General features: G+C 45.2%; 42 protein-coding genes and 1 pseudogene (1 of these 43 running past the window's edge). 13 read left to right on the top strand and 30 right to left on the bottom strand.

Annotated features, from left to right (window positions below):
• Nucleotides 1-1,088 carry the 5' portion of an isochorismate synthase gene (locus tag QUA20_RS04345; RefSeq protein ID WP_333185732.1) on the bottom strand. It extends 346 nt beyond the left edge of the window, so 1,088 of the gene's 1,434 nt are visible here — the first part of the coding sequence; it begins with the start codon at nucleotides 1,086-1,088; its stop codon lies beyond the left edge, outside the window.
• 384 nt (nucleotides 1,089-1,472) lie between these two features.
• On the opposite strand from QUA20_RS04345, the gene menA reads away from it, so the two are divergent.
• From menA to QUA20_RS04325, 4 genes are all read left to right on the top strand, one after another.
• Nucleotides 1,473-2,369 carry a 2-carboxy-1,4-naphthoquinone phytyltransferase gene (gene menA / locus QUA20_RS04340; protein WP_333185729.1) on the top strand — a complete coding sequence of 299 codons (897 nt, stop codon included), beginning with the start codon at nucleotides 1,473-1,475 and terminating at the stop codon, nucleotides 2,367-2,369.
• Between the two features lie 133 nt (nucleotides 2,370-2,502).
• On the top strand, nucleotides 2,503-3,303 hold the full coding sequence (menH, locus tag QUA20_RS04335; RefSeq protein ID WP_333185726.1) for a 2-succinyl-6-hydroxy-2,4-cyclohexadiene-1-carboxylate synthase: 801 nt from the start codon (nucleotides 2,503-2,505) through the stop codon (nucleotides 3,301-3,303).
• An 11-nt stretch (nucleotides 3,304-3,314) separates the two neighbouring features.
• A complete protein-coding gene (locus tag QUA20_RS04330; RefSeq protein WP_333185723.1) occupies nucleotides 3,315-4,352 on the top strand; it encodes an o-succinylbenzoate synthase in 1,038 nt (345 codons plus the stop codon).
• A 76-nt stretch (nucleotides 4,353-4,428) separates the two neighbouring features.
• Nucleotides 4,429-5,847: a 2-succinylbenzoate--CoA ligase gene (locus tag QUA20_RS04325; RefSeq protein WP_333185721.1), complete on the top strand. Its 1,419-nt coding sequence runs from the start codon at nucleotides 4,429-4,431 to the stop codon at nucleotides 5,845-5,847.
• A 101-nt stretch (nucleotides 5,848-5,948) separates the two neighbouring features.
• On the opposite strand, the gene QUA20_RS04320 is transcribed toward QUA20_RS04325, so the two are convergent.
• The 4 genes from QUA20_RS04320 to QUA20_RS04305 form a co-directional block, all read right to left on the bottom strand.
• Nucleotides 5,949-6,920 (bottom strand): putative 2-dehydropantoate 2-reductase, encoded by a 972-nt coding sequence (locus tag QUA20_RS04320; RefSeq protein WP_333185719.1) that lies wholly within the window; start codon nucleotides 6,918-6,920, stop codon nucleotides 5,949-5,951.
• A gap of 238 nt (nucleotides 6,921-7,158) precedes the next feature.
• Complete coding sequence (locus QUA20_RS04315) at nucleotides 7,159-7,572, bottom strand: thioesterase family protein (RefSeq protein ID WP_333185716.1); 414 nt, start codon at nucleotides 7,570-7,572, stop codon at nucleotides 7,159-7,161.
• Between the two features lie 153 nt (nucleotides 7,573-7,725).
• A complete protein-coding gene (locus QUA20_RS04310) occupies nucleotides 7,726-8,172 on the bottom strand; it encodes a tellurite resistance TerB family protein (protein WP_172188498.1) in 447 nt (148 codons plus the stop codon).
• Nucleotides 8,173-8,410: 238 nt separating this feature from the next.
• Nucleotides 8,411-9,715: an ATP-binding protein gene (locus tag QUA20_RS04305; RefSeq protein ID WP_333185713.1), complete on the bottom strand. Its 1,305-nt coding sequence runs from the start codon at nucleotides 9,713-9,715 to the stop codon at nucleotides 8,411-8,413.
• A 126-nt stretch (nucleotides 9,716-9,841) separates the two neighbouring features.
• Between QUA20_RS04305 and QUA20_RS04300 the strand changes: the two genes are divergently transcribed.
• Nucleotides 9,842-10,159 (top strand): TMEM14 family protein, encoded by a 318-nt coding sequence (locus QUA20_RS04300; protein ID WP_333185710.1) that lies wholly within the window; start codon nucleotides 9,842-9,844, stop codon nucleotides 10,157-10,159.
• 346 nt (nucleotides 10,160-10,505) lie between these two features.
• Here QUA20_RS04300 and QUA20_RS04295 read toward each other — a convergent pair whose 3' ends face one another.
• On the bottom strand, nucleotides 10,506-11,534 hold the full coding sequence (locus QUA20_RS04295; protein ID WP_333185707.1) for a hypothetical protein: 1,029 nt from the start codon (nucleotides 11,532-11,534) through the stop codon (nucleotides 10,506-10,508).
• A 77-nt stretch (nucleotides 11,535-11,611) separates the two neighbouring features.
• Here QUA20_RS04295 and QUA20_RS04290 point away from each other — a divergent pair, with 77 nt between their 5' ends.
• The gene (locus tag QUA20_RS04290) at nucleotides 11,612-13,024 is read left to right on the top strand and encodes a hypothetical protein (RefSeq protein ID WP_333185705.1); all 1,413 of its coding nucleotides are present in this window, start codon (nucleotides 11,612-11,614) and stop codon (nucleotides 13,022-13,024) included.
• Nucleotides 13,025-13,148: 124 nt separating this feature from the next.
• Here the strand turns inward: QUA20_RS04290 and QUA20_RS04285 are convergent, their stop codons facing one another.
• Nucleotides 13,149-15,671, bottom strand: coding sequence for a protein kinase domain-containing protein (locus tag QUA20_RS04285; RefSeq protein ID WP_333185702.1), 2,523 nt, complete (start codon nucleotides 15,669-15,671; stop codon nucleotides 13,149-13,151).
• Nucleotides 15,672-16,310: 639 nt separating this feature from the next.
• Here QUA20_RS04285 and QUA20_RS04280 point away from each other — a divergent pair.
• The gene (locus QUA20_RS04280; protein WP_333185699.1) at nucleotides 16,311-17,552 is read left to right on the top strand and encodes a glycosyltransferase family 2 protein; all 1,242 of its coding nucleotides are present in this window, start codon (nucleotides 16,311-16,313) and stop codon (nucleotides 17,550-17,552) included.
• Between the two features lie 175 nt (nucleotides 17,553-17,727).
• Here QUA20_RS04280 and QUA20_RS04275 read toward each other — a convergent pair whose 3' ends face one another.
• From QUA20_RS04275 to QUA20_RS04220, 12 genes are all read right to left on the bottom strand, one after another.
• The gene (locus QUA20_RS04275; protein ID WP_333185696.1) at nucleotides 17,728-19,995 is read right to left on the bottom strand and encodes an FdhF/YdeP family oxidoreductase; all 2,268 of its coding nucleotides are present in this window, start codon (nucleotides 19,993-19,995) and stop codon (nucleotides 17,728-17,730) included.
• Nucleotides 19,996-20,210: 215 nt separating this feature from the next.
• The gene (locus QUA20_RS04270; protein WP_333185693.1) at nucleotides 20,211-25,394 is read right to left on the bottom strand and encodes an nSTAND1 domain-containing NTPase; all 5,184 of its coding nucleotides are present in this window, start codon (nucleotides 25,392-25,394) and stop codon (nucleotides 20,211-20,213) included.
• Between the two features lie 651 nt (nucleotides 25,395-26,045).
• Complete coding sequence (locus QUA20_RS04265; RefSeq protein WP_172188516.1) at nucleotides 26,046-26,405, bottom strand: hypothetical protein; 360 nt, start codon at nucleotides 26,403-26,405, stop codon at nucleotides 26,046-26,048.
• A 218-nt stretch (nucleotides 26,406-26,623) separates the two neighbouring features.
• Nucleotides 26,624-26,785, bottom strand: a complete 162-nt coding sequence (locus QUA20_RS04260; RefSeq protein WP_333185688.1) for a hypothetical protein — start codon at nucleotides 26,783-26,785, stop codon at nucleotides 26,624-26,626.
• Between the two features lie 293 nt (nucleotides 26,786-27,078).
• Nucleotides 27,079-27,771, bottom strand: a complete 693-nt coding sequence (locus QUA20_RS04255; RefSeq protein ID WP_172190442.1) for a response regulator transcription factor — start codon at nucleotides 27,769-27,771, stop codon at nucleotides 27,079-27,081.
• Nucleotides 27,772-27,976: 205 nt separating this feature from the next.
• Complete coding sequence (gene map, locus QUA20_RS04250; RefSeq protein ID WP_333185685.1) at nucleotides 27,977-28,804, bottom strand: type I methionyl aminopeptidase; 828 nt, start codon at nucleotides 28,802-28,804, stop codon at nucleotides 27,977-27,979.
• Nucleotides 28,805-28,943: 139 nt separating this feature from the next.
• Nucleotides 28,944-31,013: a response regulator gene (locus QUA20_RS04245; RefSeq protein WP_333185682.1), complete on the bottom strand. Its 2,070-nt coding sequence runs from the start codon at nucleotides 31,011-31,013 to the stop codon at nucleotides 28,944-28,946.
• Between the two features lie 7 nt (nucleotides 31,014-31,020).
• A complete protein-coding gene (locus QUA20_RS04240; RefSeq protein ID WP_333185680.1) occupies nucleotides 31,021-31,728 on the bottom strand; it encodes a chemotaxis protein CheB in 708 nt (235 codons plus the stop codon).
• Nucleotides 31,700-32,527, bottom strand: coding sequence for a protein-glutamate O-methyltransferase CheR (locus QUA20_RS04235; RefSeq protein ID WP_333185678.1), 828 nt, complete (start codon nucleotides 32,525-32,527; stop codon nucleotides 31,700-31,702). Before QUA20_RS04235 ends, QUA20_RS04240 begins: the two co-directional genes overlap by 29 nt.
• A 2-nt stretch (nucleotides 32,528-32,529) precedes the next feature.
• Complete coding sequence (locus tag QUA20_RS04230; protein ID WP_333185676.1) at nucleotides 32,530-32,703, bottom strand: hypothetical protein; 174 nt, start codon at nucleotides 32,701-32,703, stop codon at nucleotides 32,530-32,532.
• A complete protein-coding gene (locus QUA20_RS04225) occupies nucleotides 32,688-38,504 on the bottom strand; it encodes a HAMP domain-containing protein (RefSeq protein ID WP_333185674.1) in 5,817 nt (1,938 codons plus the stop codon). The genes QUA20_RS04230 and QUA20_RS04225 overlap by 16 nt, the downstream gene beginning before the upstream one ends.
• A gap of 526 nt (nucleotides 38,505-39,030) precedes the next feature.
• The gene (locus tag QUA20_RS04220) at nucleotides 39,031-41,103 is read right to left on the bottom strand and encodes an FAD-dependent oxidoreductase (RefSeq protein WP_333185673.1); all 2,073 of its coding nucleotides are present in this window, start codon (nucleotides 41,101-41,103) and stop codon (nucleotides 39,031-39,033) included.
• A 161-nt stretch (nucleotides 41,104-41,264) separates the two neighbouring features.
• Between QUA20_RS04220 and QUA20_RS04215 the strand changes: the two genes are divergently transcribed.
• From QUA20_RS04215 to QUA20_RS04205, 3 genes are all read left to right on the top strand, one after another.
• Nucleotides 41,265-41,777 (top strand): hypothetical protein, encoded by a 513-nt coding sequence (locus QUA20_RS04215; RefSeq protein WP_172190450.1) that lies wholly within the window; start codon nucleotides 41,265-41,267, stop codon nucleotides 41,775-41,777.
• A gap of 90 nt (nucleotides 41,778-41,867) precedes the next feature.
• Nucleotides 41,868-42,629, top strand: coding sequence for an aldolase/citrate lyase family protein (locus tag QUA20_RS04210; protein WP_333185670.1), 762 nt, complete (start codon nucleotides 41,868-41,870; stop codon nucleotides 42,627-42,629).
• Between the two features lie 283 nt (nucleotides 42,630-42,912).
• Nucleotides 42,913-43,581, top strand: a complete 669-nt coding sequence (locus QUA20_RS04205) for a 2OG-Fe dioxygenase family protein (protein WP_333185668.1) — start codon at nucleotides 42,913-42,915, stop codon at nucleotides 43,579-43,581.
• A 123-nt stretch (nucleotides 43,582-43,704) separates the two neighbouring features.
• Here the strand turns inward: QUA20_RS04205 and QUA20_RS04200 are convergent, their stop codons facing one another.
• Nucleotides 43,705-44,193: a hypothetical protein gene (locus tag QUA20_RS04200; protein WP_333185666.1), complete on the bottom strand. Its 489-nt coding sequence runs from the start codon at nucleotides 44,191-44,193 to the stop codon at nucleotides 43,705-43,707.
• 362 nt (nucleotides 44,194-44,555) lie between these two features.
• Entirely contained in the window at nucleotides 44,556-44,969 is a 414-nt protein-coding gene (locus tag QUA20_RS04195; protein WP_333027583.1) for a nuclear transport factor 2 family protein, read from the bottom strand.
• Between the two features lie 538 nt (nucleotides 44,970-45,507).
• Here QUA20_RS04195 and QUA20_RS04190 point away from each other — a divergent pair.
• Nucleotides 45,508-46,779, top strand: coding sequence for a Na/Pi symporter (locus QUA20_RS04190; RefSeq protein ID WP_333185664.1), 1,272 nt, complete (start codon nucleotides 45,508-45,510; stop codon nucleotides 46,777-46,779).
• A 75-nt stretch (nucleotides 46,780-46,854) separates the two neighbouring features.
• Here the strand turns inward: QUA20_RS04190 and QUA20_RS04185 are convergent, their stop codons facing one another.
• The 9 genes and pseudogenes from QUA20_RS04185 to patD all read right to left on the bottom strand — a co-directional run bounded on the left by QUA20_RS04185 (nucleotide 46,855) and on the right by patD (nucleotide 54,824).
• The gene (locus QUA20_RS04185; RefSeq protein ID WP_333185662.1) at nucleotides 46,855-47,106 is read right to left on the bottom strand and encodes a hypothetical protein; all 252 of its coding nucleotides are present in this window, start codon (nucleotides 47,104-47,106) and stop codon (nucleotides 46,855-46,857) included.
• 96 nt (nucleotides 47,107-47,202) lie between these two features.
• A pseudogene (locus QUA20_RS04180) lies at nucleotides 47,203-48,024 on the bottom strand (Uma2 family endonuclease).
• A gap of 74 nt (nucleotides 48,025-48,098) precedes the next feature.
• Nucleotides 48,099-49,094 (bottom strand): AEC family transporter, encoded by a 996-nt coding sequence (locus tag QUA20_RS04175; protein ID WP_333185660.1) that lies wholly within the window; start codon nucleotides 49,092-49,094, stop codon nucleotides 48,099-48,101.
• A 374-nt stretch (nucleotides 49,095-49,468) separates the two neighbouring features.
• Nucleotides 49,469-49,675 carry a glycogen debranching protein gene (locus QUA20_RS04170; protein WP_333185658.1) on the bottom strand — a complete coding sequence of 69 codons (207 nt, stop codon included), beginning with the start codon at nucleotides 49,673-49,675 and terminating at the stop codon, nucleotides 49,469-49,471.
• A gap of 241 nt (nucleotides 49,676-49,916) precedes the next feature.
• Complete coding sequence (locus QUA20_RS04165; RefSeq protein WP_333185656.1) at nucleotides 49,917-50,408, bottom strand: GNAT family N-acetyltransferase; 492 nt, start codon at nucleotides 50,406-50,408, stop codon at nucleotides 49,917-49,919.
• A gap of 175 nt (nucleotides 50,409-50,583) precedes the next feature.
• Nucleotides 50,584-51,657 (bottom strand): RNA polymerase sigma factor, RpoD/SigA family, encoded by a 1,074-nt coding sequence (locus tag QUA20_RS04160; RefSeq protein ID WP_333185654.1) that lies wholly within the window; start codon nucleotides 51,655-51,657, stop codon nucleotides 50,584-50,586.
• 161 nt (nucleotides 51,658-51,818) lie between these two features.
• Nucleotides 51,819-53,492 carry a dipeptide ABC transporter ATP-binding protein gene (locus tag QUA20_RS04155; protein ID WP_172192381.1) on the bottom strand — a complete coding sequence of 558 codons (1,674 nt, stop codon included), beginning with the start codon at nucleotides 53,490-53,492 and terminating at the stop codon, nucleotides 51,819-51,821.
• Nucleotides 53,493-53,795: 303 nt separating this feature from the next.
• Nucleotides 53,796-54,380 carry a zf-TFIIB domain-containing protein gene (locus tag QUA20_RS04150; protein WP_172192383.1) on the bottom strand — a complete coding sequence of 195 codons (585 nt, stop codon included), beginning with the start codon at nucleotides 54,378-54,380 and terminating at the stop codon, nucleotides 53,796-53,798.
• A 45-nt stretch (nucleotides 54,381-54,425) separates the two neighbouring features.
• Nucleotides 54,426-54,824 (bottom strand): heterocyst frequency control protein PatD, encoded by a 399-nt coding sequence (gene patD / locus QUA20_RS04145; protein ID WP_172192385.1) that lies wholly within the window; start codon nucleotides 54,822-54,824, stop codon nucleotides 54,426-54,428.
• 171 nt (nucleotides 54,825-54,995) lie between these two features.
• Between patD and QUA20_RS04140 the strand changes: the two genes are divergently transcribed.
• Nucleotides 54,996-55,127, top strand: coding sequence for a hypothetical protein (locus QUA20_RS04140; protein ID WP_333027615.1), 132 nt, complete (start codon nucleotides 54,996-54,998; stop codon nucleotides 55,125-55,127).
• Between the two features lie 151 nt (nucleotides 55,128-55,278).
• The gene (locus QUA20_RS04135) at nucleotides 55,279-57,552 is read left to right on the top strand and encodes a bifunctional (p)ppGpp synthetase/guanosine-3',5'-bis(diphosphate) 3'-pyrophosphohydrolase (RefSeq protein WP_333185649.1); all 2,274 of its coding nucleotides are present in this window, start codon (nucleotides 55,279-55,281) and stop codon (nucleotides 57,550-57,552) included.
• The last annotated feature ends 119 nt before the right edge of the window (nucleotides 57,553-57,671 follow it).

The following is a 57,671-nucleotide window of genomic DNA, read 5'->3' as shown; positions in this document are numbered from 1 at the left end:
TGAATGTTTGATAGTTGCAGCAGTCTGGGCACTGGGGAAAAATTGGGAGTTATGCCGAGTTTAGACAGGCGATCGACAATAAAGTCGATCACAACTTGATGTTCTCGAATATCTTTCTCGCTTTCTAGCAATCCGTGGGCTAATTTTGCATCTCCCGCCTCAGTTTTTCCTCTCGGTGCTGAACCTGCTAAAGCATCTGTTAATAACTGATTGTTGTGAATGCTAATTAAACGTTCTGGACTGGCACCGATAAAATTTTGTCCTTTGCCGTTACTGGTTGAAAACACATAGCAATCTGGATAGCTGAGGCGCAAGTTGTTTAATGAATCTATTAAACTGAAAGGGGTTTGAGAAAATACATTGATTGCTTGGGATAAAACAATTTTACTAAAATATTTAGAGGCTATCAATTCTAAAGCCGACTTGACTGATGTTTTAAATTGACTGGCATCATTAACTGGGATTTGTTTCAAAGATATCGAACTGTCGATCGCAGTAGTTAGTTTATGGTATTTGTGAGATTCAATTCTATCGAAGGTTTGCCAAATATTTTCAGCGATGTTTTTAATGTTTATATCTTTTTCTATTATGGCATTGGCGACGAGAATGCAGCTATCTTTCTGTCTGGTAATTTGCCATTTGGGTAAAAATATGGTGGCGGGCGGAAAGTAAGAATTAGGGGCAAAGTTATCATCAAAAAAAGCAAAACTACAAAAAAAGTGAGGCCCGCTAAATGGCAAGCGTTCCGCACCAATGGTAATTGTATTGGCAAGTGTTGAACGAATAAAGTTTTGAGCTAAGGCAAACCGATCGGTTCCTGCTACTGTGAGATGGATTGCCGAATCAAGGGCTGCGATCGCAAAACTTTTGCCGACAATTGGGTTTCTTTTTTCAAAGTAAAAGTGCCGCTGACAAGGTTCGGAAATCTCTTGCAGTACAGCTAGCGGATCGAGGGGGTAAATTTCCTGAGAAATACTAACTATTTTTGTGCGATCTTTTTCGGTTAAAGACTGCTGGCAATTTAACAGAAACTGATGCAGTTGATTGCGGTCTTGCAAGAGATTAGCGCGGTGCGGTATTACTGTCATGAAAGCGAGAATAGCAGATTTGTCAGATAGAGTGCGGGTTTGTCCGGCTAAAACCCCTATTTCGATCTAAGCACGGCAGGGCGATCGCAAAACATGACCTTTTAAGTTTCCCTCACTGTTTGGGCTCTGTTGGGGAAAAAAACCGACCGTCGGGCGATCTATCGAAACATTTAGACACAAAACTTTAAGATTGAGCGACTAAATCTCGACTCTCATGCGATCGACCCCGCAGAGGTTTGCAGACGGGCATTACCGGGCGTGCGATCGCCCGCAAAGCCTCTCAACGGATACCCCCCGCGCACTCAACCCGATGCAGAGTAGACTTTCTTGACCAATAAAATTGTAAAATTACTACGCTGCTATCAATTGAATCAAGTTTGTGTAATGACAACAAAGTTAATTGAACGTCCAAATAGTAAATTGTGGCTGGCGGCAATCAAGCCGCCCATGTACAGCGTTGCGGTGATTCCTATTTCAGTTGGAACTGCAATTGCTTTTGCCGAAAATCAAACGATTAATTCGTCAATTTTTTCGACCTTTTTAATTTCAGCCATTTTGATTATAGCATGGCTGAATCTCAGCAATGATGTATTTGATTCGGAAACAGGAATCGATAAAAACAAAGCACATTCCCTAGTTAATTTAACCGGAAATAAAGCTTTAATTTTCGGGCTGGCTAATCTGTTTTTAGCAGTCGGAGTGTCTGGAATCTGCGCCATAAGCTGGTGGCAAAAAGACCCAACAGTAATTTTGCTTGTAGTTTTGTGCTGTGCTCTCGGCTACACTTATCAAGGGCCTCCGTTTCGTCTTGGCTATCAGGGTTTAGGGGAAATCATCTGCTTTTTCACCTTTGGGCCGCTAGCCTTCGCTGCTGCTTATTACAGTCAAACTCAAACTTGGTCTGCAACTAATTTTGCGGCTTCGGCAATCGTGGGAATTACTACGAGTATCATCTTATTTTGTTCCCATTTTCACCAAGTTGAGGACGATTTGGCGGCAGGCAAAAAATCGCCAATTGTTCGACTCGGTACGAAAAAAGGTGCTCAGTTGTTGCAGTGGTTGTGCGGCAGCGTTTATGCTTTGACTGTGCTATTTGTGGCTTTGGGAATGTTCCCAATTTGGACGCTGTTGATTTTTGGGAGTGTGTCATTTGCGATCGACCTTTGCCGCCATGTCACAGACTATCACGACCAACCGGGAAAGGTCAGCAACTCTAAGTTTATCGCAGTTACGCTGCATTTTTCGAGCGGATTGCTGCTGGCGTTGGGGTTTGTTTTGTAGATCGGGCGATCGAGAATTTCGGTAAAATGGAAGTATGGTTTGCTAAGTTGAGGGAGTTGGCAGAGTTGGGTGACTTCTCAAAATCTTCTTTAATTCAGCAATCCGTACCTCATATTGAATCGTATATTTGTATATGGACAAATTTAATAATTATAACTTTCACTATTTCTTAACTGGCAACAATAATCACCAGACAATTCTATTTTTGCATGGATTCACTGGCAACATTCAAGATTTTGGCAGCGTCATTTCCTTAGTTTCTAAAAGTTATTGCTGTCTAGCAGTTGACCTTCCCGGTCACGGAGAAAGCAGAGTGATCGGCGACGAAAGTGGCTACAATATGCCAAATACAGCCCAAGCATTGATACAGTTATTAGATGATTTACAAATAGACAAATGTTTGTTATTGGGCTATTCAATGGGCGGGCGATTGGCACTGTACATGACATTACATTTTCCAGAAAGATTCGAGAAAGTAGTGTTAGAGTCAGCTTCTCCGGGATTGAAGACAGAAAAAGAGCGATCGCACCGCCTGCAAGCCGATTTACACCTAGCACAAAAGCTGGAAAATAGCAACATTAAAGATTTTTTATTAAACTGGTACGATCGCCCTTTATTCAAATCTTTAAAAAACTCTCCCCAATTCGACAAACTCATAGAAACCCGCTTAGCAAACAATCCCTTAGAATTAGCCAAATCCCTCCGCAACATGGGAACCGGCAACCAGCCCTCTCTCTGGGAAAAACTCGCACAAAATCAAATTCCCATCCTCTTGCTAGCGGGAGAATATGATGATAAATTTACAACTATAAATACCGAAATGGCCAGCTTGTGTCCGGTCGCTACTCTGGAAATTGTACCAAAAGCTGGTCACAATATCCATTTTGAAAATATTGATAAGTTTGTCGCACTTGTGAGACAATTTTATGATTAACTAAAAAATTAATGCTTTATCGATTCGAGTTTCGCACTTATCAGCGAAAATTTAAGCGCCCCTTGCAAACAAGTCACGGCATCTGGGATATTCGATCGGGAATTATCCTGCGACTTGTGGGCGAAAACAATCAAATTGGTTGGGGAGAAATTGCCCCTTTGAGTTGGTTTGGTTCCGAAAGTTTTGAGCAAGCTTTAGATTTTTGTCACCAGTTGCCAGGTAATATTTCATCAGAGATGATTTTTGCTATTTCCGCTGAATTCCCGGCTTGTCAATTTGGCTTTGAGTCAGCACTAAACAAGCAAAATTTACCCCCCCCAGCCCCCCCTTGCCAAGGGGGGGAGAAAAGCGAAAATTTAACTTACCTTTCCCAAAAGGGAGAGAAGATGCAAAAAAATAGGTTCAGCGGTTTATTGCCAGCAGGAGAAACAGCTTTGCAGGCTTTGCAAGTGCTTTGGTTAGAGGGATATCGGACGTTTAAATGGAAAATTGGTGTTGCTGCAATTGAACAAGAATTAAAGATTTTTCAGCAGCTAATCCAAGCAATGCACAATTTGTGCGATGGAGAATCGGCATTTTTGCGGCTAGATGCCAACGGGGGACTCAGTTACTCGCAGGCTAAAACATGGCTGGAAGCTTGCGACAAGGTAAAAGCAACTCCCGATTTTTCCGCAGACATTGAATTTTTGGAACAGCCGCTGCCCGTAACACAGTTTCAGGAAATGGTAGAATTGAATACTATTTATGCAACTGCGATCGCCCTAGATGAATCTGCTGCCAACCTCGATCGCATCCAAGAGTGCTACAGCCAAGGCTGGCGGGGAATTTTCGTCATTAAACCTGCGATTGCTGGTTCCCCATCCCAACTGCGAAAATTTTGTCAAACTCACAATATAGACGCTGTTTTCTCATCAGTATTTGAAACCGAAATCGGCCGACAAGCAGCCTTAAATTTAGCAACACAATTGTCTTTAAATAAAAGAGCACTGGGCTTCGGCACGGATTGCTGGTTCGATGACAATCATTCGATTTTAGATTTTAGATTTTAGATTTTAGATTACTCCCACGACTAAACCAAGCGGGTTAGGTAATTGTTTTGAATCGATAAACTTGGTGAAAGCATCTATGGCAACAAATTTAACAGTAAATATTCTGGATCTCGCGGCTAGCTTGCCCGATAATTGGTTCATAGGTTGTGACAGTCGCGAATTTACCCGAATTGTCGATCGAGTATTTCAAGAAATCACCCAAAATCAAGCACGAGAAACACCCCCAAAAATTTGCCTCGCAGAATCAGAACCAGTGCAATTTCTTGCCAGTTTCATCGCCGCCCGTGCCGCCAAATGCCCGATTTTTCTCTGCAATCCCAACTGGGTCAAACCAGAATGGCAACAAGTATTTGATTTAGTCCAACCAGACTTAATTTTAGGACAATACCCGCTTCCCAACAATCCCCATATCCCAGTCCGCGAAGGCGGACTTCGTTTGTATAGCAGCGAATTCGATTCGCCGAGTAAAAGCGGTTTTGATACAATCATGATTCCCACCGGCGGTTCGTCGGGAAAAATTCGTTTTGCCATCCACACTTGGGAAACGCTAACAGCATCAGTGCAAGGTTTTCAACAATATTTTCAACTTAACAAAATCAACTCTTTCTGCGTTTTGCCCTTATACCACGTCAGCGGTTTAATGCAATTCATGCGTTCCTTTACTAGCGGAGGAAAACTCGCTATTCAGTCATTTAAAGAATTAGAAAATGGTAAAATATGCGATATCGAACCAGAAGAATTTTTCATTTCTTTAGTTCCAACTCAACTGCAACGGCTGCTGCAAAACCCAGATACAGCTAATTGGCTGGGACGGTTTCGTACCGTAATTTTGGGTGGTGCTCCCGCTTGGCCGGAACTTTTAGAAACAGGTAGAAACTATCAAATCAAATTAGCGCCAAGTTACGGCATGACCGAAACCGCCTCGCAAATTGCTACACTAAAACCCCAAGATTTTCTCGCGGGCAATAACAGTTCCGGTCAAACTTTACCGCACGCTCAAATAACTATTCGCAGTGCCAATGGCGAGATTTTGTGCGATAATCAAATCGGAAATATTGCGGTAAAGGCTAAATCTTTAGCGTTGGGTTATTATCCTGAAAATTTTTGCGATCGCGAATATTTCCAATTAGACGATGTGGGATTTTTTGATAAAAATAACTGCTTAAATATCGTCGGACGCAGCAGCCACAAAATTATTACAGGCGGAGAAAATGTATTTCCGGCGGAAGTTGAAGCCGTTGTGCGATCGACTAATTTAGTTGGCGATATTGCTGTAATTGGCTTGCCAGACAAAGATTGGGGTCAAATCGTTACGGCTATCTACGTTCCCGCTAATGCCAAAGTTACTGTCCAAAATCTGCAAGCGGCAATAGAAGATAAGTTAAGCAAGTTTAAGCGGCCGAAATATTGGGTAATTGTCGAACAATTGCCGCGCAATTCTCAAGGCAAAGTTAATCGAGAACAATTGCAAGAAATTGCGATCAAATATCAATAATTATTAGGCGATCGCAATCAATGCAGAAGGCAGAATTTCTCATGCTTATTTCCGACTCCTGACAACAGTCAACAGTCAACAGTTAACAGTCAACTCACTAATTACGACAAACCTAACAGCCTTCTCGTCCTCTCTGCTTCTTGTCTTTGAACGTCCACAAACTTCAACATTCGGTAAAGTACCTCTATTTGCCCCAACTTAATACCTGCTTGTTCAGCCACCCGTATCGGATTACCAAAAATCGCCTCAACTTCCAGGGGTCGCGATTCATCATAATCGATTTTCATGCTCGTGCGGTAAGGCTTCATTTTCTCAGTGTATTCGAGCATCTGTGGGATAAAGTCATCGGGAATAATGCGATCGCAACTTTTGGCTCCGGCTATCACTTCCCCCATAATTTCCTCGACTAAAATCCGAGTATCGGGATTAGCCATCAGTTGGTCAGTTCTTGCATCTAACACTACAGACAGCCCGTTATAAGGAATATTCCAAACCAGCTTTTTCCACCTTGATAATAGCAAATCTTCGCTCATTTTAATAGGAATGTCAGCGCATTTAAAATCTCTAGCAATTTGGTGCAATCTATCAGTAATACCAATTGCTTTGTAGTCTTGGGCATATTCACCCAGCGTGATCGTACCGTAATCTAGGTGGCAGATGTGACCTGGCCCAACTTTATAAGAACAGAGAAAACACAGCCCGCCAACCACTCGTTCTGCACCGACAATTTTAGCTACTTCCGGTTCCGTATTCAATCCGTTTTGCAATACTAAAACCGCGCCGTTATCCTTTAATAAAGGAGGCAAAATTTTGGGCAACAAGTGATTTTGAGTAGTTTTCAGCGCTAGAATTACTACGTCGCACTGAGGCATTTTGTGCGCGTCGTGGTAGGCGCGGACGTGGGGGAGGGTGAAGTCGCCTTCGGGAGACTCGACAATCAAACCGTGTTTTTTGACGCGATCGTAATCGCTGCGCAGCAAAAAATTGACTTCTAAACCTGCTTGTTGCAGTCTACCACCGTAGAATCCCCCTAAAGCTCCCGTGCCGACAATGGCATAATTGCGATTTGACATACTATCAAAAACTCCGAAAAAATTCTCAACCTAAAAGAAATTAGACCCGCTCAAAAACGGATACCGTGCCACGTACTTAAGTCGCGATCAGTCCAAAATTTTAGACCAAAGTTGAAACTCCCAGATTCAATGCTGCAAGTAAATCTAAAATCTAAAATCTAAAATCTAAAATCTAAAATCTAAAATCGACTGACTGTCATTCCCTGCTATTATTTAACGATAAAACTAATCTGAAATCTCAACTTTCAAATTTACTCATCCACTGCATCAAGTCTTCAGATAGCTGTTTTCTAGTTCGGCTAACTGCATCGATGCAGACGTGCTTAGTAAGAGCTTTAGCAGCGCTTCTTCCTGCCACTTCCTCAGAAAATACTTGATAGGCAATTTCAAATTCATCGCCAGTAACTTGTTTCGGCGTCAATTGAATCATCAGCCGATCGCCCGCAAACATGGGGCGATAAAAATCTACACTAGCATGAATTATGGGAAAGGCAACCTCGGGATTGGTGAAAAATGCTTTGAGATTGATTCCCGATGCTGCTAGAGATGCCTCGTAAGCTTCGTGGCACATCGCTAAAACGTTAGCAAAGTAAACGACTCCAGCAGCATCGGTATCTTGAAAGCGAACAGTGCGGGTGTAAGTGAAAGACATTTGAGGTAGTAGCGGGCGATCGCAAATTGGATCTGAATTTTACCAACCATCATATCCCTAAACCCGCACTTTTGGAGAAGTTATCAGCTAAGTAAGTAGGCGCTAATTTTTTCTATTGTAAAACTCGCCCTCCTCACTCCTTCCCCTTCTTTCTTAACCTTTGTTCTTAATCAACATCACATCTATAATCTTGAGCGCAATATCTTCGGAAAGCCCCAATGCACTGTAAAGATCGTTCAAAAGTTGTTCTTCTTCTTCTGAAACCTCGCCATCTGCTAAAGCGATATCAGTTGTCACAGCAAAAACTGTTTCTTTAAGTTCGTCGGGAAGCGTTGCCAAAGCAGCATTAAACAGTACCTCAACTCCTTGCCGTTGCAGAATCATCAGCAGGCGATCGAGCATTTTTCTCATCACGTCATCCGGATAGCTGCGGAAGAGTTGCATCCGAGATAGCGTCATGCTAATCGCTTTACTTTCGCTGTCATTGATGTAACCGTCGGCTGCTACGGCAATTAGCGCGATCGCCGCAAATGCTTCGGCAGGCCCTAACCTTACGTCCGTTTCTTGGCGAGTCTGCGATACTTTATCAAATAAACCCATGATACTTTCCTCATTATTTAGTGGTCGATTTATGGAGTCAGGATGGGTTCTGGCTCTGGAGGTTTCTTTGGGGATTTTGATAATTATATCAAATTTTGTTAGTTATTTATTATCAATAAAATTATGAAAAAATTAAGAATTTTTCTTTCGCCCTTTGGCGCTGCAATGGCCGGTTTATTTAGAGCCTGAATTGCCTTGCCATATCTCAGGTAAAACCCGCCCTGCCAGCGCCGACAATCTACTTGTCAAAAAGGGCTAAATCTGCTTTCAGGAAATCAACAAACTGCCGCGCAGTCCTGCCCGATCGCCCGTTGCGGCGAGTTGCCCATTCTTTAGCGCGGTGTTCCAAATCCTCAGCAGCGAGTTTGATTCCAGCAAGTTCTGCCAGATGCCGGACAATTGTTAAATAAGTGTTTTGATCTGCCGGTTCAAAAGTTAAAGTCAAGCCAAACCGATCGCTAAATGAAAGTTTTTCCTGCACAGTATCCCAAGCGTGAACTTCATCCCCGTCGCGGGGGCGAGGCCTGTCGTCAAAAAACTCTCGAATTAAATGCCTGCGGTTAGATGTGGCGTAAACTACCACATTTTGAGAGCGAGCAGTTACATTCCCCTCTAAGACAACTTTCAGAGCTTTAAAAGCATCGTCATCTTCCTCAAAAGAAAGGTCGTCCACAAAAATAATAAACTTTTGAGGAACTCCCCGCAACTGCTCGACAATTAGCGGCAAATCTTGCAAGTCGGATTTAGATACTTCAATCAAGCGCAGATTGCGAGAGCCAAATTCATTTAACAGCGACTTCACCAAAGAAGACTTGCCCGAACCGCGGCTTCCGTACAGCAAAACGTGCAAAGCCGGATAACCTGCCAGCAAAAACTCCGTATTTTTCACCAGAGCATCCCGCTGCCAATCGCAGCAAACCAACTCTTTTAAATTTATGCGATCGGGATGCGAAATACTCGCCAACTGCCCTCCCCGCCACGCAAAAGCGCGATGTTCTGCAAACAAACCCGTGCCAAACTGTCGGTAATAAGCTGCCAAAGATTCCGTAGCGCTAGACCATTTTTCCAGTTTTCCGTGCAGCGGCAAATCGCCCTTTTCTTTGACACTTTCTGAATGCCAAATTGGAGGCACAGCGTCAAGTTGACCCGCTACCCGCACCCACTTGCTCAACTGATCGCTGCTGCAGTCGTAAATATTTTGCAGCACTTGTAAATCATGTCGCGCTGCTTCCACTAAGGCGGGGGGCAAACTCGCAAAATCTGTTTCCTGAGCTCGGCGAGAAAAGGGGTTTTCGTTTTTGAGAATTTCGGAAATCAGAGAATCTTTCCAGTTCAGATTTTTAGCAGCCTGAACTTTGAACCAGTTGCCGTAAGCTGTAAGACTGTCTAAACCGCTGACTTCGCTGTGGTGGAGGGCTTGCAGCAAGTCGAGAAAGGCTTGACCAGCAGGGCTTTTGAAAACCGATTGATACAGCAGCAGGGATGCTGCTTGGCGCTGGACGTAACGAATTTGGGCGATCGCACCAGAAGTTAGGGCTGACATAATGGCAATTGTATAACAGTTAGATATCCTGACTGGGTTTAATAAATTTTCTAACAATTCGTGACACTAATTGCAGGCTGCGCTGTATAAATTTAGATGCAAAGAGTGAAATCTGGAGGATTAAAAATGAATTTGGGTACAGCAGCAGCGATCGGCTACGGCATTTTAACACTGGTTGGCGGCATCATGGGTTATATCAAGGCCAAAAGCCAAGCCTCGCTCATTTCGGGCCTGATTAGCGGTTCGCTGCTAATTTTTGCCGGCACCGCACAACTCATGGGACAAAGTTGGGGTTTAACATTAGCAGCAGCCATCTCCGCTGTTTTAGTAATAGTCTTTATTGTACGCCTTGTTAAAACTCAAAAATTCATGCCGGCAGGAATGCTAATTTTAGCTAGCTTAGCGTCTTTTGGCGCGATCGTTTACGAAATCAGCGGTCAATAAATTTGAGATTTGAGATGGGAGAGTTTAGATTTTAGATTTTAGATTGACTTCACAGCTTTTACTGGGAGCTTCAACTAAAGTCTAAGCTTTTTTATCTCCACCACTTATACCAATTCTAAAAAGTAGGGAGACATATAGATTGTACGCGAGCATCTGTAAGGATACGGCCTTGCCGTGTCCGGGGCGGGTTTCTGCGATTTTTAATAATTGGTAAAATAGATATAAGAGTCGGGGGTTGAAACCGCCACTACACAAACGAAGTTCGGATGGTGCGCGAACTTAAGAATAAAGGGAGCATTAAAGCCTGATTTGGTATCAGCCTGTATTACCAATTACCAACTACCAATTACCAATTACTGATGACGGCTTCAATATACTGCTGAACTTCCCTGAGTTGCTCCCGCTGGTATTCGATCCAATCTTTTTCCGCCGATCGCTGTTGGGCTGTTTCTTGCTGGTACCGCGCCTGCTTCTCTAAAAAATCATTGTAGAACCTCATCGCTTTTTCAACTGTTTGAATGGCCAGTTTCATGCGCTCCTCAAAAATTTCTAAAATCAAATTATCCATAATTGACCCAATCACTTTACAGGACTCTTCAAAATCGACCAAACTGATTCCCATCTTGCTTTTATGAACCAGAATTTCTACAGGTTCTTTTAGCGTTTCTTTAAAAGTCTTCATATAAGAATCCGGCAAATATTTCAGTGGCTCCGTAAACTTCGACACAATCTCGCTACCTATTGATTGCAGTCGCTCTCTAAATCGCGCTTGACTTTTGATGTCGAAGCATTCAAGACAAAATTCAAATTTTTCAATATCAATAGATTGTAATTCTTTAAATATCAAATTAAGTTCATTCTCCATAATTAAAATCACTCGCTCTGCCTGGTAATCAACTTCATGCCGTAACTCTTTGTGCAAATTATCTTTTTCAAAAAAACCGATAATATCTCTTTGAAAGACTTGATAGTTTTTATCCCACAAAAACCACTGATTTTTTAACTTTGTAGCCTTGTCGCTCCACGATTTGCGAACTTTAACAACAGCATCATATTTGCCCTGTTTTCCTAAACTGCGAATTCTCACATCGCATCCGCTTAGTTCGCCAATTTGCTCCCAGACATCAACCGGAGATGCTCCAGCAATTCTCGGCTTGCTATTCCACACATCCTCAGCCTGAGATACATCTTTGAAACATACCTGAAGTAACCCCTTGAGTCTGAGGGCAGATTGCTTAATTTCCTCAATACAAGGTTCCACATCTAAGCTGAGGTGGGTAGCTGACTGTTTAATCTCCACGGATTGATATTCGTCTGCCAACAATCGATCGCTAAACTGGGTAATAGCCTGGAATGCCTTGAGATACTCATTCATTTCCTTTCATCCCTCGTTTCCCTAAACAGCATACAATACAGAACATCTGCCTTTTTGAATGCAAACTGAGTCACAACATGGATTATCTATTCACCCCTGCAACTCAGGCACGACTCAATAGTGGCAACCTCGTACAGCCTGCTGCCAAAACAGGAAAATTGCTCCCCGCAGCTAGAGATCCGGTGACAGGGGAGTTTGTGGAGATCGCAAAAATCTTTTATGAATCAACAACCGAAACTAGATCCGATCGCGGAGTTCTAGGATTGCTCGCACAGTTAGCCGGAGGTGGCCCCATACAGCCGCTGGTAGCTCCCGTGTACGTTACAGTAGCGCCGTTGCAGGTTGCTCAAACTCATCAGGGGTTTCAAAAAATATACAGAATGCTTAACTGTCTGAAAATTAATTTGGCAGTGATGCAAGCGACTGCTGCTGTCATTGGTATTGGCGCTGTATCGAGTACAGTTTTGTCAGCAGTAAACCTCAACCAAGTATTAAAAATCAGAGAAGAGGCCAAGCACCAGAAGCTAAAAATTAAAGACGGGTTTATCGATCTCAGACACATCCTCAAAGATAGGGGGGTAGAGGTAATCCAGCAGATTTTTAAGGTGGCTCACGACTCTAGTTTTGAAATGCACCGCCAGAAAGTGGTTAACGGTTACGATATTTTTTCTAAAGCTATCAAACGCTGTCAGTCAGCCCTGACAGTACCCGATCTTAAACTTCGGAATTCCGAAATTAATACCGGGCGGGATATGCTGTTTGAGGCTTTAAAAATTTATGACAATCCCAGTTTGTTGGAGGGGCTGTGTTCTGCCGGACAGCTCAGGCAAATGGAATGTGTTTGGGCGATCGAGCAGGCGATCGGGGTCACGTTTCACTTGCAGCGGGCCTACGATATGGTGAGCGATCGCCTGCTGGAACTCCAATCAAAAATTCGTCAAGATCTTCTAACTGTTGTTAAAGGATGTCAATCGGAACCCGAACTAGATTTTTTATTTCCCGAAGTTACTAGGATTCTCGGTCATGATTTAAGTGTAATAAAATTTTGGCAAAATGAGGTTGATTGGATGCAAACTTTGTCTTCAAAAGAGCAGCACCAGTTAGCTAGTTTAGATAAACTCAGCGGCGATAGTTTAAAAAGCAGCTTGCACACTACATTCGCGGTATTAGCTGCGGAACCTTCACTTTATGAAACTTTAAAACAAAAGTCTCACTTTCTATCCTTGCGCGACCAGCTAACCTTCGCTGTGTCGCCGGAAATCCGCCGGAGATACGAATTTTATGTCAGCCGGCAGGCGATCGCTACTGGCTATCAAGCTTTAGCTGCCTCGAATTGGCAAGAAATATCCGATTTAACTGTGGCTAACCTCTACTACTTTTTTCAAATCCGAGAGAACTCAACTGAAAATTCTCCAACTGAGGACGAAGTAGAAACGCCTTATTGGCACTTTCCCCCAACCTTAAAAACCGAGCTGAATTACAGCAATTAAATGACCAATGACTAATTATATCAGTTCCTCAAAAAGATGAAACGGTAGGGAAGTTCCCAACCATTAAGCAGTAAGTCATTCCAATCTAAAATCTAAAATCTAAAATCTAAAATCTAAAATCGTATTACCTCAGCCACAACTTAATAGTATTGTCTTTAGAACCGCTAGCAAGAGTTTTGCCATCGGGACTAAAAGCCACCACATAAACTTCATCGGAATGTCCGGTCAAAGTATTAAGCAATTCTCCGGTAGCAAAATCCCAAATTTTAATAGTTTTATCCTTGCTCCCGCTCGCAATAAACTTGCCGTCCGGGCTGATAGCAACCGAGACAATATCGTCAGAATGTCCGTTGATAGAGCGAATTAAATCTCCTGTTGCGATATTCCAGATTTTAATAGTTTCATCGTAGGAACCGCTAACAATTGTCTTGCCGTCCGGGCTAACAGCAATCGACCTCACGGGCTCGCCGTGTCCCTCAATAGTTTTGAGCAACGCCCCTGTTGCTACATCAACAATTGTAATTTTTTTATCCTTAGAAGCGCTAACCAAACTTTTGCCATCTGGAGTGAAAGCAACAGAATAAACAAAATCTGTATGGTCGGGCAAATTCTGAATCACATTGCCAGTTGCTGCATCCGAAATCTTCGTGGTTGTGTCTCCGCTGCCGCTAGCCACAAGCTGTCCGTCGGGGCTGAGAGCGACAGACCAAACAGAAGCAGTGTGGTCGAGACTGCGAATCACTTGCCCTGTTTTCAAATCCCACAGCATGACTCGCCAAAAACCGGTTCCAGTAGCCAGTTTCGTACCCTTTGAGTCAAAAGCAACCGACCAAATAGTGGAGGAATCTCCTGGAAAAGTGCGGATCGACTTACCTGTAGCTAAATCCCAAATTTGGATGGTTTTGTCTTTAGAACCGCTGGCTAACATTAAGCCGTCTGGACTGAAAGCAACAGACCCAACAGCATCTGAATGCTGAGCGAAATTTTTGACTTTGGCGTTCTTCCACTGCAAGCCTGCTTGGCACTGTTCCTGTAACTCCTGAGCGGACGCATAGCTGCTGGAAGTGCCGGCAATTGTTGGTATTTGGCTGATGCAGCCTTCATAATTGCTGGCTTTATAAAGAGCTTCAATTTGATTGAGTTGTTGAGATTCTTTCTGGACTTGCTGCTGCCATTCTTGCAACTTGAGATATCCGTAAATTCCGCCGATCGCAGCGAAGAGAGCCGCAATTGTTGCCCCGGCGAGATAAGGATTGAATTTGCGAGTTTCTTTGGGGACAAGCGCTGCGGTGGGGGCGATCCTCTCCGAGGGCTGCGCTAACGACAAATCGGTTTTTCCGTTCAGATTTAGCTGCGGGGATACCGCCGGACTTGCCTGCAATTCCGGTTGAGGGGCGCTGCTTGCTGGTGGGGGATTGGGGTTGCGGTGTCCCTCCAAAACTGTGGATATCGCCTTGTACAATTTAGCGAATAAAGATTTAGGAATGACTAATTCTTCGATTTTCGCGGCATCTTCGTCGGTAAGCCCTAAAACTTGCTGCAAGCGTTTTAACTCGTCGCGAGTTTCCAGAGAAAAGGGATATTCTTGCTGCATTGCTTCTTGCAGTGATTGTTCGTAGCGTTCGCCTTTTTCCCTGTATTTCCGGTAAGGGTTCAATACCTCATCTTCGATCGCCTCTGCTTCTTCTGGCAGCAATTCCAAACTGACGCGCAGTTCATCTAATATTCTACGACCGACGACTGTAATGTCACCGCGGCTGCTGCTGCGCCGATCGACTTCTTCGCGATATATTGTAAGCTTGGGAATCCGCGCCCTAGAGCGATCGCCAATTTTCCTCAAATCGGCTAAAGCTTCCGCCGCCGACTGGTATCTCTCCCGAAAATCGTAGCGCACCATATTATCCAAAACATCGGCCAGCGCTTGGGAACACGTGGCTAAATGCCGCCAAACAATTTCGCCTTTATTAGAATTTTTCAAATCCCGCAGTTTCGGCAAATCGTAAGCCGGCAAACCCGTCATTGCTTGGATGCCAATCATTCCCAAAGCGTAGATATCGCTGTTGAGTTGCGGGTTGTATTGAAATTGTTCGATCGGCATATATTCCAGCGTGCCAATCCGCACAGTTACCGGCGCTTGCCTTTGAGCGATGTGAATTTCTTTCACCGACCCAAAATCGATCAAAACTAACTTATTGTCTGAATAGCGGCGGATTAAATTTGCCGGTTTAATATCTCGGTGAATTACTCCCTGTCCGTGTACAAACACTAAAATTTCTAACAGTTCCTTCAGCAAAGAAATCATTTTTTCTTCTGTTAGAGGTTTGCCCGGTACAATCTCGGTTGATAGCGAGTGACCGGCAACAAAGGATTCAACTAAGAAAAATTCTTCATTTTCTTCAAAATAAGCGAATAACTGAGGGATTTGGTCGTGTTGACCGAGCTTTTCTAGAACTTCTGCTTCTTTTTGAAAAAGACGGCGCGTAGTATTAATTAATTTCGGTTCGGTGGTACCGGGACGCAGGTGCTTGACAAAGCACTGCGGTTCTCCCGGACGGCGAATATCTTTGGCCAGATAGGTTTGTCCAAATTCTCCTGTTTCTATGACTTCAATGATTTGATAGCGTCCATCTAAAAGTTGGCTCACCATGATAATAACGCAGCCTTTTTTTGGTTGATTTTCGCAAGAAACAGTTGCACTGCCGGCAGGAATTGCTATTTTTACCCTTCGCAGCCTCGCTCTTTACTTTCTCTCTATGTATCGCTGCGATCGATTTAAATTGCATATTTTGGCGGGCCGGATGCCCACCTCACAAGAATTTAAGTTGATGCGACCGCCACTGCAAACTCGGCTTTATTTACTAAATACTTTATTTTTTCAACATCTGCAAAGCTTGATATCCCAAAAAGAAAAAACCCAAAGCGCCGAGTATCGCTATCGTGTTCGCCAACACATCGACTGTAAAAAATTCGCCCATTGCAATCTCCTCTGACAACTGATATCTATCCTCGGCTTTTCGGTCGCTGACCGGATGAGGGGTCTTGCCCCTCGCTGCGGGCGAGCCGAAAGATGCTCACAAATTATAGCAAAAGAGGCGGTCAATCGATTTTAGATTTTAGATTTTAGATTTTAGATTGAAGCATTGACCCCACGGATGAATCCGGGGGCTTGTATCCTGGATGCTTTCGGTCAAAATAACTTTCCGGGCGATCGACTAACTTTTTGTTTTAATATTTTTTAATATTTAAGGAGACAAATTGTGTACCAAAATTTTGAGGTCAGTTCGCTTTGATATTGTTAACCCTGCTAATCTTTTCTCTCATAGTAAGTAGAGCTTACACTAAGAATTTGCGCCGATCGGTCAAAAATGCGCCTCGAACCGACAGAATTTCAGCGAGGCTCTCACCTGGGCGGGCCGCGCAGTTCCCCAAAGTTTCGGTAATCGTACCAGCATACAACGAAGCGGAGAATATTCGGGATTGCGCGATCGCCATTTTGGAGAGTACAGCCCTGTCTGTGGACAACCTAGAGGTTTTGATTGTAGACGATCGATCGACAGATGACACGCTAGCGATCGGGCAAACCCTGCAACAGCAGCTCAACGACCCCCGCCTTAAAATATTAGCAGGTCAGCCGCGACCTGCGAGCCAATATTGGGCGGGCAAAAACTGGGCCTGCACCCAAGCTGTTCAGGTAGCCACCGGAGACTTCTTATTATTTATCGATGCCGACGTGCGGCTCAAATCGGGGGCGATCGAAACCGCTATCGCCACAGCAGAAACCGAGAAAATAGACTTGCTAACCTGTATGCCAGCGCTGGTTTGTGAGTGTTTTGCCGAGTGGTTGGTGCAGCCGATAATGTTCAATCACCTAGCAGTTTGCTACGACTTCACCGCAGTCAACGATCCGACAACAGACAGCGCTTTTGCGGGCGGCCCGTTTATGCTATTTAGGCGATCTGCCTACGAAAAAATCGGCGGTCACGAAGCAGTTGCCGGCGAAATTGTTGAAGATGTGGAATTAGCTAGACGCATCAAACGTGCGGCTTTAAAGCTCGGACTTTATTCCGGATCAAATTTGGCATCCGTGCGGATGTATCGATCTTGGAACGCCTTGTGGGAAGGCTGGACAAAGAATCTGTATCTCGGCGCTAACCGCAGTTGGGGCTTGATGGTTTACATGGCCGCAATTATGTTATTTCTTTATCCTATGCCCTGGTTGGCATTAGCTATTTTGCTGGCAAACGGGGACTTCGCAGAAATTCTGACAATCACCAATTACCAATTACCAATTACCAATTACCAATTGCCAATTACTTTGTTAACTATTTGTTTATCCGTAATCGTAATTTGGCAGCATTACAATTTGCGCCGCTTGGGTGCCGAGATTTCTGACTGTCCGACGAAATACTGGTGGTTGGGAGGTTTGGGAGGTGCGTTAGTGGCGGCGATTGCGATCGGTTCTGCGATTAAAACCGAAACCGGTTGGGGATGGACTTGGCGGGGTAGAGCCTTGCAAATTAAGAGTTAATCCCATTGTTTTTGCTACCAAAATTCTGTATAACCTCTATATGTAGGACTCCATCCACACCGCACCTTACCCGTATTAACAGTTGATTTTGACGGGGTGATTAGAGTATTTGCTAGGACTTACCCAAAACTTCTAAATTTAGGGCTAGCACTGCGCACCTTACCCGATCTCCCATTTATGCGTATACAAAAGCAGGTACGCGCTTGTAAGCAGGCGTGCCCGATCGCTTTTCAATTTCCGGGCGAAAAATCACATTAACTTCTGGATAAAACATCAAAGCAGCACCCACGCGAACCGCCCCGTAAATCACCTCGACATTTTCCATTTTCCCCGCATTTCCCTGTACCGTAACCCGCTGATGTTCCTGCAAACCCACACTTTCTGCATCCGCACTATTCATCAAAATGCAGTTGCGGTGCGGCATTCCCCGGTACTTGTCATCAATTTTGTAGACGACAGTATTGTGCTGAGAATAGCTGCGTCCCGTCATCAATGCCACAACAATACCCTGTGTTGATTCCGATACTCCAAACTCTTTCGCTTCCGGTAATTTCAGCTTAGGTAAAGGCGCGACAAACATCTTCGCTTTCCCAGACTCTGTAGGGAATTTAGGTTCCGTAAAAATGCGACCGCTGATGGTAAATTCCTCTTTGGTTTCATCTATTGTTGCTATCTTTTCATAGCCCGGAATAGTTTTAGCAATCAATTGCCGAACGTATTTTGTGTCTTGAAGTTGGCGCCAATCAACTGGAAAATCGCCGTGAATTCTGCTGGCTAATTCCGTCAAAAATTGTACCTCTGGAATCAGATCTGCATTTTTGAGATGAGTTTCACCCTCATCATTTAAACGCACAAAATTATTCCCAGATTCCACCGTTGTTTTATGGGGATTTTCAAATCGATTCAGTACAGGAATCACAATTGTATTGTGTTTTGCCAAGCCGCTAAAATGCCCTAAATTCGGTTTAGTTGCGAGGTAAATAATAGTTTCGATTTTACCTAAAGCTTCTTTTGCCTGATTTGAATCTGGATTTGCCCCATACAAGTTGCCGCCCAGACAGATCAGCGTATCGACTTTGCCTGCATCTGCTGCTTCAATGAGCGATCGAGTTTCGTAACCCTTAACAGAGCTGAGGGGACGATTCAATAACTTTTCTAAAGCTTGTTGAATTTCTTTTTTCAGCTTCACAGTGACGCCCATAGAGCCGAACCCTTGCACGTTTGAGTGTCCTCTCACGGGCATTAATCCAGCACCTTCTTTGCCGACATTTCCTGTCATTAAAGCAGTATTGGCAATGCTGAAAACGTTATCTACACCGTTATCGTGTTGGGTAATTCCCATCGCCCAACCGAAGACAACCCGCTGTGAAGTGCCGATAATTTTGGCGGCTGCCTCAATTTCTGCGCGGGAAACTCCGCAGGTTTCAGTAATAGTTTCCCAAGACGTTTCGCGGGCGTGTTGGACTACTGCTTCCCAGCCTTCTGTATAAGCTTGCAAGTATTTTTCGTCCAGCAATCCTTGTTCGATTACAGACTTTTGAATGCCGACAAATAGCGCCGTATCGCTACCGGGAATTGGCTGCAAGTACAGCGAGGAAATATCGGAACCGGGGATGAGCGACTTGACGGGAAATGCGGGAGAACCAAACTTGACTAACCCGATTTCCATGACCGGGTTAATTACAATTATTTTACCGCCTTTGTCGCGAAGTTTAATCAATTCGTTCATCAAGCGGGGATGGTTGTAGGAAGAATTGCTGCCCGCGAGTACGACGCAATCTGCTTCCTTCAAGTTTTCTAGACTCACTACCGAGGTGCGGGTGGCAAACATTTCGCTTAAGCCAGTTGTCGAGGGAGCGTGGCAGAGATCTGAACAATCTGCTAAGTTATTGGAACCCATCGCCCGCATCATCAATTGCAGCAGAAAAGCCGCTTCGTTTGAAGAACGGCCAGAACTGTAGGATGCCACTCGTTCCGGGGTTTTGCGAAAGGCAGCTTCGGCAATTTGATAAACTTCTTCCCAAGAAATGCGATCGTAATGAGACGAACCAGCCCGCAAAATCATCGGAAAACTCAACCTTCCCAACCTATCGGCTTCCATTGAAGTTAATTGCTGAAGTTGTGCAATACTCTTCTTTTCAAAGAATTGAGTTGAGATAGCCGGCTTGATTTCAGCGGAGATTGCTTCCACACTTTTCATGCAGCGCTGAAGTTTTTCGCCCTCTTCATTCGTAAAACCTCCTTTCTGCCCGCCAGTGCCCCAAGAACAGGACAAACAAGCACTTTTGTGCAGCAAAGTTTTCCAAAGTTTTGGGCCTTCCGGGGACAATGTATGTTTTGCCCAAAACTCTATTACGGGCAAACCGCCGCCTATGTCTGGCGTTTCCTCATTTTTCTCGTGGAATGGCGGGATTGGTTGGACATTTTGGGAATTGACATCCATGCGGTTTACCTTTTGTTGGAATTGCGGATTGATGCGGCGGGCGAACCGCCAAAGGAGTTAAGTTTATTACTGAAATTTTACCGCAAATTTACAACCAAAAACACCATTCAACAGATAGAGATTTTAATCTAAATTAAACTCTAGGTTAGCTGTCAAGAATGCAAGTCCTTCTTCATCCGCAGAGAGAGAAATGAAGTCCTCACTACAAACCAGGTTTACTTCCTCTTATTTAACGCCTGTTTCCCAAACCCAAGACAAAGCAGTCGATCGCCCTCAGCAACATTCGGGTCATTCTGCAAATAATCTCCCAACCATTCGCAACTCCGAGCAATAATATTATTCAATTCCAAATTCTCCACAGGCCACAAAATTACACTTCTATCCCTGCTAGCAAAAGCCAGAGTTTTGCTGTCCGAACTAAAAGTAACGCTCAACACCCGATCGCTCGATTCTAAAGTCTTAGATAGCAGCGCCTTCTTGCCGTCAAAATCCCACAGTTTAACAGTATTTCCCCCACTAGCGGCCGCAATTAACTTGCCGTCGGGACTAAAACTCACGCTTTCTACAGTATCGCTGTGGTCGAGTTTTTCAGTTAAATTTGCCACCTTTCCATCAAACCCCCACAAGTAAACTTTTTTGTCAGCGCAAGCAGCAGCAATAGTCTTCCCGTCGGGACTGAAGCTAACATTTTTAACGCTGTCCTGGTGGTCGAGAGTTTTCAGAATTTTCGCCGACGAACCGTTAAATTGCCAGAGGTAAACTCTCTTTTCTCCGGTAATTTCAAAAGCCTTTTTCTTCCCGGTTGGCTTGTCCTCAGCAGCGGTAGCAGTAGCAATAGTTTTGCCGTCTGGACTGAAGCTAACGCTAATTACTGGATTGCTGTGATCGAGTTTTGCAAACAAAGTTGCTTTAGAACCGTTCCAGCGCCAGAGGTACAATTTGCGATCGGCACTTGCGGCGGCAATTATCTTTCCGTCTGGACTAAAAGTCACGCTTCTGACAATGCCGCTGTGGCTGAGAGTATCTAACAGTTTCCCGTTTAAATTCCAGACTTTCACCGTTTTGTCGTCGCTAGCCGAAGCAACAGTTTTATCATCAGGCGAAATGCTCACCCAGGTAACAGAATCCTTGTGACCTTCTAAGGTTTTGAATAAACTACCGTCAGCGTGCCAAAGTCTCACTGTTTTGTCCCCGCTAGCAGAAGCAATTGTTTTGTCATCAGCACTAAAACTTACTTTGTAAACCCAGTCTTCATGTCCCGATAAAATCTTATTCAACGGAGTGCTGTTTGGTTGCCAAAGTTTCACTGTTTTGTCCTTACTTGCGGAAGCAATAGTGCCATCGCCGCTGAAAACTACGGCCCTCACGTCGTCTTGATGTCCTCGAAAAGTGTTGAGCAAAGTGCCGCTGCGACTCCAAACTTTCACCGTATCGTCTGCACTGCCGGTGACAATTTTTTCGCCGTCGCGACTGAAACTCGCGCTGACAACTTCATCGTTGTGTCCTTTGAGAGTTCTGATTTCCTCACCATTTCGGTTCCAAATTTTGGCTGTGGTGTCGGCACTTGCTGAGACGAGTTCTCGACTGTTGGGACTGAACTTAACGCTGTAAACAATTCCAGAATGATTGGTTAATGTTTTGGGATTAATTTTAAATTTCTGGGTTTTACTTTCTCGGTTCCAAAGTTTTACAGTTTTGTCAACACTTGCTGAGGCAATTGTTTGGCCGTCGGGGCTGAAACTGACGCCGAGCACCCAGTCTTTGTGTCCGGTTAAGGTTTGCAGCAATTTTTTGTTCGCAAGGTTCCAGATTTTGACGGTGTTGTCGTGACTTGCAGAAGCTAGGGTTTTGCCGTCGGGACTGAAACTGATGCTGGTGACGATATCGCGGTGGCCGGATAAAATGCCGATCGCATTTTTGTCGTTATCTACTTGCCAAATTCTAATTGTGCGATCGGCACAACCAGTAGCGATCGTTTTCCCATCGGGACTAAAACTAACACTCGTCACGCTATCCGGGTGATTGAAAGTTTTTAATAACTTACCTTCTTTGCTCCACAATTTCACAGTTTTGTCAGCACTTGCCGAAGCAACTGAATTGCCGTCGGGACTGACACTCACATCCAAAACAAACTTGCTGTGCTGCTCGAAACGGTTGCGTTCTTGCACACCGGAAACGGCTTGTCTGAGTCTTTCAGAAATTTGATTTTTAGTGTCCGCAGGCAGCGCTGTACTTTTCTGAGAACCACGACCAATTTTGATACTATTTCCTAACACTCCTAATTGATTTTTTTCATTAGAAAGCACCAAAGCTTCCGACGCCGAATTTAGGGCATCAGTCCGACTGGTTTCTGCTTCTTGCCGCGCGCTTTCTGCTAATTTTGCTTGCTCGAATGCCATCGCCGAAACACCTCCGAGTACAAGCACTCCTAGAACCGCCGCCCGCAATTGCCATTTCCGAGCGTGGTAAAGTTGAGCTTCCGCTTGGTACTGTTTGTCTCTAGCTTCCGACAGCAAAGCATCTTGCTCTCTGTCTTTGCGAATTTGTTCAATTTCATCTCGGTTAATTTGGTTTTGCTTTCGCAGTTCCTCAAATTCTGCCTTTTGATCTAATTCTTGCTGCTGGCGAATGAAGCTAACTAAATAATCGTGAACGAGCTGATAAAGCTCTGCCGGCAGTTCCGTCCACCGAAAAACTAAGCCAGAGTTTACTAACAGTTCTAAGACTAAATCTAATTTATCAGCTTCGGCAAACGTCGCTAAATTCGAGGCTAATTCGGCGCGAGTTTTTAGGGGACGGATATCCTCTTCATCTGTTAGCAAATACAAAACTCGGCGCGCCGCTACTTCATTTTCAGGACCGCAATCTTTGATGACTTCTTCGAGAAATCTTTCGACTAATTTTTGTTGCGGATTGTTGCCGAGTTCCTGATATTGAGTTAAAGTTCTAATGTTTTCTTGTTGCAGTTGAGCGCCGACAAGTTGTAGTTCGATCGGGCGGACTTCTTCCAATTCTCCAGCTAAATCTTTAACTAATTCTTCAATCAGTTCTGGTTCTAAGTAAAACTGTGCTCGTTCAGTTAAAGTGCGAATTACCGATCGCGCATCGCTCAGCGAAAAATTTCCCAAATAAAACAGAATGTTTTTGCTGAGAATGTCCTCCAAAATATCATTGTTAACGAATTCTGTCTGGTTTTTGGGTCGGGAAAATTCCAGCAAATAGTGCAGGTAATCTTCCCGCAAACACAGGACGACTTTTAAGTATTTGATTTTCAAGCATTCCCGCAAAAAATCAAAAAATATTTGTCTTGCCTCTGGCTCTTTCCACACAAAAAAGAATTCTTCAAATTGGTCAAATATCAGAACAGTCACTAAATGTTCGGAATTTCTTTGCAGATCCTTGATAATGTTTTCGTATTCGATCGCCTGTTGTTCTATTATTAATTCTACTGGCTGTGACTGCTCCCTTCGATCCTCATTATTCCCAATCGCTCCACCGTGAAATCCCGAAATAAGATTTCCATTGACTGGGCCTGCTTCTACTGGAAAATCTACCGGAGCAGTTTCTGGTAAGGCTTCGGAAATTTCCGGCTCGAATATTTCAGCTTTAAGAGCAGATAACTGTCTGGTCAATTCCCGCGGCCAGTTGTTGTAAACTTGCAGCACTACGGGCAAAACAGTCCGCATTTCTATTTTTTTTTGTTTGAGAGCCGGTACTAATCCTCCGGTGACTATTGAACTTTTACCAACTCCAGACTGACCGTAAATTACTGTCAGTTTGTCTGGGGTATTGTTCATCCTATATATCAAGCGATTCAGGTCTTGTTCTCTGCCGGAAGCAGTAATTTCGTCAGCAATAGTAGCAGCGCCGACAATAGTTTCGGCAACGGAATTAACCGCTTCTCTGTGCGGCTGCAACTTTCCGGCTCCAATAAAAGCTCGGAACCGATATGTATGTTCCACGGCTCGATAATCTTGCTTAATTTGAAATGCTTCGAGATATTCTCCCCGCTGAAAATAGAGCGATCGCAGCATTTCTAAAACCCGCAAATACAGTTGCGGGTTGTAGCAAGGTTCGGTTTCCAAGCGAGCAAGCTCTAAATGCGCGATCGCCTCCTCCATCTCACCCAACTGGCTCTGGGCCTCTGCTAAAATTAACAGATATAAGCCTTGATGCTGCGACTTTACAGGCGTTCCCTGTCCCGTCGCTTCTAAATTCGAGTTGAGAACGTTTAGAGCGACTAAAGCCCATTCTTTTGCCCCTTGCCAGTTCTTTTGCTCTAAGGCTACTCTAGCCAAAAAGCCGTAATCTTGAGCCAAATTAACTGCTGAATTTTCCATCTTTTGATGTAACCTCCGAGCTTTGATAGCTAAATTCCAGAGTGCATCCCAATCTTCTAAATGCTGTAATACTTCGCCGAGTTGATTGATGAATATACCAACTGCATCCGACCGTCCTGCGCGTTCTAAAACATCTATACATTCCTGAAAATAATTCTTAGCTTCCGTCCAGTAAGGACGGTTCCCGCTGCGGTGTATTTCTGCTTGGAAGCGGTAGCAAAGACCGATGTGGAATAGCATAATCCCCTCTAACACCGGGGCCGGATGAACGGTAAATAACAAATTGCTAAATTCTGTTTTTGCGCCAATAAATGGTACTTGATACTTCCAAAAATTGAGACTTTTTTGATACAATGCAAGAGCAGCCGGGATGCGGTGACAAGCATATTCGTGCCGACCGCGAATAAATTGCAAACTCGCTTCAATAGCGGGTTCTAACCTAATGTTGCAAGTTTGCAAGTCTTGGCTAGCGGACTCTAATTCACTCAAAGAGTTGGCTCCGAGAATGGCAGAATTACTTAAACGCCAATTGCCGCTTTCTAAAATGTGGGAAAAAATGCGATCGGCACTTTTGCCCAGGAAATCCACCAAGTCGTCTGGGCCGAGCACAAATTCAACAGTTGTCGTCCAAGTCTCGATATCTGTTACTAACCGAATCAGTTTTTTTAAAATTTTGTCTGTCACCCACAGCACCACCGGGAAGGGAAAATTATTCCGAAATTCTTCCCTAACGTAGTTCGTAGAAGTCAGGACTCGATCGATCGCGCTTACCGATTCCAATCCAAACACCATTAAAGCTGACGGCTGGCTGCCGGAAAGTTCGGTTTCTATCGTCGTGTAAAGAGTTTTAACTGATGCCGGGAGGACAATTTCTCGAATCTCGATACCAGACTCCTCGCGCAATTGCCGTACAGTTTCCTCTCTCATCCCACTGTAATTGCACCGCACCAAAATCAGCGAAAATTGCCCCTGAGACATTCTCAGAGTTCGGGAGAGAGTTTGCAGCGAACTTTTGTTTTGCTGTGCTGCGGTGTCTTGCTGGCAGTGCGAATTAATCATAATTAATATTTGAAAAATTTTCTCAGAATAGGTGCTGTCAACTGCTGAGGAAACAAAGTTCGGCAACGGATTATTTAACGGATGTAACGGATGGAAGTTCGGCAACGGATTATTTAACGGATGTAATATTATGTCCGGTCGATTACCCCTAATACGGTAGGGGCGGGTTCACGAAAAATATCTGCCAATAATTGACAATCTCAAAAACCCGCCCTTTTAATCGCGGTCACTCGATCGGACATGATATAACGGATGTAACGGATGGAAGGAATCGACGGCAGGATAAAGTGCAATTAAAAACGTCATAACTAACCGTTTTTGCGGTTGCTATCAGCTTATTTGTACCAGTTTTTGCCTTCAACAATTACAGGAAACAATCACAAGTTTAAATCTATTTAAACCCGTTTTGGTGATTACCAATCACACCGAACAATTACTTAGTTAAGTTGTTTATTTCTGCCTGCATACTTATTGTTGTAGCGGCTCAAATTAAAGCATACCCAAAAAATACATACTCTGTTATTCGCATATTCTCAGCAAAATCAACCGGATTTTACAGAAATCTTGATGGTGGCTCAAATTGTACCCAGCCCAAGAGTCGTAGTTTGCGGGGTTCCCAGCCATCGCCCAAATGGCGCAAATCCGATTCAGTTATTCGCATATCGCTGAAATACGGCATTCCTTGCTTGACTGACCCCTCGCCGCACTGAGATAAACTACCGGCGGCGGCTCATCAATTACAGCTTGAAGATTGTTTGTCATAAATTTACTAATCTCCATATCTAAAGTAGCTGCAAAATCAGGTTCATCCCAATCCTCGCTTTCTTCAATGCTGATTGTTATTGGTGCGCCAATATCAAAATCAAGCTCATCGCCCAAATCCGATACTTTCTTAATTGGCTCTATTTTCTGACTGGTATCAGCGGCAAAAGCTTGAGTTGTATTGGCCATTAGTACGATCGGCAGTGCTACTATGGCACTTATCGTTTGTCGCGCCGTGATTTTCCTCATGCTATCCTCCTGGTATAAACTAAACTTGGGTAGTGCTATAAATTCAACATCCGCCGCTACTTTCCTGCGCTGTCATTAATGAATAGTGGTTTCTTTTCTGAGAAAATATAACCTCATCTGTGACACTTCGCTAGAAGTGTGCTTTACGGAGGGTATCCGGTCAACTGTTTGCCTTTCTATTTACTACGTGAAAACTCTTAAACAGTCAGGTTTTCCCGTTAAGTAATTCCCCAGCCTTTGCGAGTGTTCATCTCAGACTCAAAGCAGTGAGAAGTACGCGCGGCGTAGCTATCCCGTAGGGAATCGCACACCACTCTTCGCACCCCGCGCTGCCACCAGCAAGCTGATGTGACATACCACAGCCACCGAAGATCTGTCAATATTTATATCTTAACATTTTTAATTTTTTGCATAATTCTCGTTACCAGGAAGAGCTCATTCCTGACAACTTAACGTCAAACCGATAGTCCGGCTCTTGTTGAAACCCCTGTCTCAAAGCTAAAGTCCTCCCTATGAGGACTGAAAAACTCATTAGTCCTCATAACGAGGACTTTAGCTATTAACCCCGTCGAATTCATTCCTTGGCGGACTAGAAGCTTAAGTTGTCACCAATGGGAAGAGCCTGGTAACGCAGAGCGGCGAAGCAGAGCCTCCAGCAAAGTCGAGAGGGCTTCTACTTAGTCAAGCCGTGTTCGAGAGCGAAGCGAACCAACTCAGTACGGCTGTTAGTACCCGTTTTGCTAAACAAACGGCTGACGTACTTTTCCACATTACGCACGCTAGTTTCCAAGCGGCGGGCAATTTCCTTATTCATCAAACCTTGAGCAACCAAATCCAAAACACTTTGTTCTCGCGGAGTCAAATCAATTTTAATTGGCGAAGGACTTTGGGCGATCGAACTCCGCCCGCTCAGCAAAGACTCAATTCTCGCCATTTGGCTTGTCAAAGCAGCAATATCGGGACTTTCAGCACTTTCGCCCGTCTCCTTAGCAGCCGCGCGGCGGGCCAGCAAATTCGTTACAATTGCTACTAACTCGTCGGGATCGAAGGGCTTAGAAAGATAAGCATCGCAGCCTGCTTGATAGCCCTGAATGCGATCGCTCGTCATTCCCTTAGCAGTTAAAAATACCACCGGCAAAGCCTTATAGCGAGGATCTTCCCGCACTTGCTTGAGAAACTGATAACCGTCCACCTGCGGCATCATAATGTCTGAAATCACCAAATCCGGATTGTGCTGCTGCAAGAGTTCCCACCCATCCCGAGCATTACTGGCAACCTCAACCGCAAAATCGCTATCTTCCAAATAAGCTTGTACCGCTTCCCGCAAGCCCGGTTCATCGTCTACCAATAATAATCGTGCTGACATATCTCTTACCCTTACGCTTTACCAGTATCTTTTAATTTAGCCGCATTTAACTCTTATTGTCACTCCATCTCTCGAAGGAGCTCAAAAAATTGTTGTTAAACTCTAGAGTTTTGAGTTGTGTTTTGATCTAACGATTAAAAACTTATTAAATCTTTAATTCAAAACTCAAAACTCAAAACTCAAAATTATTGTTGAACCCTTCCACTTAAACTTTTGAACGATCGGTCAAAATTTCATAGCCTGTTTCCGTCACCAACACAGTATGCTCAAACTGAGCCGACATAGCATTGTCAACCGTTACAACAGTCCACTTGTCAGAAAGCGTCCGAGTGTACTTAGAACCCGCATTCAGAATCGGTTCGATCGCCAATGTCATCCCCGCTCGCAATTTCACGTTCGGCATTTCGCGGGTGCGGAAATTGAAAACCGACGGTTCCTCGTGCAAATTTCGCCCGACACCGTGGCCGGTAAAATCCTCAACGATGCAAAAACCGTTGCTTTTGACATGATCTTCGATCGCACCAGCCAGATCGAGCAAATACGCTCCAGCTTTCACTTGTTCGATGCCTTTGTAGAGAGCTTCTTCTGCGACTCGGATTAATTTTGCAGATTCTGGAGTCACTTCCACAACTGCGATCGTGATGCAAGAATCGCCGTGAAAACCTTGATAATATGCCCCAGTATCTACCTTGAGAACATCTCCTGCCCTAATTACCTTTTTGGCACTGGGAATGCCGTGAACAACTTCGTTATTAATGCTAGAGCAAATCGATCCGGGAAAACCTTGATAGCCTTTAAAACTCGGAGTTGCACCCATAGAACGGATGCGTTTTTCCGCATAAGCATCTAAATCAGCAGTAGTCATTCCCGGTTTCACCATTTGGGAAATTTCTTTGAGTACCGTTGCCACGATTTTCGCGGCCTGCCGCATAATTTCGATTTCGCGTTCCGACTTAATTTCAATGCCTCGACGCTGTTTTTTGACTTGGGGTGCTTGAGTTGGCCCAGAAAGCAGACTGCTAAAAATATTCATGTATTGATTGGCGGGTAATTTTGTACTTTGACGGCAGGTTGAAGCAAAAAAACGGCAAATATCCGGCTTTTTGGGGAAAAACGGGTGCCTTGTTCCGAACTGTCGATCGCTTATCCTTTAAACTAGCTTAATATTATTATCAGTAATCGGCACGGGATTGGGGGGTCAGAAAAGCGGTTTCAACCGCCGAGTCCGTCGGCTCGGGATTTTCGAGTATTCCTGCGAGGTTAGCAATTCCGGCAATTAACTCAGTTACCTCAACTGGTTTAGATAAGTGCATCTGGAAACCAGCTTGCAGCGCTTGCTGGCGCTCGGACTCTCTGGCGTAGGCCGTCAGGGCGATCGCAGGCATCTTTCTACCCCTGAGCACTTCCATTTCTCTCACCCGCGCGATCAACTCGTAGCCGTCCGATCCGGGCATTCCAATGTCGCTCAGCAGCACATCCGGCCAAGAACTCTCCAGTGCAGCTAGAGCCTCGGCCACCGATGCGGCCGATCGCACCATAGCTCCTTCCTCCTCCAGTAAAGCAATCAAAAACTCCCGCGTGTCATCGTCATCATCCACCACCAGCAACTGCAAATTAACCAGAGCTGGGGGAGCCTCTGCCGGCTCATTGAGCTGCGACCAACCATCCTCTGCACCTCGGGCCTTCCTCTGTGCAAGAGGTAGAACCACCGTAAATTTCGCACCCTCGCCCGGATTATTTTCTGCATCCACCTTACCGCCGTGCTGTTCCACCAAGTGACGGACGATCGCCAATCCCAGTCCCAATCCCCCGTAAGACCTAGTTGTGCTGCTATCAGCTTGGCGGAAGCGATCGAAAACATAAGGCAAAAAATCAGGATCGATACCAATGCCGCTATCAATTATCTGAATTTGAGCCTCATCCCCAACTGACTCCAACCGCACCTCTACTTTACCGTCTTGGGGAGTAAACTTAAGCGAATTTGACAGCAAATTCCACACAATTTGCTGCAAGCGATCGAAATCGCCGATAACTTCACCTACATTTGGACTGTACGTTAATTCTAGGAGTATTGATTTTTCTTCAGCCAGCGGCCGCAAAGAATCAATTGCCAGCTCGATCACAGATTCCAACCGAATCGGATGCTTATTTAAATTTAGTTTCCCTCGCAGAATCCGCGAAACATCTAAAATATCTTCTATAAGTTGAGCTTGAGATTTAGCATTGCGCTCAATTGTTTCTAGAGCTTTATCAATAGTTTCGCCGTCAAATTTTTTCGCGCGAAGCAGCCTAGACCAGCCGAGAATTGCATTTAAAGGAGTGCGGAGTTCGTGAGAAAGAATGGCGAGAAATTCATCCTTCATCTGGTTAGCTCTCTCAGCTTCCTGCCGCGCCACTTGTTCGCGGATTAGTCTGCCGCGTTCTTCCTCTGCTTGCTTGCGGTGAGTGACATCTCTCACCGTGCCCACGTGACCGATCAGTTTTCCCAAATCCGAAAACATTGGCGACGACTGCACGTGAATCCAACGCACTGTTTCGCTAACAGCTAATCGAAACTCGTTAGAATATTCCTGCCCTTCTTCTATCCATGCTGACAAATTTGCTACTACGCGATCGCGATCGTCTGGATGAACAGATCGCTGCCAAACCTCTGCCAAACTTGAGTCCAAAATTAAACCGGAAATCGCTTGACAGCGGGGATTCATGTAAGTACAGCGGCCTTCAACGTCAGCTAAGTAAATTCCCAGCGGCGAACAAGCACACAAAGTGCGAAACCGCTCTTCACTTTTAGTTAGTTCACTATTAACAGCAGCTAACTGTGTTGCTTGCTGCTTCACTTCGACTGTTTTTTGGAACAATTCCACAAATACCTGCACCTTAGATGTCAATATTTCCGGTTCCAAGGGTTTGAAGAGGTAATCCACCGCACCCAAAGAATAACCTTTAAACACGTGGGTGTCATTACTGCTGAATGCTGTGATAAAAATAATCGGAGTCGATCGCGATCGATCTCTAGAGCGGATCAATGTTGCTGTCTCAAATCCATCCATTCCCGGCATCTGCACATCAAGCAAAATTACCGCAAAATCTTCATTAAGCAGACATCTCAGAGCTTCTGCGCCCGAATTAGCTTGTACTAGATTATAAGAGGGGCTGTTGAGGATAGCTTCTAGAGCCACCAAATTTTCTGGGCGATCGTCAACTAAAAGGACATTTACTCGATCGGAGAGCTGCACATTCATAAATTTTTTAATCTTTAATTCTTAGCAACTTGACTAAACAGGGAGCAATTTTAGAGAGGGGTAAAATCCAGTCTACTTCAACATTTGCGATCGCGGAGGCCGGCATGGTCCGGCATAGAGCCGAGGCCGGTTCCTCCACAAATGTCAATCCTCCCTCAGCTTTAATTTTTGCCAGCCCTTCACTGCCATCAGAATTAGCTCCCGTTAAAATTATCCCGATAACTTTCTCCCCAAAGGCATCCGCAGCAGACTCAAACAGCACATCGATTGAGGGCCGCGCATAACACACAGGGCCCTCAGTTGATAGTGCAAATGTAGCAGTTCCGCGACAGATGATTGGTGATTTTGAATTGTGCATTGGCTCCAATGCAACCCTCCCCCAACTTGTAAAGTCGTTTTCAGACACGCTCTGCTCCCACTCGCGGGGCGATTCTATGAGCAAGTGATAGTCAGCAGGAGCCAAATAAACCCGTCCTGGGGCGATCGGCTCTTTGTCTTCTGCCTCTGTAATTTGGAGAGAACTTTGCTTTTGTAAAAAATCACTAAGCCTATCCTGAGAACTCTTATGGCGGTGTTGGACAATAACTACAGGCAAAGGAAAGCTTTGCGGCAAATTTGCCAGCAGCACAGTCAGAGCCTGTAGCCCTCCCAAAGAGGTGCCAACAACCACTATTTCAAACTTGTTTTTATTTAATTCTGCGGTAGAGTTTATCACTACGTTCAATTGCTTCATAGTGTTTTTCATAAACTGTAAAATTTAGAGACTCCTGATGTCCGAGCCCTAAAACTCCAAACATCGCCAGGCTGTCATAAAAAAGCTTGTGTACCCGATCTTGGAGGGATGAATTGAAATAAATCAGCACATTCCGGCACAAGATTACATTAAATTCATTAAAAGAAGTATCCGTTGCCAAGTTGTGGTGAGCAAAGACAATGTTATCTTTCAGAGAAGAGCGAAAAATTGCATTTTCATAAGCAGCAGTGTAATACTCAGAAAACGCTTTATTACCCCCTGCTTGGTGGTAGAGTTGCGTATATTCTTGCATTTGTCTCAGGGGAAAGATACCTGTTTTTGCTGTTTTCAACACTAATTCATTCATATCAGTAGCGTAAATCCTACAGCGGTCATAAAGTCCTTCTTCTTGCAGCAAGATTGCCATAGAATAGACTTCTTCTCCCGTTGAACATCCAGCGTGCCAAATCCGAATAAAAGGATAAGTACGCAGCAGTGGCACCACTTTATTTCTGAAACTAATGTAAAAGCTGGGATCGCGAAACATCGCCGTTACATTAACAGAAATGTCCACCAGGAAACGGTCTAGGTAGCCCGGATGGTGGAGTACCTTTTCCTGAAGTGCCGAGACACTGGTAAGGTGTTCCGAGCGAATAGTTTTCCAAATGCGGCGCTTGAGAGAGGCCAGAGCATAATTGCGAAAATCAAATCCGTAATAGCGAAACATTCCCTCTAGTAGGAGTTGAATTTCGATTGTTTCAAGTTCATGACTTGGGGGCATTTTTAATTAGTTATTGGGAATTGGGACTTGGTTATTGGGACTTGGGAACTTGTACGCGAGCGTAGCCGAATTATTGGGACTTGGGAATTGGTTGTTTCATAATTGCTCTTTTTTCCTTCTTCCTTCTTCCTTCTTCCTTCTTCCTTCTTCCTTCTTTCCATTATCGATAAAGCCACACACGCAGCAGCGAGAGCAACTGTTCGGTATCAACAGGTTTGGTAATGTAGTCAGAAGCACCAGCTTCGATACATTTTTCCCGATCGCCCTTCATAGCTTTGGCAGTAAGAGCAATCATGGGCAGGGAAGCAAATTGAGGCATATTACGAATTGCTTGCATTGTTTCGTAACCGTCCATCTCTGGCATCATCACGTCCATCAACACAATATTTATACCAGGCGTATTTTGCAATGTATCAATGCCCTGTCTGCCGTTTTCAGCAAACACAATTTCCATTTGATGGCGCTCCAGCATACTCGTCAGCGCGAAAATATTCCGCATATCGTCGTCAACAATCAAGACTTTTTTGCCCGCGAGCGTCGAATCAGTTTGATACAATTGCTCGAGCATTTGGCGTTTCGGTTCCGGCAAATCTGCTTGAACTCGGTGCAGGAACAAAGCAGTTTCATCTAACAAACGTTCCGGCGATCGCACATCTTTAACAATTATTGTTTCAGCCATGCGCTTAAGTTGAGTCTCTTCGGCTCTCGTCAACTCTTTACCTGTATAAACAATAATCGGCAGACTTTTTAAAGTTGCATCTTTCTTGATCTGCTCGATCAGTTCAAAACCAGTCATATCTGGCAGTCCCAAATCAAGTACAATGCAGTCAAAATGCCCTGATAGCAAAGTTTCTAGCGCCTCTGCACCGCTCCCCACAGCCGTCGTTACAACATCGTGATTGCCGATTAAATCCACAATGCTGAGACGTTGTGTTTCGTCGTCTTCTACGACTAGCAGATTCTTGACTCGCCGATCGACAAAACCCTTAATATCAGTCAAAGCTTTGCTTAGAGCTTCGCTGCTAACAGGTTTTTGCAAATAGGCGATCGCCCCTAACTGCAAACTGCGCTGCCGCCCTTCTTCAACTGATACAATGTGAACCGGAATGTGGCGCGTATTCGGATCGTGCTTTAAGCGATCCAGCACTGTCCAGCCATCCATCACAGGCAAATTAAGATCCAGCATAATCGCAGTTGGCTTGAACTCTCGCGCCATCGCCAAACCGATATCGCTCCGCAAAGCCACTAAACCTTTAAAACCCTGATCCCGCGCCATATCCAAAAGAATGCGAGCGAAGTTCACGTCATCTTCAATAATCAACAGCACGCGATCGCCCAGCTCGACAGTTTCCCGGTCATCAGCGATCATAGGTGATGGATAAGGGGCGATCGGCAAGTGGAAATTCGGCGCAGGAACTGCTGAAGAAATAGCAGCCGGCAATTGAGCCGTTTGCTTGCCCGTTCCCGATTCCCCCTCATTGATTATTCGCGATTCTTGGTAAGTTTGCGGCAGATAAAGCGTGAACCTGCTACCCTCACCCGGGCGGCTTGTCAATTTAATTTCTCCGCCTAATAGATTAGCGATTTCTCTACTAATTGACAAACCCAAACCCGTACCCCCGTATTTGCGGCTAGTGCTACCATCAGCTTGTTGGAAAGCCTCAAAAATAACCCTGTGTTTTTCAGCAGAAATCCCAATTCCCGTATCGCTAACTGAGAAAGCCAAAACAGTAGGGGAACTCCTTAAACTTTCTATCTCTAAACTCCACCCTTCCCGCGCTACTTCGACACGCAATTTCACCTCACCCCGCTCTGTAAACTTAAACGCATTAGAGAGCAGATTCTTTAAAACTTGTTGCAGCCGTTTAGCATCAGTATAGAGACCTTTTGGCAACCCACCCTCAAGCTCTATTTGAAAACTCAACTTCTTATCCTGGGCGATTTGGCGGAAAGTTCGATCCAAATGATCTCGCAAGTCCGCAAACAACACTTGCTCAATTTCCACCGACATCGTGCCTGATTCAATCTTAGCGAGATCCAAGATGTCATTAATCAGCCCTAACAAATCTGTTCCCGCCGAGTAAATTGTGCGCGTGTATTCAACTTGCTTCAGAGTCAAATTCCCTTCAGTATTGTCAGAAAGCAATCGAGCGAGAATCAACAGCGAATTCAGCGGAGTTCGCAACTCGTGAGACATATTTGCCAGAAACTCCGACTTATACTTAGAAGTTAAAGCCAACTGTTCGGCTCTTTCTTCCAATAACCCTCTCGCCTGTTCGATATCTCGGTTTTTCCGCTCAACTTCCTTATTTTGTAGCGCTAGCAATTCAGCTTGTTCTTCTAGTTCTTCATTCGTTTGTTGCAACTCTTCCTGCTGCTTCTTCAGCAGTTCCTCATTCGTCTGCTGCAACTGCGCTTGCTGTTCTAGGCGCTTGTTAGTTTCCGTTAGTTCTTTTTGCTGAGCTTGCAACTCTTCTGCCAAAGATTGCGACTGTTTCAGCAACTCTTCCGTCCGCATACTCGCCGCAATTGTATTTAAAACAATGGCGATACTTTCCGTGAGTTGGTCGAGGAATGTTAAGTGAATTTCGCTGAAGCGGCGGAACGAAGCTAGCTCAATTACCGCTGTCACCTGCCCTTCAAACAGTACAGGTAAAACCACGACATTCAGAGGCGTAGATTCTCCCAGACCCGAGCTAATTTTAACGTAGTTGTCCGGCACTTCTGTCAACAGTATTCGTTCCTTTTCCAGGGCGCACTGTCCGACCAAACCTTCGCCTAAATGGAATTTGTTTCCTAAGCTTTTACGTTCCCGGTAGGCGTAGGTACTTAACAGTTTGAGGAAGGGGTCGTGTTCTACAGTTTCCATCATAAAGAAGACGCCATGCTGAGCAGAAACCAGTGGCGTTAGTTCCGATAAAATTAATTTAGAAACCGTCTCTAAATCTCGCTGACCTTGCAGCATTCGAGTGAACTTAGCGAGGTTGGTTTTGAGCCAATCTTGCTCGGTATTCTTCTGCGTTGTCTCCCGGAGATTGGCAATCATCTGGTTGATGTTGTCCTTGACGATCGCAACTTCTCCTTCAGCAGCGACGGAAATTGACCTCGTTAAATCGCCTTTAGTAACACCAATTGCCACTTCGGCGATCGCGCGCACCTGAGTAGTCAAATTCGCCGCCAATTCATTCACATTATCCGTCAAATCTCGCCACGTTCCCGCCGCCCCGGGAACCTTCGCCTGACCGCCTAACTTCCCTTCAATTCCCACCTCCCGCGCCACCGTACTAACTTGATCCGCAAAGGTCGCCAGCGTGTCGATCATCTCGTTAATCGTATCTGCCAGAGTCGCAATTTCTCCCTTAGCTTCCAGCATTAATTTCCGCTTCAAATCGCCATTCGCCACCGCCGTCACAACTTTAGCAATACCCCGCACTTGCGCTGTCAAATTTCCCGCCATCGAGTTTACATTGTCGGTTAAATCTTTCCAAGTTCCCGCAACTCCTTTCACCTCAGCTTGACCGCCCAATTTACCCTCAGTTCCCACCTCCCGCGCCACCCGCGTTACCTCAGAAGCAAAGGAATTAAGCTGATCCACCATCACGTTAATAGTGTCTTTCAGTTCGAGAATTTCGCCTTTGACATCAACGGTAATTTTCTTCGATAAATCACCATTTGCTACCGCTTTCGTCACTTCCGCAATATTCCGCACCTGCGCCGTCAAATTCCCCGCCATCAAGTTAACATTATCGGTTAAATCTTTCCAAGTTCCCCCTACACCCCGCACGTAAGCTTGCACGCCTAATTTACCTTCTGTTCCCACTTCCCTAGCAACTCTGGTTACTTCAGATGCGAAGGAACTCAACTGATCCACCATGATGTTAATCGTGTTTTTCAGTTCGAGAATTTCGCCTTTCACATCTACTGTAATTTTCTTTGATAAATCGCCATTTGCCACAGCGGTTGTCACTTCCGCAATGTTCCGCACTTGGGCGGTAAGATTACCCGCCATCGAGTTAACTGAATCCGTTAAATCTTTCCAGGTTCCGGCAACTCCTTTAACTTCAGCTTGCACGCCTAACTTCCCTTCCGTTCCCACTTCCCTAGCAACCCTAGTTACTTCAGACGCGAAGGAATTTAACTGATCCACCATCGTGTTGACAGTGTTTTTTAACTCCAGAATTTCACCTTTAACATCGACCGTAATTTTCTTGGATAAATCGCCATTTGCCACAGCCGTCGTAACAGCAGCAATATTCCTTACTTGCTCCGTCAAACTACCCGCCATAAAATTAACTGAATCCGTTAAATCCTTCCAAGTTCCTGCTACGCCTCGGACATCCGCTTGACCGCCGAGTTTACCTTCGGAACCCACTTCCCTCGCCACCCGCGTGACTTCCGAAGCGAAGGAATTAAGCTGATCCACCATCACGTTAATAGTGTTTTTCAGTTCTAAAATTTCGCCTTTAACCTGTACCGTAATTTTTTTAGATAAGTCACCGTTAGCCACAGCCGTCGTCACATCAGCAATGTTGCGGACTTGTGCTGTTAAATTCCCGGCCATTGAGTTAACTGAATCCGTTAAATCTTTCCAGGTTCCTGCTACTTCCTGCACTTCAGCTTGTACGCCTAATTTCCCTTCGGTACCCACTTCCCTCGCAACCCTGGTTACTTCAGATGCGAAGGAATTTAACTGGTCAACCATCGTGTTGACGGTGTTTTTTAGTTCGAGAATTTCCCCTTTAACATCGACGGTAATTTTCTTAGATAAATCGCCCTTTGCCACAGCGGTTGTCACTTCAGCGATGTTCCGCACTTGTGCTGTCAAACTGCCTGCCATGAAGTTAACGCTATCCGTTAAATCCTTCCAAGTTCCCGCAACTCCTTTAACTTCTGCTTGACCGCCGAGTTTACCTTCGGAACCTACTTCTCTCGCCACCCGCGTTACTTCAGATGCGAAGGAATTTAACTGATCCACCATGATGTTAATCGTGTTTTTCAGTTCGAGAATTTCACCTTTAACATCTACTGTAATTTTTTTAGATAAGTCACCATTTGCCACAGCCGTCGTCACGTCGGCAATGTTCCGTACTTGTGCGGTAAGATTGCCGGCCATTGAGTTAACTGAATCCGTTAAATCTTTCCAGGTTCCTGCAACTCCCCGCACTTCAGCTTGCACCCCTAATTTGCCTTCCGTTCCTACTTCTCTCGCCACCCGCGTTACTTCAGATGCGAAGGAACTCAACTGATCCACCATGATGTTAATCGTGTTTTTCAGTTCGAGAATTTCCCCTTTAACATCTACTGTAATTTTTTTAGATAAATCGCCATTTGCCACAGCGGTTGTCACGTCAGCAATGTTCCGCACTTGTGCTGTTAAATTCCCCGCCATCGAGTTAACTGAATCCGTTAAATCTTTCCAGGTTCCTGCAACTCCCCGCACTTCAGCTTGCACGCCTAATTTCCCTTCGGTTCCTACTTCCCTAGCCACCCGCGTTACTTCCGACGCAAAGGAGCTCAATTGGTCTACCATTGTGTTGACAATTTGGGCTGTTTGGAGGAATTCTCCTTTGAGGGGTCTGTCTTCTATTTCTAAGGCGATGGTTTGCGATAAATCTCCTTTTGCTACGGCCCGAATTACTCTGGCGGTTTCAGAGGTTGGTTGCACTAAATCTGTAATTAGGGTATTGACAGAATTTACGCTAGCTGACCATGACCCCTCAGCGCTGCCGATGGTGGCCCGCTGGGCGATTTTGCCTTCTTTACCGACAACTGTGCCGATGCGATCGAGTTCGGCCGCCATTCTCTCATTGAGCTCGATAATGTCGTTAAGTTCGTCAGCAATTTTTCCCGCTAGGCCGGTCTGGTCTATGGGCATCCGAACTGAAAAGTCTCCTTTTTTGACAGCTACTAAGGTTCTGAGTAACTGTTTGGCATAACCATTATTTGAATTGGGCTTTGTTATCTGTGCAGTTGACATGACCGTTACCTTTTTTGGCGAATTGGAAGGGGTTTGGCGCTGCTTCAGCGTTGATGGTGCAAGATATCTGGTTGGCGCGGGGCGCGGGTTCAGGCAGCACCAACCCTAGCTCTAATGAGTTTTTGGGGATGGTATTGCTATTATCGGACTAAAGTAGTAGCTGATTGCTTCCGTCAAAAGATGGATGAAAATTGTTGTCAATTATGGTATTACGTTTTACATTACACAGGGAGCGAAAATAAAGTCAAGGGCTAGAGGATGCTTGCCGCACAAGAGCTTTTATGTACGATCGCACATCAAAGCTTCCCGTTCCCCCGGATTACAAAAAGTCGGCTATTCAATTACCCTCTTGAGGTTTCAAATTGGGCTCTGGAATAATTGGAGACACCACAGGTAAGTCAACAAAGTTTGTTGAACCATTGGGAAAGTCGGAAGCCCGGAGTGCGCCTGTTGCTTCCGACATCCCGCAGCAGTTTATAGGTTAAGGTGCGCGACACAAGAACACCCTACAGATTACCAACTGCTATTATTTCCAATTTTGCCACGAACTATTGAAAATAGAAGTACCCGGAAAGGCGATCGGATTCTTATTTTGCTGCAACCGCAACTGCAACACTTCTAAGTTTGGCTCGCGAGATGGCAATTCGTCCACTAATTCATAAGGTATAATCCCCTTTTCTAGGGAAAAAGCAGCCGTAACTCCCGCCGCAGCACCGGCCGACCATTCAAAAGAATGCACTCGATAAGCAGCAGCCGCCGTGTGGCTAACAGCAATACTTTTACCCGCCACTAACATATTGTCAATTTTCTGGGGAATCATTGCCCGCAGCGGAATTTGGAAGGGATAAGCTTGGCCTTGAGCTTTGCGAGTACCTTCCCGTTCGGTATTTCCCGGTGCTTCCGGCGGGCTGTTGGTCATGCAGGGGTGAAAGTCGATCGCATAGTGACCTATACCCACAGAATCAGGATAAATCGTAGCGCGCGATCGCGATTTTGTATCCTCTACCGATTGACTTCCCACAGCCAAAGCGGGCGCATTCAAACCACCCACAACCAACCACAAATTGCGATACTCTTCCTCCGACAAATTCTGGCGGTAAAAATCAGTCTTAAAGTCAGTGCGAGACATATCAACTTCCCACACTGTAAAACCTTGAGGCTGATTGAAACTCGGTCGCCCAATAATGCGCCTGCCCTCCCGCATATAAGGATATTTAGAAAGTCCGTGCACCGTCCCCATCGGCGAATCCAAACCGCTCAAAAAACGATTGTTTGGATTAGGCTTTTTGACTCCCTCTCCTAGCTGCGAGTCAGTAGTTCCTGTTACCAGCCAGTAGAAAAATCCTTGGGCATTTTCCTCCCCTTTGCGTAAAGTTTCCGTTCGCAAGCCGCCCATCCATCCCCCTGATTGCAGTTGACCGGACTCTTGCAACTGCTCGCGAGAATAAATTAAATTATCCAGGGCAGAACCGGGACGATAGTCATTGCCCCAAGTCCAGTTTTGCATCGAAATATCCCCGGGATAAATTGGGAATTGCTTCGGGTCTGAAGGTCGCTTTCGATCGGGTCTCATGCTCCTGATTTGGCGGTAGGTAAAAACTAAGGGAAAGCTCGCCAATCTCGGCAATTCGTAACTGTAGTAAGGAGCGTATTGTTGATAAAAAGACGGCGCTTGATGCGGCTGCGGTTCCTTCGTTGCCTGCATTGCAAAGGTGTAGGTAAAACCTTGAGTGCAGTAAGCGTCGCCGGTTGGGCTGGGGGAGGAAGGTTCGAGAGGTGAACGCGGGTCAATTCCGAGGCGGTAGGGAACATCCGCAAGTCCGATCAATTCGCCTGTTTCGGTGGCATCTACAACGTACCAATCAGCAGGTCTAGGTTTTGAACTTGACTGGTTAGATGGTTTGGGAATAAACTCAATAATAGTTTTGTTAAAGCGCGGAGAATTTTCGTAGCGATAGGCATCTTCGATAGTCTGAGAAAGAGTTTCGGTGTTGATTGGCGGGGTGTTGGCGGCCGGTTTGTGTTGAATGGCGATCGCACTTTTAATTTGTTGACCCCCAACCGTATTCCCCGCCACAGCAGGAGTAATTGCTAGTTCTTTAATAACCGTATTGGGAAACCATTTCAGCGTGCCTTTGCCTTTTTTAGCGGCATCCTGCAAGATGTTAAATAGAATTTTGTGACCGTCGTAGGGCATGAAACACGAATAGCTAACCCAACAGCCTCCGGGATTTAGCCGGCCGTAATGTTCCCCGATCCGCCGCCGCAATTCTAGGTAGCCGCGGGGGTAATATAAGAGCGATCGCTGAGTCTCTCTTTCATCGAGTGCGGAAGTTCCCTGGGAGGAAATTTGACCGCCTACCCAATCAGTAATTTCAGTCAGGCAAACTGTGCGCCCCGCCAGCAAACCTTCGTAAGCCGTAGCAGCACCTGCGAGCCCGCCGCCTGCTACTAGAATATCGCAAGTTTCTGCACTGTCCCGATTGCGGGGAGGTGCGGCAAATACTGGCGAAATGCTCCCAATCGCGGAAATGATGCCGAGGGTGAGGCTAACGATCGATCGACCTTTGAGCAAAAATAGATACCGTCGAAGTTTCATCGGAGATTGTGGAATTAATTTTGACATCAGCGAAAAACACTCATCGCATCCAAATGTTTATTTTGCAGTATACTGGTATTTCGTGGTGCAGTCAGGGCCAACTTTTTTTAGATAAGAGGCATTAATACCAGCCACAACTCTTGAACAGCCGGCTCAACCTTATGCTCAATATAGTCAAATTTTTTAGGTCATTCATTCCTTTTGAGAGTTTAACAATTACCACAAGTTTAACTTTTTCGGAAGTTTTGCGCAGGTTGGACGAAGTGGTTACTTTCCCCAAACTTTTTAGAATAATTCTACCCTTTGGCCCCCCACCTGCAAAACTTTATGAAGGAACAATTTCTGGCAATACATTCAAAATTAATCGCATTATCATCGGCCGCTATTTATTTTTCCCAATTATACAAGGAGATATACATACTCAACCCTTCGGCTGTTCCATCAAAATTAGGATGAGTTTACATAAAATAGTTATAGGATTTATAATTCTTTGGCTGTGGACAACGGGCAGTATTGGGATGTTTTCTTTATTTGCTTGGTTAGTCGAACCCTCTGTGGGACCAATATTTTTACCAATCTTAGGAATGTTTATTTGTGCCTGGCTTTTGTGCTTGATTCCTTTTAAAATAGAAGCAAAAGCAGCTACAAAATTTTTGTCTATTCTCTTAACCTAAAGTAATTTGTAACGGCAATGTTTTAGCTGTACTATTAAAAACAATTTGGGTGCACCGGCATTCATCGGCAGTTAAAAAAACTCCAAATTTATGCGTCAAAACCAACTCAAACTAAAAATTAAACAAGGCGAAACAGTCCTGGGTTTATTTATGAACTGCGCTTATCCCGCATTCATGGAAATATGCGGTCACGCTGAATTTGATTTCGCCGTTATCGACATGGAACACGGGCCCCTGCACCCGCTTGCTGCTGAAGATTTGTGTCGCGCGGCCGACTGCACCGGAATTGCACCGATTGTTCGCGTCCGCAAAAACGACGGGCCGCAAATTCAACGAGCTCTCGACATCGGCAGTGCAGGCGTTCAAGTACCTCAAATTGAAAGCAAAATTGATGCTGAAACCGCTGTCAAAAGTGCTAAATACAGTCCTCTCGGCACGCGAGGCCTTTCCTTCGCTACGCGGGCCGGACTTTATACCGCGGCAGGTACAGATATCACTGACAAACTCAACGAAGAATCTTTAGTTGTGATTCATGTCGAAGGCAAAGGCGGCATCGACAACCTAGCAGAAATTGTTACTGTGCCAGAGATTGACGTGATTTTTCTAGGGCCTTACGATCTGTCACAGTCGATCGGCATTCCCGGCCAAGTCCGCGATCCCCGAGTCATCGACATGATGCAGGAGGCAGTGCAAACCATCCGCAAAGCAGGCAAAGCCGCCGGTACTTTTGCCGAAAACCCCGAAATCGCCAAGCAGTGGATTGATGCTGGCGTTCAGTACGTCGCACTTGGGGTCGATGTTGCCGTTTTCCTGCGGGCCTGTCAGTCGCTGGTCAAAGCAGTGCGGAGTTAATAGATCGAATCCGGTTAGATAATAATGATACCGCTCGCACTCCACTCGCGAGGGGGGACGCGAGCACTCTAGTCGGAAAGGACTTGCGCCCTGGGACGGAACAAACCGATTTTTTTGCCTTAATCCTATAAATTTTGTTGAGCTTAGCCGTCGTCTTTACGATATCTTTGCAATTTTTGTAGTGTCTTTTACGACACATACAAAAAACCTGCGCTAGAGTAGAAGCATACACCTCCTTAAGGCAAAACTAAGGAGGGGAGCAAGGCTTCAGGGAGAAAAATCTATGAAAACCGTATTAGAATCCATTCATTTGGATTATGCCTTCATGTTTACTTTCAAAAAAGTAAACTCGATTAAGCTAGAAGGTTTCAAGGAATTTTTTGACGATATGCCTGTCGATCCGTATGTGAAAGGTAAGTATCGTTCGAGAAGATTATCGCGGTTTGCAGTCAACGGAAATGAGTTAGTTAAGTTACCTCACGGCTATTTGTATCAAAGCAAAACATACAATCCGCTAGTGGGCGATATCAGGCGCGAATTTGCCGAATTGGACGATCGGCTAATCGCCCTCGATAATTTCAAACAGATGATTTTTGCTTTTTTCGATTCTTGCAAAATTCACCCCGAAGCTGAAATCGGCATCCATCAAATCAGGACGAGTTGTTCGCCGCACAATTTCGGCAACCCCGCACCGGAAGGAATTCACCAAGACGGTACTGATTTTATCGGGATTTTCTCGGTTGACAGAACTAATATTGTCGGTGGGGAAACGCATTTGTACTTGGCTAAAAAAGAGAAGCCTGTTTTTAATAAAATTCTGCATCCGGGAGAATTGCTGTTAGTTAACGACCACGAGTTTTTCCACTTTACTACGCCGATTAAACCGGAATCTGAAGGGGTGGGAACCAGGGATGTCTTTGTGCTGACTTCTCCGAGTTTGCTTTGCGATTGAGGATACAGTCTTGGAGGCATAACCTAATGATGTAGGGTGCGCACTGCGCACCTTACTCCGATTACCCACTACTGCATCCCACAGATCACCTTTTGGTTGCGCCCCCACCCATCTCGATCATGGTTAATGCTTGGGAAAATCGATTCCTGAAATGGATATTCCTTCCATCTTCTGCACATATCGTCCTTGAGCCGCTACACATTCTGCCATTTTTTTAGCTTGTATGGGTTGACTCCTTGGATCGGGGGAGATACCTCTATACTCCCATGTACCGCGAATGTCGCCAGAGAATGCTTTTCCATTGTTTTTTAATACTAGCTCTGTGCCAGTTGCATCAATATAGAATTTCCCATTTACCAAAGACACGCTGCTAATTGTGATAGATTCGACTCCTTTGTAGGGATTTGCAGGGGCATCGACGATCTTGATGCAGATTCTATTGTTTTGATGTGCAATCTCTCTACGGGAGTTATTGAACATTGTTCCTTGAGCGTAGTAAGCTCCTGTGGGTAGAATTGTAGAGCCCTGTTGATTACTTTGAGCAGAGGACAACGATGAGATTGACAGAAGGAGAGAACTAAAAATTAGTGTTTCGATAGCCAAAAATTTCATTTGCAGCAAAACTCCATTAAAATTATTTTTTCAGATTCTACACGATCGTAGATGCTTTATAAACTTCTCTAGAGTTCTTGCAAAAGTCAAATTCACCCGCCGCAAGTCCCCCCTTATTAAGGGGGGAAACAAGAATAATCTTGCCTCCTCCCCTGATTCAAGAGGTGGGTTGGGGTGGGGTACTTTGTATTTTTGCAACAGTTCTAATCATGACTCAAGTCCTTACTACAAACCTTTCGTTAGTAGTGAGGACTTTATTCGTCTTTCTGGCGTATAGTCAATCATGACTAAAGTCCTGACTACAAACCTGCATATTTTCCTAAAAAAATAGGTTTATGCGTCTAGCAACTCACAGATAACTCCTATCGAAACTTCCGTTCTGACTCTTGAATGGGAACATCATTAATGCTGGCTTCACGTCTTCGCATTAACCCATTTTCTGCAAATTCCCACTGTTCATTACCATAGGCGCGATACCAGTAGCCAGAATCATCGTGCCACTCATACTCGAAGCGAACAGAAATCCGATTGTCTGTAAAACTCCAGAGTTCTTTCTGCAAACGGTAATCTAATTCCTTTGCCCATTTTCGTCTTAAAAAAGCCTTGATTTCTTCCCGTCCGCTGAAGAATTCGGCACGGTTTCGCCACTGAGAATCTTCCGTATAAGCTAAGGCTACTCGTTCTGGATCGCGGGTATTCCAGGCATCTTCAGCAGCTTGAACTTTGGCTTTAGCCGTTTCTAACGTAAATGGCGGTAGAGGTGGTTTAGTTTCCATCAGCTTTGTTTTTTGTGATTATAAAGGGTCAGTGCGGTGTGCGTGGAGCCCTACAGATAGCGTGTGTGCGTCGAGGACGGGCTTTATTAGATTAGATATTTTCCCCTCCCGTCCCTCTACATACAGCAGATTTCAGGTCGTCGATCGCACAGACGTGAAACTCTTTCGATCTCTCCTGTCAGCCCTGCAATTCCTGATGCGCCGACTGTCAATATTTGGCGGCGTGTGATTTTCTGACAGAATAAGTTCCTCCTTTCGGTGCGGTTAATTGATAGCGGTTACTTAAAGCTTAAAGAGTGTAAACAGTTCGTTCAACCTCGATTCTTGCTCTAAATTATCGAAATCTTGCTCTAGTTACTGATGGCGCCATGCGTTCTTTCTGGGAAGAAGCCACCCGTTAGTTTATGATTTGCGCAACTTTTGTTAACCTGTTTATAAACCCATTATAATCTTTTTTCTCGATTTTTAAACTATTTATTTAGGTAGATGTTTTGCATTTAGTAAAAATTTAAAGTAAATAAAAAATTGAGGAAACATCATGCGGTCTTTAATTAAGTCAAGGAAAAAAATCCTCAACCTATTGGTACTCAGCTTTTTAGCAACAATCTTGATTGTTGTTCCTCCCTTGATTGGCGCTCGTTATAATTTATTTTATCCATCTTTAGAAGTTAGCGTCCAAGCTCAAACGCCCAATTCAAGCGAAGTAGAACCAACGCCTGCTGCTACTGAAGAACAGCAACAGCAGAAGAATCAACCAGCTAAGAATGCCAGCGAAGGGGAAGATAAAAAAGAGGAAAAACTAGAGCCTTTTAAAATGACAATGGGCGCGATCGGGGGATTGGTGCTATTTTTATATGGTGTTACTCGGATGGCGGAAGGACTCGAAGCAATTGCGGGCGATCGCATGAAAGAAATTATCGGACATTTTACTACAAATCGCTATGCCGGACTCGCCACAGGCGCAGCAGCCACAACTTTATTAGATTCTTCATCCGTCACAATTATTATTACAATTGCGATGGTGAGTGCCGGATTGCTAACATTTGTTCAGTCTCTAGGAGTAGTTTTAGGTTCCAATATTGGTACGACTATCGGCGCTCAAATCGTGGCTTTTAAAATTAACGAATACGCGCCAATTGTTATGTCTATTGGCTTTTTATTAACTTTTATTGGTAAAACAGACAGACTAAAAAATATTGGTTTAGTTTTGCTGGGTTTTGGCTTACTGTTTTTCGGACTAGACCAAATTGAAAGCGCAATGGAGCCGTTTGAGACTTACCAACCATTTCTTAAGTTAATGGAAACTTTGGGAGAAAAACCCTTACTAGGAGCTGGAATTGGTGCCTTGTTTACCATTTTAGTTCAATCTTCCTCCGCTACGGTTGCTATTATCGTTACCCTAGCTAGTCAAGGTTTAATTTCACTTCCTGCTGGGATTGCCTTAATGTTAGGAGCGGAAGTTGGCACTTGCGCCGATACATTAGTCGCGACAATTGGACGAGAAAGACCGGCTGTACGAACGGGCATTTTTCATTTATTATTTAATCTGACGACCGCCACTTTGGGGATTTTATTTGCTAGTCAATTGGCGGCGCTCGCCCAATGGCTTTCCAGCTTATTTGGGTCAGGCGAAGATGTTGCCAGAGAAATCGCCAATGCTCAACTAATATTTAACGTATTGGGCGTAATTTTGGTGATCGGATTTCTACCATTAATTGCTAAGGGATTGGAAAAAGTGATTCCCAAAGGCAAGGATGAAACAGATTCGGCGTTCGATCGCAACTCGCGATCGGACTTAGAGTCACGTTAATTTAAATTGTTGTGGTGTAACCACCATCGATCGCCAAATTCTGTCCAGTTACAAAGCCAGAAGTATCCGAATGGATTAAATTCCCGCTTTCAATTTCCGCATGATTTTCAGAAATTTCCAAAGCCGAAATGCCAGAAACAGCCATTGAGCCACGATTCCCAACCCCACAAAAGGTATTGCTTCAGGGTTGTAGAATTTTGCCAAAACGTATAGCCGAATAGCGTCCAAAGTGCGACTGTTGCAAGAATGCGATCGGGCGAAAGTTGCAGCAATCCGAGCAGCGTCGGAGCAACGATCGACCACAAGCTCAATCCCCCGATCGCTCACATCATCAGATTGCGAATTTTAGTCGCAAAAACTTGTTGAACGAACGTAACGTCCCGCTCGCGCTAAAGTATAATTTCGATGCAATCGGATTTAATATCAATTCTCAGCATTGGGATCGATTCCCATTGCTCGCAGTCGCTCCCCTAACTGGATGACTTTTCGCTCTGCTTGTTCGGCTCTTTCTCGTTCTTGTTCGACCAGGGCCCGCTCAATTTCAACTTGTTCGGAGCCAGTTAACAGCAAATTCCCCTGCGAATCCCACCACCGCAGCCAAAGAAGTTCTTGATTTTGATAGCTTCCCTGCCACAGTGCCAATTATACATCTAGTACAGGAATGGGATAGTGACCGCGTTCGTTTGGCTCCATCCTTCGATACACAAAATCTATCAGGTGATAGACCTCTAAATTGCCAGTTTTCATTTCATAAATGCCCTAGTAAGGGATGCGGATAATTCTCTCGTACACCCAAAACTTACCGAATTTAGTTGTTGTAACGTCAGCGGCCACAGAAAGCGGAGTACGTGAAGCGAAGCTATCCCGAAGGGAATCGCGCTCTTCCTCTTAATTACCGCTAGCAAATTCTAAAACAATGAACGGAGCCATGTGTTCCCGCCAAAGTACATAAGAACGGCGAAAACCGTCAAGTGTTGCCAGTACATTCGGCACGTAAAACCAATCCGGTGCTTCTGCACCTCGCTCTGGTGGGTCAGTTTCTCGCCAGTAAATGCCGCAATCTTGCCCGATCGCATATTGTCCGTCTGGATGCAGCCGCTCTACAACCGGCCCGATCGAATCTGTCAGAATGATGCTCTGGGGATGCTCCTAAAAATTTTTCACAAATGTACCGTCTTCGTCTGGCAATTTGGTATGGTCGGGGAATGCAGGAGGCAGATCTGTAGCACTTATTGGCTCGTTCATCGTCTTTTCCGTGCAGTTATTTTTCATTGTACTGCGAAATTTTAGAGCAATCTGATTGGAAACTTTAGCTAATATTAACTAAACCCAGCTAACCACAGCGGAAGCATCAACAGCAACCCGACAGAAGTGATGGCGATGCTGCTAGCTAACAAATCGCGATCGAGCTCGTAGACTTCTGCTAAAATCAGCACGGAAAGAGCTGTGGGCGTTCCCGACATCAACACCAACACGAACCTCGGATCGCCGCTAAATCCGAAATAACTAGCACCCAATCCGATCAGCACCGGCACAATTACCACTTTTAACAGCGACGGGATTAACGCTAGTTCAAAACTTTCCCATTTCTTAATAGACCTCAGCCGGATGCCAACCAGCAGTAAAGCACTGGCAATTACCACCCAAACTGCCGTGTGCAATCCCGATTCCACTGTCTGGGGCAGGGGGATATTTCTGGTTAAAAAACCAATTAAAAATGCCCACAGGGCGGGAACTGTTAGCACATCCCGGAGCTGAGTCCACCAGTGATTTTTTTGCTGGGAATTCCCGAAATAGCTAGCAATAAATACACCGAAACAGTAGGTTCCGATCACGTTGTTAGTGACGCTGTACAACACAGCCCAGTTGTTGTTATCGGTGCTGATGATAGAGGGGGTGATTGCTAATCCGACAAAGCCCGTATTCCCTAACATCGCAGCTAGGATAAAACTCCCTTGGCTCGATCGCTTCAGGGAATTAAAATTTAATAAAAATAAATTTACCAGAGAATTTTTGCCCTGAAAATAGGGCTTTTTCATGTGGGCTGCACTCAGCCTGCGCAATAATACCCAAGTCAGCCAAGCACAACTCGCACTCAGAAATAACACGAATATGGCGATCGCCGGCGTGAATCCCACAGCACCCGAAAAATCGCTTTGACGGGCTAAAACTAGAATTTGCAGCGGTATCCCAATCCAGAAAAGAAAGTAGCTCAGCAGCTTGGGAAAATTAACTGGGATGTACTGAAACAGCAGCAGTCCCAAGCCCGTCCAGATAACTAGAGGGGTATAAGCGTGAAATAAGGTTTCAACCATAAAAATTTAACTTGACAATTTGAAATGCCTTTATCTATTAATAGTAATGCTAAAGTCCGTTTGAGAAATGCGAATTCTCGTTAGCGGAGCCCTCGAAGAGGATCGCATTTGCATCCTTTTTCGTCCTAGCCTGTTCGCAGCACTGCGGGCCCGAAAATTTCCGCCCAAATTCCCGCACCTTGCAGGGCAAAATTCTCAGACTCGCAGCCCCAAATGCTTGCAGGTTTTTACCTTCACATTCACAAAACCTTTTTGAATTTGACAAATGTGCGATCGAGTTATCTTGCCTTTTCCAAACAAATGTCCCGCGTTTTCCAGTCGTTTCGCTCGAACCCAAATACGGCGAGACTCAAGCTGCTAATCACTTGCACCGATCAATTCAATTTTAAAGCATTAACAGGCACTTCATCCCAAGAACTAACAGTGCGCAAGGTAGCAACCCAGCCCTGCTCTTTTTGCTCTGCCGTCAAATTCTTCTCAAAAGATTCGTGGCAATCCTTCGCTTGAGTCTCATTGCAACAAGCAATACAAGAATAAAGAAGGCCCGACGGATCGATTTGCTCGTTTACCCAAATAATCACGATCTACTCTCTCAATCAAAATCTACTGTTACTTAAATTTTCCTATATTTTTGCCAATTATCTACTCGGATTTAGGCAACCCAAGATTTAAGGCGCTACAGATTTGTTGTAAGGTGCTTGTGGCACACCCTACGGATTCGTTGTAAGGTGCGCGGTACACACCTTGATTTCTGAGTCTCTTAGAGAGGGACGAAAGTTTTTGTAGGATTGATTGCAGTCGCCGAGTCTTATTGAGGGGTTTTTACAATTGTTTCGATGCCAAAGTTGCCAAAGACTCGCCCGCAACCCGGCAAATCCGCCAGTCGGGCATTACATCAGCACCGATACCCTTGTAAAATCCGATCGCCAATTCATTCCAATCCAAAACGCTCCATTCCAAACGCCCGCAGCCCCTTTCTACTGTTAACTGCGCTAAATAAACTATCAAAGACTTGCCAATTCCCCGCCCTCGAAACTCAGGCAGCACAAACAAATCTTCCAAATAAATTCCCGGCTGAGTCAAAAAAGTAGAATAATTGTAAAAAAACAGCGCCCAGCCCACAACTCGACCTTCGCACTCGGCTAAAATCGCTTCCACAAAAGGTCGATCGCCAAACAAATGATGCTCCAAATCAACGGCATTGCCAGTAACGGCATGAGATAATTTTTCGTACTCAGCTAAAGCTTTAATCAAATCAAACATCACCGGCACGTCGGCGCGGGTAGCTGGGCGCAAAATTACCTCAGAAGACATAAATAAGTAAGTAGTACGCGACAATCAACAATTAAAAATACCACATCCAGACATTTTTAATTTGTAATTTTTAATTAAGCTTTTCCACCTTGAACCAGCATATTTACGGCGGTGTCGGAGTGTCCCTCACAATAATTTTAAGATTTTTCAAAATGCAAACTCAAATTTTTTTTTCTTATTTCAACCAGCCCTTCAATCGTTCCGTCACTTGAGGGCGGCGCAGCTTTCGCATTGCCTTATTTTGAATTTGACGGACTCGTTCGCGCGACAAATTGAACAAACTGCTGACCTCTTCTAAAGTGTAAGGTTCGCCGGTCAGCAAACCGTAACGCATAGCAACAATCTCTTTTTCCCGCTCAGTCAAAATACTGTCCAACACCTCCAAAATATCTTGGCGCATCATCATCTCATTCATCTGAGCTTCGGGAGATTGCGTCGCGTTATCTTCGAGAACATCCAAAAGTTCCGAACTTTCTTCTGAGCCGATGCGGTGGTTGAGAGACAAAGATTGCCGACGTACTTGCTGGAGGTAGCGAAGCTGTTCGCAAGTAACTTGCATTTCTCTAGCAAGTTCAGTTTCAGTTGGATTGCGTTGAAGAGAACGCTTCAACTCTCGATAAACTTTTTTGAGTTTATTTAACTGTTCGACAATGTGAACAGGTAAGCGAATCGTCCGCCCTTGATTGGCAATTGTCCGGGTAATTCCTTGGCGAATCCACCAATAGGCATAAGTAGAAAACTTGTAACCCTTCTCCGGATCGAACTTTTCGGCTGCCCGATTCAAACCCAAAGCTCCTTCCTGAATTAAATCGAGAAAAGGCACGCCCCTATTAAGATAGCGTTTGGCAATCGAAACCACCAAGCGCAAATTCGAGCTGATCATTTTCCGTTTCGCCGACTGACACTGGTGGCGAAGCTGTTGCAGTTGAGTTTCGCTTATCCCCAAAGCCGCTGCGAGTTCAGCTTTTGTCGGCACTCTGTCCAATTCCTGCTGCAAACGCTGTTCTACTTGATCCAGGGCTACCAATTCTTGAACGCGGCGCGCCAACTCTACTTCTTCGGCTGCTGTCAGTAGAGGATACCGAGCCATTTCCTTGAACAAAGCTCCCACTGGATCGTCGGCAGACCAGTTGTTGTATGCTGACGACCGAGTTACGGTCGGACGATCGATCTCGGTGTCTTCATCTTCTGCGATCGGGAGTGAGGCTTCGGGTGCCACCGCAAAACTGCCTAGGTCAGATTCTGGCATATGGTGCTTGGTGTCGGTGGGATGATTTGAAATGTCTGCCTTCACTTTAACCAATTTAACCGGAAATTTCCGAAATCCATCTAGAAGCCGGTGAGTGATTTTAGTGGCTGATATCTGTTCGCCCCAATTTTAGTATCTGTTCGCCCCAATTTTAGGCCTTTTTATTTAGTTCGAGCCAGTAAAGGAGCTGCCTGCAATAATTGCTGAGTGTAAGGGTGCTGCGGATTAGTAAAAATATCCCTAGTCTTACCGATTTCAACAATTTTTCCAGCATTCATTACCGCAATACGATCGCAAAAAAACCTCGCCACCCACAAATCGTGCGTAATAAACAGATAAGTCAAATTAAATTCCTGCTTCAACTCCAACATCAGCTCTAAAACTTGAGTCTGCACGCTGGCATCCAGCATACTCACAGGTTCGTCGCAAATTATCAGTTGCGGTCGAGTAATCAAAGCGCGGGCGATCGAAACTCGCTGCTGTTGTCCTCCCGATAATTCCCCCGGATAGCGACGAAAGAAATCCTCCCCTGGACTTAAACCCACCCGCTCTAACATTTGGATTACTTCTTTTTTAGCTTCGCGCGCATTAGCTAATTTGTGAATAAACAAAGGGTCAGCAATACTTTGCCCGACAGTCATCATCGGATTCAGGCAAGCGTGGGGGTCTTGAAATATCATTTGCATTTCGCGGCGGTGCTGCCTCACAGCATCGCGGCCCAGGGCAGTTATATCTATCCCTTGAAATTCAACTTTGCCGCCAGTCGCGGTTATTAGCTGCAAAATCGTGCGTGACAAGGTACTTTTGCCGCAGCCGGACTCCCCCACAAGCCCTAGGATTTCTCCCCGTTGTAGTTCTAAACTAACGCCGTCTACTGCTTTAATTACCTGGCGATTCCGGGCAAATAACTGATCTAATAAATTGCTTTCTAAATTGTAGTGTTGCTGCAAATCCGTCACTGTCAAAAGAGGAGAATTTGTTAAGTTGGCAGTAACGACTTCAGTCCTGATTTCCTCGAATGCTAACCCTTTGTCCGAATCAGCTTGAATGTGCAAAGCTGCTTTGAGGAGCGATCGAGTATATTCGTGCTGCGGCTGTTCAAAAACGTTTTTCACCGGCCCTGTTTCTACGACTTTGCCGCCGTACATCACCGCAATGCGATCGCAATACTCAGCCACCATCGCCAAATCGTGAGAAATCAACAAAATAGCCGTTCCCCGTTCCGCGCAAAGTCTGGTTAATTCTTGCAAAATCTGGGCGGCGACAGTTACGTCCAAACTTGTAGTCGGTTCGTCCGCCACAATTAATTTAGGATCGAGCAAAAGAGCCAAAGCAATTGCTACTCTTTGCCGCATTCCGCCGCTAAATTCGTGGGGAAATTGCGACCAGCGAGACGCCGGAATTTTCACAGCTTCCAAAATGTCGATCGCCCGTTTCTTAGCTTGCTTGCGATCCAAATTCGGTATGTGAGCTTGCAAAGTCTCGATGCAGTGTTCCCCGACAGTCATCAAAGGATCGAGACGAGTCATCGGATCTTGAAAAATCAATGCCACAGCTTCGCCCCGAAACCGTCTCAGCCGCGAAGCATTCATGTCAAACACCGACTCTCCAGCAAAACTAACTCGCCCCTCAATCAGCGTTGAATCCGGCAGCAACCGCATCGCAGCCCTTCCCAAAGTTGACTTACCGCACCCAGACTCCCCAACTAATCCGAGCTTTTCCCCCGGTTTCAGCGTCAGGGAAACGCCGTCAACGGCCCAACCGGATTGGCCCCGCCGCTGAGGATAAGCTACTCGCAGATTGTCAACGGAAAATAGAGAAGAGTCATTAGTCATTAGTCCTTAGTCCTTAGTCTGTTGTCTGTTGTCTGTTGTCTGTTGTCTGTTGAGTGTTGACTGTTGACTGTTGACTGTTGACTGTTGTTATTTATTATTTATCAATATACTGGCGGTTAGCTGTTAGTTATTAGTATTGTTCAGGACTTATTAGTTATTGGCAAGAAACCGATATGCTGTTTGTAAATACCAATAGAAATTGCTACAAACAAAGATTTTATCACTACATCATTAACCGACCAACCGCTTACTAACAACAGTCAACAGTCAACCGTCAACAGTCAACTGTCAACAGCCAACTGACTAAATTTCCCTTCGCTTCAACTCAGCTCTCCGCAGTATGTAAGTAGCCGCACAATCTGCGTGAGGATGGTCTGCTAAAACTTCCGCGAGTTCCAACACATATCCGGCGATATCCGGCCCCAGCTTCTCAGTAAGCACTTGACGTTCCCGAGAGGCGAGTTCTTGCACCCGGGCCTTAGCTTGCCAATTGGGAGAAAACATCTTGTCAATCTCGGTGTGGAATCCCAGACTTTCGAGAATGTCCCACTCACCGTTATCGCACCAAATGCCCCCGCACAACATACAGCGCTCTATGTAAAAGGGCACTCTGCTGAAGGGAACTTTCGCCCGCGACAGATAGTGACCGTCTTCGGGACACAGCGCTGCTTTGCTGTCGTAGGGAGACGGCGTGAATTCTATGCCGAGAGTGCCTGCCGCCTCTGGCTTCTGGGATTTGTTGTACCACTGGCTCTGCTCTTTCTGCCAAGCTTCGTATTCTCTGCCTGGAATCCAGATACCGTAACAGTTCGGACACCACTGCACCGACATACTGCCGGCTAAGGTGCCGCCTTCTAAGTTGGGATGTTTACATTTTGGACATTCCACCGCTTTATTTCTCCTTGCCTTCTCAATTCCCTGTTAATTCAATTATTAATTCTGTATCTGGGCGGGCCCTGAAGAACCAGAATTTTTTTGCAGCAGCGCACCGCAGTAGCCAATTAGCGTGTTGAGCCGCGCGATCGCCGCAGTTTGCCTCGCTTCTGCTGTCGCTGGCTGGCGCGACGCTTGCAAAAACGTGACATCTGTCCCCAATAACCGCAGTTGCTTGTGAATTTCAGTCAAATAGGACTGCTCTGGGGGTGTGTCTGAGGCGTCTAACTCATCGCTTTCGGCTCTCATAATTTGGTTTCCGAAAAATTGTTGCACTTTTCTGTATTCGATCGCCAGCGCTGCCCGATCCAGATTATCCTGTGCAGCAGTTCTTTGTAGTTGTTCTAGTGCTTGCTGTAATTCTTGGTAGCACTGGCGGCGGTCTTCGGACAATATCATGATTTTGTAAACAAATTTGTATTTATAATCAAAGTAGATTCTTGCTTAAGGTTTGCTCGTATTAAGGGAAGCCGTGCGTTTTTGCAGCAATTCCCTGTTTTTTGAGAACTTTTTCTGATAGAGTGCCCTGAATAAACCCTTCTGGCTCATGCTTTTAGTTTAGCGTTGCCTGTGAATGCCGATCGCCCGCTACCTCAACTGCTACCGCCAAAATATGCTTATTTTACCCGATCGACAGACTGCGGCGGCGGCAGTGGTGTCACTATATTTTCCTACCGGAGAGGGGGGGCGACTCGGAATTAGATAGGTATAGTTAACACAAAAATCGACTATTTTTTTGAATTGCCAATTGTGGTCTTCAAGTAGTTTAGTATAACTAAACACATAATTTCGGCAATTCAACCGCAAACCGGCTTTTAACCATTTGTATTTCTAAGTTTTAAAGGTGTACCCCATGAACGCGAACACTCTGACTCCCTCTCCTTCGATCGATCCTGCTGTAGTTCCCGATTGGCTGCAAGAATGCATGAATGCTCCATCGCAACCTGATGAGGCTCCTAACCAGAATTGCTCGGCTGACAACAGCTTAATTTGTCGGGCTTTTGAATTTGCCCGCGACTTGCACGAAGGACAGTACCGCAAATCAGGAGAACCTTACATTTGCCATCCAGTAGCTGTCGCTGGAATACTCCGGTATATGGGCGGCAACAACGTCATGATTGCCGCGGGCTTCCTCCACGACATTGTTGAGGATACAGATATTACTCTCGAAGAAATAGAACAGCGGTTCGGCGCCGAAGTGCGACAGTTGGTTGAAGGTGTCACCAAGCTTTCTAAGTTTAATTTTTCCAGCAAAACAGAGCGCCTCGCTGAAAATTTCCGCCGAATGTTCCTAGCAATGGCTAAAGATATTCGCGTTATTGTCGTCAAACTTGCAGATCGGCTGCACAACATGAGGACTTTGGAGCATTTGTCCGAAGAAAAGCAGCGCACTATTGCCCTAGAAACCCGAGAAATTTTTGCTCCCCTGGCGAACCGTTTGGGTATCGGGCGCTTTAAGTGGGAATTGGAAGATTTAGCGTTTAAATACCTGGAACCTGAAGCTTACCGCGAAATTCAGGAATTGGTAGCCGAGAAGCGGGGCGATCGAGAAACTCAACTCGCAGAAGTCACAGATAGTTTGCGAGAAAGGCTTGACAGTTTAGGCATTAAATGCTATGAAGTCAGCGGCCGTCCCAAACATTTGTACGGGATTTACGGGAAGATGCAGCGCCGCCAAAAAGGGTTTAAGCAAGTGTACGATATTGCTGCGGTGCGGATCATAGTAGAAAGCAATGATGACTGTTATCGTGCTTTGGCGATCGTCCACGATTCTTTCCGCCCGATTCCCGGCCGCTTTAAAGATTATATCGGTTTACCAAAAGCGAATCGGTATCAATCTTTGCACACCGGAGTAATCGGAACCAGCGGCCGCCCCATCGAAGTGCAAATTCGCACCGTAGCAATGCACCACATTGCAGAATACGGCATTGCCGCGCACTGGAAATACAAAGAAACTGGCGGTTCTAACACAACAGTCACCGGCGACGACGAAAAATTTACTTGGCTGCGGCAACTCCTAGAATGGCAAAGCGACCTCAAAGACGATCAGGAATATTTACAAAGCATTAAGGACAACTTATTCGACGAAGATATTTACGTTTTTACTCCTAACGGAGACGTGATTGCTCTCAATAGCGGGTCAACTCCCGTAGATTTTGCTTACCGCATTCACACAGAAATTGGCAATCGCTGCACCGGTGCCAGAGTCAACGGGCGAATGGTAACACTAGACAAGGTTTTAAAGAACGGCGATATTGTAGAAATCTTGACCCAAAAAAATGGTCATCCGAGTTCCGACTGGCTGAATTTTGTCAAGACAAACGGAGCAAAAAACCGAATTCGTCAGTGGTTGAAGCGATCGCATCGAGATGAAAACCTCGCTCGCGGGCGGGAATTGCTGGAAAAAGAATTAGGTAAAAACGGCTTGGAATCTTTGCTGAAATCTGAACCCATGCAGTCTGTGGCTCAGCGCTGCAACTACCACAGCGTCGAAGATTTAATCGCCGGTTTGGGCTACGGCGAAGTTACCCTAAATCTCGTAGTAAATCGACTGCGAGATTTAGTAAAAGTGCAGCAAAAAATTGAAGCTGCTCCCGGAGGAGGACAGGAATTGCCCCAGCTAATACCTGCATCGACGACACCGAAACCAGTACCGAGTTCGTCTCCGAGCAAATCGCCGATCGCAGGTGTAGAGGGCTTGCTTTACCATTTATCCGGCTGTTGCTGTCCGATTCCCGGGGAAGCAATTATTGGAGTTGTGACTCGCACTCGCGGAATTTCGATTCACCGGCAAGGGTGTTCAAATGTTGAGAGCGTACCGGGCGATCGGTTAGTTCCTGTGAGTTGGAATTCTAGCGAGCGCAATGGTAGCCGTCCGAATACTTATGCAGTTAACATTCAAATTGAGGCGCTCGATCGAGTCGGAGTTCTAAACGATGTATTGTCGCATTTGAAGGACAACAAAGTAAACGTCCGCAGCGCTCAAGTAAAAACCTATCCCGGTTTGCCCGCATTAATTGACTTGTGCATGGATATTGAGGATAAGGAACAGTTCGAGCGGACTTGTATGCAAATTAAAAAGATGAGCGATATTTTGAATTTGCGCAGGCTGAGTGAAGGGACTTAAGAGAAAAGCCTAACTGTATTCTAGGGTGCGCACTGCGCACCTTACAGCACTTCCGGATGTTATGAGGTACAGTAGCAGCAATTAGTAAACCAGTTTTTGAGATGTTTGGGATTCATTAA

This window comes from Microcoleus sp. Pol7_A1 (genome assembly GCF_036701085.1).
In the GTDB taxonomy this organism is placed as follows: domain Bacteria; phylum Cyanobacteriota; class Cyanobacteriia; order Cyanobacteriales; family Microcoleaceae; genus Microcoleus; species Microcoleus asticus.
The sequence above is the reverse complement of the archived record's forward strand: the minus strand, read 5'-3'. Positions and strand labels throughout refer to the sequence as shown.

What these genes read in the sequence shown, in the direction of transcription:
- QUA20_RS04255 (WP_172190442.1), bottom strand. Translation starts at nt 27,771, where the DNA reads ATGTCAGCACGATTATTATTGGTAGACGATGAACCGGGCTTGCGGGAA.
- QUA20_RS04135 (WP_333185649.1), top strand. Translation starts at nt 55,279, where the DNA reads ATGAACGCGAACACTCTGACTCCCTCTCCTTCGATCGATCCTGCTGTA.
- QUA20_RS04200 (WP_333185666.1), bottom strand. Translation starts at nt 44,193, where the DNA reads ATGAAATTTTTGGCTATCGAAACACTAATTTTTAGTTCTCTCCTTCTG.
- QUA20_RS04285 (WP_333185702.1), bottom strand. Translation starts at nt 15,671, where the DNA reads ATGGTGAGCCAACTTTTAGATGGACGCTATCAAATCATTGAAGTCATA.
- QUA20_RS04225 (WP_333185674.1), bottom strand. Translation starts at nt 38,504, where the DNA reads ATGTCAACTGCACAGATAACAAAGCCCAATTCAAATAATGGTTATGCC.
- QUA20_RS04215 (WP_172190450.1), top strand. Translation starts at nt 41,265, where the DNA reads ATGCTCAATATAGTCAAATTTTTTAGGTCATTCATTCCTTTTGAGAGT.
- QUA20_RS04220 (WP_333185673.1), bottom strand. Translation starts at nt 41,103, where the DNA reads ATGAAACTTCGACGGTATCTATTTTTGCTCAAAGGTCGATCGATCGTT.
- QUA20_RS04265 (WP_172188516.1), bottom strand. Translation starts at nt 26,405, where the DNA reads ATGAGGAAAATCACGGCGCGACAAACGATAAGTGCCATAGTAGCACTG.
- menH (WP_333185726.1), top strand. Translation starts at nt 2,503, where the DNA reads ATGGACAAATTTAATAATTATAACTTTCACTATTTCTTAACTGGCAAC.
- map (WP_333185685.1), bottom strand. Translation starts at nt 28,804, where the DNA reads ATGAATATTTTTAGCAGTCTGCTTTCTGGGCCAACTCAAGCACCCCAA.
- QUA20_RS04205 (WP_333185668.1), top strand. Translation starts at nt 42,913, where the DNA reads ATGAAAACCGTATTAGAATCCATTCATTTGGATTATGCCTTCATGTTT.
- menA (WP_333185729.1), top strand. Translation starts at nt 1,473, where the DNA reads ATGACAACAAAGTTAATTGAACGTCCAAATAGTAAATTGTGGCTGGCG.
- QUA20_RS04270 (WP_333185693.1), bottom strand. Translation starts at nt 25,394, where the DNA reads ATGATTAATTCGCACTGCCAGCAAGACACCGCAGCACAGCAAAACAAA.
- QUA20_RS04165 (WP_333185656.1), bottom strand. Translation starts at nt 50,408, where the DNA reads ATGTCTTCTGAGGTAATTTTGCGCCCAGCTACCCGCGCCGACGTGCCG.
- QUA20_RS04175 (WP_333185660.1), bottom strand. Translation starts at nt 49,094, where the DNA reads ATGGTTGAAACCTTATTTCACGCTTATACCCCTCTAGTTATCTGGACG.
- QUA20_RS04320 (WP_333185719.1), bottom strand. Translation starts at nt 6,920, where the DNA reads ATGTCAAATCGCAATTATGCCATTGTCGGCACGGGAGCTTTAGGGGGA.
- patD (WP_172192385.1), bottom strand. Translation starts at nt 54,824, where the DNA reads ATGATATTGTCCGAAGACCGCCGCCAGTGCTACCAAGAATTACAGCAA.
- QUA20_RS04195 (WP_333027583.1), bottom strand. Translation starts at nt 44,969, where the DNA reads ATGGAAACTAAACCACCTCTACCGCCATTTACGTTAGAAACGGCTAAA.
- QUA20_RS04275 (WP_333185696.1), bottom strand. Translation starts at nt 19,995, where the DNA reads ATGGATGTCAATTCCCAAAATGTCCAACCAATCCCGCCATTCCACGAG.
- QUA20_RS04235 (WP_333185678.1), bottom strand. Translation starts at nt 32,527, where the DNA reads ATGCCCCCAAGTCATGAACTTGAAACAATCGAAATTCAACTCCTACTA.
- QUA20_RS04190 (WP_333185664.1), top strand. Translation starts at nt 45,508, where the DNA reads ATGCGGTCTTTAATTAAGTCAAGGAAAAAAATCCTCAACCTATTGGTA.
- QUA20_RS04330 (WP_333185723.1), top strand. Translation starts at nt 3,315, where the DNA reads ATGCTTTATCGATTCGAGTTTCGCACTTATCAGCGAAAATTTAAGCGC.
- QUA20_RS04315 (WP_333185716.1), bottom strand. Translation starts at nt 7,572, where the DNA reads ATGTCTTTCACTTACACCCGCACTGTTCGCTTTCAAGATACCGATGCT.
- QUA20_RS04290 (WP_333185705.1), top strand. Translation starts at nt 11,612, where the DNA reads ATGGATTATCTATTCACCCCTGCAACTCAGGCACGACTCAATAGTGGC.
- QUA20_RS04245 (WP_333185682.1), bottom strand. Translation starts at nt 31,013, where the DNA reads ATGAATGTGCAGCTCTCCGATCGAGTAAATGTCCTTTTAGTTGACGAT.
- QUA20_RS04295 (WP_333185707.1), bottom strand. Translation starts at nt 11,534, where the DNA reads ATGAATGAGTATCTCAAGGCATTCCAGGCTATTACCCAGTTTAGCGAT.
- QUA20_RS04325 (WP_333185721.1), top strand. Translation starts at nt 4,429, where the DNA reads ATGGCAACAAATTTAACAGTAAATATTCTGGATCTCGCGGCTAGCTTG.
- QUA20_RS04210 (WP_333185670.1), top strand. Translation starts at nt 41,868, where the DNA reads ATGCGTCAAAACCAACTCAAACTAAAAATTAAACAAGGCGAAACAGTC.
- QUA20_RS04160 (WP_333185654.1), bottom strand. Translation starts at nt 51,657, where the DNA reads ATGCCAGAATCTGACCTAGGCAGTTTTGCGGTGGCACCCGAAGCCTCA.
- QUA20_RS04310 (WP_172188498.1), bottom strand. Translation starts at nt 8,172, where the DNA reads ATGGGTTTATTTGATAAAGTATCGCAGACTCGCCAAGAAACGGACGTA.
- QUA20_RS04305 (WP_333185713.1), bottom strand. Translation starts at nt 9,715, where the DNA reads ATGTCAGCCCTAACTTCTGGTGCGATCGCCCAAATTCGTTACGTCCAG.
- QUA20_RS04300 (WP_333185710.1), top strand. Translation starts at nt 9,842, where the DNA reads ATGAATTTGGGTACAGCAGCAGCGATCGGCTACGGCATTTTAACACTG.
- QUA20_RS04155 (WP_172192381.1), bottom strand. Translation starts at nt 53,492, where the DNA reads ATGACTAATGACTCTTCTCTATTTTCCGTTGACAATCTGCGAGTAGCT.